The 57,157-nt window shown below is 32.3% G+C and carries 61 protein-coding genes and 1 tRNA gene (2 of these 62 only partly in view); 32 read left to right on the forward strand and 30 right to left on the reverse strand.

Annotation, left to right across the window (positions count from 1 at the left end; translation table 11 throughout):
• The 11 genes from MFS40622_RS08310 to MFS40622_RS08360 form a co-directional block, all read left to right on the forward strand.
• Positions 1 to 221 carry the 3' portion of a DNA-directed RNA polymerase subunit H gene (locus tag MFS40622_RS08310; RefSeq protein ID WP_012981229.1) on the forward strand. 16 nt of this gene lie to the left of the window's left edge, so 221 of the gene's 237 nt are visible here — the last part of the coding sequence; the start codon falls outside the window, past its left edge; it ends in the stop codon at positions 219 to 221.
• Positions 222 to 235: 14 nt separating this feature from the next.
• Positions 236 to 1,723: a DNA-directed RNA polymerase subunit B'' gene (locus tag MFS40622_RS08315; protein ID WP_012981230.1), complete on the forward strand. Its 1,488-nt coding sequence runs from the start codon at positions 236 to 238 to the stop codon at positions 1,721 to 1,723.
• 82 nt (positions 1,724 to 1,805) lie between these two features.
• Complete coding sequence (gene rpoB / locus MFS40622_RS08320) at positions 1,806 to 3,716, forward strand: DNA-directed RNA polymerase subunit B (protein ID WP_369750796.1); 1,911 nt, start codon at positions 1,806 to 1,808, stop codon at positions 3,714 to 3,716.
• A gap of 68 nt (positions 3,717 to 3,784) precedes the next feature.
• A complete protein-coding gene (locus MFS40622_RS08325) occupies positions 3,785 to 6,454 on the forward strand; it encodes a DNA-directed RNA polymerase subunit A' (protein ID WP_048197520.1) in 2,670 nt (889 codons plus the stop codon).
• Positions 6,455 to 6,503: 49 nt separating this feature from the next.
• A complete protein-coding gene (gene rpoA2 / locus MFS40622_RS08330) occupies positions 6,504 to 7,667 on the forward strand; it encodes a DNA-directed RNA polymerase subunit A'' (RefSeq protein WP_012981233.1) in 1,164 nt (387 codons plus the stop codon).
• A gap of 359 nt (positions 7,668 to 8,026) precedes the next feature.
• Complete coding sequence (locus MFS40622_RS08335; protein WP_198003837.1) at positions 8,027 to 8,359, forward strand: 50S ribosomal protein L30e; 333 nt, start codon at positions 8,027 to 8,029, stop codon at positions 8,357 to 8,359.
• A complete protein-coding gene (locus tag MFS40622_RS08340) occupies positions 8,359 to 8,922 on the forward strand; it encodes a NusA-like transcription termination signal-binding factor (RefSeq protein ID WP_012981235.1) in 564 nt (187 codons plus the stop codon). Before MFS40622_RS08335 ends, MFS40622_RS08340 begins: the two co-directional genes overlap by 1 nt.
• Before the next feature lie 96 nt (positions 8,923 to 9,018).
• Positions 9,019 to 9,465, forward strand: coding sequence for a 30S ribosomal protein S12 (locus tag MFS40622_RS08345; protein WP_012981236.1), 447 nt, complete (start codon positions 9,019 to 9,021; stop codon positions 9,463 to 9,465).
• A 57-nt stretch (positions 9,466 to 9,522) separates the two neighbouring features.
• Entirely contained in the window at positions 9,523 to 10,098 is a 576-nt protein-coding gene (gene rpsG / locus MFS40622_RS08350; protein WP_012981237.1) for a 30S ribosomal protein S7, read from the forward strand.
• 115 nt (positions 10,099 to 10,213) lie between these two features.
• Positions 10,214 to 12,394: an elongation factor EF-2 gene (locus MFS40622_RS08355; protein WP_012981238.1), complete on the forward strand. Its 2,181-nt coding sequence runs from the start codon at positions 10,214 to 10,216 to the stop codon at positions 12,392 to 12,394.
• Positions 12,395 to 12,558: 164 nt separating this feature from the next.
• Positions 12,559 to 13,374: an LAGLIDADG family homing endonuclease gene (locus MFS40622_RS08360; protein WP_012981239.1), complete on the forward strand. Its 816-nt coding sequence runs from the start codon at positions 12,559 to 12,561 to the stop codon at positions 13,372 to 13,374.
• Between the two features lie 48 nt (positions 13,375 to 13,422).
• On the opposite strand, the gene MFS40622_RS08365 is transcribed toward MFS40622_RS08360, so the two are convergent.
• Together MFS40622_RS08365 and MFS40622_RS08370 are read right to left on the reverse strand one after the other, a co-directional pair.
• Positions 13,423 to 13,498: transfer RNA gene (locus tag MFS40622_RS08365), tRNA-Met, on the reverse strand.
• Between the two features lie 104 nt (positions 13,499 to 13,602).
• Positions 13,603 to 14,940 (reverse strand): phosphomannomutase/phosphoglucomutase, encoded by a 1,338-nt coding sequence (locus tag MFS40622_RS08370; protein WP_012981240.1) that lies wholly within the window; start codon positions 14,938 to 14,940, stop codon positions 13,603 to 13,605.
• A gap of 105 nt (positions 14,941 to 15,045) precedes the next feature.
• Between MFS40622_RS08370 and MFS40622_RS08375 the strand changes: the two genes are divergently transcribed.
• Positions 15,046 to 15,867, forward strand: coding sequence for a 2-amino-3,7-dideoxy-D-threo-hept-6-ulosonate synthase (locus tag MFS40622_RS08375; RefSeq protein ID WP_012981241.1), 822 nt, complete (start codon positions 15,046 to 15,048; stop codon positions 15,865 to 15,867).
• Positions 15,868 to 15,960: 93 nt separating this feature from the next.
• Here MFS40622_RS08375 and MFS40622_RS08380 read toward each other — a convergent pair whose 3' ends face one another.
• Complete coding sequence (locus MFS40622_RS08380) at positions 15,961 to 16,161, reverse strand: hypothetical protein (protein ID WP_012981242.1); 201 nt, start codon at positions 16,159 to 16,161, stop codon at positions 15,961 to 15,963.
• Positions 16,162 to 16,169: 8 nt separating this feature from the next.
• On the reverse strand, positions 16,170 to 16,487 hold the full coding sequence (locus tag MFS40622_RS08385; RefSeq protein ID WP_012981243.1) for a hypothetical protein: 318 nt from the start codon (positions 16,485 to 16,487) through the stop codon (positions 16,170 to 16,172).
• A gap of 157 nt (positions 16,488 to 16,644) precedes the next feature.
• Here MFS40622_RS08385 and amrB point away from each other — a divergent pair, with 157 nt between their 5' ends.
• The gene (amrB, locus tag MFS40622_RS08390) at positions 16,645 to 17,508 is read left to right on the forward strand and encodes an AmmeMemoRadiSam system protein B (protein WP_012981244.1); all 864 of its coding nucleotides are present in this window, start codon (positions 16,645 to 16,647) and stop codon (positions 17,506 to 17,508) included.
• Between the two features lie 29 nt (positions 17,509 to 17,537).
• Here the strand turns inward: amrB and MFS40622_RS08395 are convergent, their stop codons facing one another.
• Genes MFS40622_RS08395 through MFS40622_RS08405 form a run of 3 tightly spaced genes read right to left on the reverse strand, consistent with a single transcriptional unit; the run spans position 17,538 to position 18,626 of the window.
• A complete protein-coding gene (locus MFS40622_RS08395; RefSeq protein ID WP_012981245.1) occupies positions 17,538 to 17,744 on the reverse strand; it encodes a DUF6485 family protein in 207 nt (68 codons plus the stop codon).
• Positions 17,745 to 17,760: 16 nt separating this feature from the next.
• Entirely contained in the window at positions 17,761 to 18,222 is a 462-nt protein-coding gene (locus MFS40622_RS08400) for a methanogenesis marker 5 protein (RefSeq protein WP_012981246.1), read from the reverse strand.
• A gap of 17 nt (positions 18,223 to 18,239) precedes the next feature.
• On the reverse strand, positions 18,240 to 18,626 hold the full coding sequence (locus MFS40622_RS08405; RefSeq protein ID WP_012981247.1) for a DUF2111 domain-containing protein: 387 nt from the start codon (positions 18,624 to 18,626) through the stop codon (positions 18,240 to 18,242).
• A 255-nt stretch (positions 18,627 to 18,881) separates the two neighbouring features.
• Here MFS40622_RS08405 and MFS40622_RS08410 point away from each other — a divergent pair, with 255 nt between their 5' ends.
• The 6 genes from MFS40622_RS08410 (at position 18,882) to hisF (ending at position 25,026) form a co-directional block, all read left to right on the forward strand.
• Positions 18,882 to 19,784 carry a carbohydrate kinase family protein gene (locus MFS40622_RS08410; RefSeq protein WP_012981248.1) on the forward strand — a complete coding sequence of 301 codons (903 nt, stop codon included), beginning with the start codon at positions 18,882 to 18,884 and terminating at the stop codon, positions 19,782 to 19,784.
• Between the two features lie 81 nt (positions 19,785 to 19,865).
• The gene (gene nadA, locus MFS40622_RS08415; RefSeq protein WP_012981249.1) at positions 19,866 to 20,786 is read left to right on the forward strand and encodes a quinolinate synthase; all 921 of its coding nucleotides are present in this window, start codon (positions 19,866 to 19,868) and stop codon (positions 20,784 to 20,786) included.
• Between the two features lie 9 nt (positions 20,787 to 20,795).
• Positions 20,796 to 21,161, forward strand: a complete 366-nt coding sequence (gene mptD / locus MFS40622_RS08420; RefSeq protein WP_012981250.1) for a dihydroneopterin aldolase — start codon at positions 20,796 to 20,798, stop codon at positions 21,159 to 21,161.
• 57 nt (positions 21,162 to 21,218) lie between these two features.
• Complete coding sequence (locus MFS40622_RS08425; protein WP_012981251.1) at positions 21,219 to 23,327, forward strand: hypothetical protein; 2,109 nt, start codon at positions 21,219 to 21,221, stop codon at positions 23,325 to 23,327.
• A 19-nt stretch (positions 23,328 to 23,346) separates the two neighbouring features.
• Entirely contained in the window at positions 23,347 to 24,138 is a 792-nt protein-coding gene (locus MFS40622_RS08430; protein ID WP_012981252.1) for a MinD/ParA family protein, read from the forward strand.
• Between the two features lie 69 nt (positions 24,139 to 24,207).
• Entirely contained in the window at positions 24,208 to 25,026 is an 819-nt protein-coding gene (hisF, locus tag MFS40622_RS08435; protein WP_012981253.1) for an imidazole glycerol phosphate synthase subunit HisF, read from the forward strand.
• Positions 25,027 to 25,053: 27 nt separating this feature from the next.
• Here hisF and MFS40622_RS08440 read toward each other — a convergent pair whose 3' ends face one another.
• The 3 genes from MFS40622_RS08440 to MFS40622_RS08450 all read right to left on the reverse strand — a co-directional run bounded on the left by MFS40622_RS08440 (position 25,054) and on the right by MFS40622_RS08450 (position 28,072).
• Positions 25,054 to 25,824: an ABC transporter ATP-binding protein gene (locus tag MFS40622_RS08440; protein ID WP_012981254.1), complete on the reverse strand. Its 771-nt coding sequence runs from the start codon at positions 25,822 to 25,824 to the stop codon at positions 25,054 to 25,056.
• Positions 25,825 to 25,936: 112 nt separating this feature from the next.
• Positions 25,937 to 26,707 carry an ABC transporter permease gene (locus MFS40622_RS08445; protein WP_156770034.1) on the reverse strand — a complete coding sequence of 257 codons (771 nt, stop codon included), beginning with the start codon at positions 26,705 to 26,707 and terminating at the stop codon, positions 25,937 to 25,939.
• A gap of 192 nt (positions 26,708 to 26,899) precedes the next feature.
• Positions 26,900 to 28,072, reverse strand: coding sequence for an RNA ligase (locus tag MFS40622_RS08450; protein WP_048197613.1), 1,173 nt, complete (start codon positions 28,070 to 28,072; stop codon positions 26,900 to 26,902).
• Positions 28,073 to 28,319: 247 nt separating this feature from the next.
• On the opposite strand from MFS40622_RS08450, the gene MFS40622_RS08455 reads away from it, so the two are divergent.
• The gene (locus tag MFS40622_RS08455) at positions 28,320 to 28,778 is read left to right on the forward strand and encodes a hypothetical protein (protein ID WP_012981257.1); all 459 of its coding nucleotides are present in this window, start codon (positions 28,320 to 28,322) and stop codon (positions 28,776 to 28,778) included.
• A gap of 138 nt (positions 28,779 to 28,916) precedes the next feature.
• Positions 28,917 to 29,489, forward strand: coding sequence for a zinc ribbon domain-containing protein (locus MFS40622_RS08460; protein WP_012981258.1), 573 nt, complete (start codon positions 28,917 to 28,919; stop codon positions 29,487 to 29,489).
• 3 nt (positions 29,490 to 29,492) lie between these two features.
• Here the strand turns inward: MFS40622_RS08460 and MFS40622_RS08465 are convergent, their stop codons facing one another.
• From MFS40622_RS08465 to MFS40622_RS08475, 3 genes are all read right to left on the reverse strand, one after another.
• Positions 29,493 to 30,206: a PHP domain-containing protein gene (locus MFS40622_RS08465; protein ID WP_012981259.1), complete on the reverse strand. Its 714-nt coding sequence runs from the start codon at positions 30,204 to 30,206 to the stop codon at positions 29,493 to 29,495.
• Positions 30,207 to 30,307: 101 nt separating this feature from the next.
• Positions 30,308 to 31,966: a hypothetical protein gene (locus MFS40622_RS08470; RefSeq protein ID WP_012981260.1), complete on the reverse strand. Its 1,659-nt coding sequence runs from the start codon at positions 31,964 to 31,966 to the stop codon at positions 30,308 to 30,310.
• Position 31,967: 1 nt separating this feature from the next.
• Complete coding sequence (locus tag MFS40622_RS08475) at positions 31,968 to 34,397, reverse strand: glycosyltransferase family 39 protein (protein WP_012981261.1); 2,430 nt, start codon at positions 34,395 to 34,397, stop codon at positions 31,968 to 31,970.
• Positions 34,398 to 34,433: 36 nt separating this feature from the next.
• On the opposite strand from MFS40622_RS08475, the gene MFS40622_RS08480 reads away from it, so the two are divergent.
• Entirely contained in the window at positions 34,434 to 35,543 is a 1,110-nt protein-coding gene (locus tag MFS40622_RS08480) for a hypothetical protein (RefSeq protein WP_012981262.1), read from the forward strand.
• 2 nt (positions 35,544 to 35,545) lie between these two features.
• Positions 35,546 to 36,601 carry an SPOUT family RNA methylase gene (locus MFS40622_RS08485; protein ID WP_012981263.1) on the forward strand — a complete coding sequence of 352 codons (1,056 nt, stop codon included), beginning with the start codon at positions 35,546 to 35,548 and terminating at the stop codon, positions 36,599 to 36,601.
• Between the two features lie 326 nt (positions 36,602 to 36,927).
• Here MFS40622_RS08485 and dapB read toward each other — a convergent pair whose 3' ends face one another.
• Positions 36,928 to 37,752: a 4-hydroxy-tetrahydrodipicolinate reductase gene (gene dapB, locus MFS40622_RS08490; protein ID WP_012981264.1), complete on the reverse strand. Its 825-nt coding sequence runs from the start codon at positions 37,750 to 37,752 to the stop codon at positions 36,928 to 36,930.
• A 124-nt stretch (positions 37,753 to 37,876) separates the two neighbouring features.
• On the opposite strand from dapB, the gene MFS40622_RS08495 reads away from it, so the two are divergent.
• Positions 37,877 to 39,214 carry an ATP-binding protein gene (locus tag MFS40622_RS08495; protein WP_012981265.1) on the forward strand — a complete coding sequence of 446 codons (1,338 nt, stop codon included), beginning with the start codon at positions 37,877 to 37,879 and terminating at the stop codon, positions 39,212 to 39,214.
• Positions 39,215 to 39,277: 63 nt separating this feature from the next.
• Here the strand turns inward: MFS40622_RS08495 and MFS40622_RS08500 are convergent, their stop codons facing one another.
• From MFS40622_RS08500 to MFS40622_RS08510, 3 genes are read right to left on the reverse strand one after another with little or no spacing between them, the layout of a single operon-like run.
• Positions 39,278 to 39,814 carry a hypothetical protein gene (locus MFS40622_RS08500; RefSeq protein ID WP_012981266.1) on the reverse strand — a complete coding sequence of 179 codons (537 nt, stop codon included), beginning with the start codon at positions 39,812 to 39,814 and terminating at the stop codon, positions 39,278 to 39,280.
• 2 nt (positions 39,815 to 39,816) lie between these two features.
• Entirely contained in the window at positions 39,817 to 40,287 is a 471-nt protein-coding gene (locus tag MFS40622_RS08505; RefSeq protein WP_048197523.1) for a hypothetical protein, read from the reverse strand.
• Positions 40,280 to 41,590, reverse strand: a complete 1,311-nt coding sequence (locus MFS40622_RS08510; RefSeq protein ID WP_255348624.1) for a nucleotide sugar dehydrogenase — start codon at positions 41,588 to 41,590, stop codon at positions 40,280 to 40,282. Before MFS40622_RS08510 ends, MFS40622_RS08505 begins: the two co-directional genes overlap by 8 nt.
• A gap of 84 nt (positions 41,591 to 41,674) precedes the next feature.
• Here MFS40622_RS08510 and MFS40622_RS08515 point away from each other — a divergent pair, with 84 nt between their 5' ends.
• Positions 41,675 to 42,862, forward strand: coding sequence for an argininosuccinate synthase (locus MFS40622_RS08515; protein ID WP_012981269.1), 1,188 nt, complete (start codon positions 41,675 to 41,677; stop codon positions 42,860 to 42,862).
• 10 nt (positions 42,863 to 42,872) lie between these two features.
• Here MFS40622_RS08515 and dcd read toward each other — a convergent pair whose 3' ends face one another.
• The 8 genes from dcd to MFS40622_RS08555 all read right to left on the reverse strand — a co-directional run bounded on the left by dcd (position 42,873) and on the right by MFS40622_RS08555 (position 48,207).
• On the reverse strand, positions 42,873 to 43,505 hold the full coding sequence (gene dcd / locus MFS40622_RS08520; protein WP_012981270.1) for a dCTP deaminase: 633 nt from the start codon (positions 43,503 to 43,505) through the stop codon (positions 42,873 to 42,875).
• 156 nt (positions 43,506 to 43,661) lie between these two features.
• Positions 43,662 to 43,898 (reverse strand): class III signal peptide-containing protein, encoded by a 237-nt coding sequence (locus MFS40622_RS08525; protein WP_012981271.1) that lies wholly within the window; start codon positions 43,896 to 43,898, stop codon positions 43,662 to 43,664.
• A 129-nt stretch (positions 43,899 to 44,027) separates the two neighbouring features.
• The gene (locus tag MFS40622_RS08530) at positions 44,028 to 44,273 is read right to left on the reverse strand and encodes a hypothetical protein (RefSeq protein WP_012981272.1); all 246 of its coding nucleotides are present in this window, start codon (positions 44,271 to 44,273) and stop codon (positions 44,028 to 44,030) included.
• Between the two features lie 110 nt (positions 44,274 to 44,383).
• The gene (locus tag MFS40622_RS08535; protein ID WP_048197524.1) at positions 44,384 to 44,662 is read right to left on the reverse strand and encodes a transcriptional regulator; all 279 of its coding nucleotides are present in this window, start codon (positions 44,660 to 44,662) and stop codon (positions 44,384 to 44,386) included.
• Between the two features lie 375 nt (positions 44,663 to 45,037).
• Entirely contained in the window at positions 45,038 to 45,595 is a 558-nt protein-coding gene (locus tag MFS40622_RS08540) for a hypothetical protein (protein WP_012981274.1), read from the reverse strand.
• A gap of 16 nt (positions 45,596 to 45,611) precedes the next feature.
• The gene (locus tag MFS40622_RS08545; protein WP_012981275.1) at positions 45,612 to 45,932 is read right to left on the reverse strand and encodes a gamma-glutamylcyclotransferase family protein; all 321 of its coding nucleotides are present in this window, start codon (positions 45,930 to 45,932) and stop codon (positions 45,612 to 45,614) included.
• Positions 45,919 to 47,892: a tRNA guanosine(15) transglycosylase TgtA gene (gene tgtA / locus MFS40622_RS08550; RefSeq protein ID WP_012981276.1), complete on the reverse strand. Its 1,974-nt coding sequence runs from the start codon at positions 47,890 to 47,892 to the stop codon at positions 45,919 to 45,921. Before tgtA ends, MFS40622_RS08545 begins: the two co-directional genes overlap by 14 nt.
• 75 nt (positions 47,893 to 47,967) lie before the next feature.
• Entirely contained in the window at positions 47,968 to 48,207 is a 240-nt protein-coding gene (locus MFS40622_RS08555) for a DUF4040 domain-containing protein (RefSeq protein ID WP_012981277.1), read from the reverse strand.
• Between the two features lie 82 nt (positions 48,208 to 48,289).
• Between MFS40622_RS08555 and trm14 the strand changes: the two genes are divergently transcribed.
• The 4 genes from trm14 to MFS40622_RS08570 all read left to right on the forward strand — a co-directional run bounded on the left by trm14 (position 48,290) and on the right by MFS40622_RS08570 (position 51,472).
• Positions 48,290 to 49,435: a tRNA (guanine(6)-N2)-methyltransferase gene (trm14, locus tag MFS40622_RS08560; protein ID WP_012981278.1), complete on the forward strand. Its 1,146-nt coding sequence runs from the start codon at positions 48,290 to 48,292 to the stop codon at positions 49,433 to 49,435.
• A gap of 15 nt (positions 49,436 to 49,450) precedes the next feature.
• Positions 49,451 to 49,627, forward strand: coding sequence for a hypothetical protein (locus MFS40622_RS09540; RefSeq protein WP_012981279.1), 177 nt, complete (start codon positions 49,451 to 49,453; stop codon positions 49,625 to 49,627).
• Positions 49,628 to 49,649: 22 nt separating this feature from the next.
• The gene (locus MFS40622_RS08565) at positions 49,650 to 50,453 is read left to right on the forward strand and encodes a DUF63 family protein (protein ID WP_012981280.1); all 804 of its coding nucleotides are present in this window, start codon (positions 49,650 to 49,652) and stop codon (positions 50,451 to 50,453) included.
• A gap of 233 nt (positions 50,454 to 50,686) precedes the next feature.
• Positions 50,687 to 51,472 carry a sulfite exporter TauE/SafE family protein gene (locus MFS40622_RS08570; protein ID WP_012981281.1) on the forward strand — a complete coding sequence of 262 codons (786 nt, stop codon included), beginning with the start codon at positions 50,687 to 50,689 and terminating at the stop codon, positions 51,470 to 51,472.
• Here MFS40622_RS08570 and hypB read toward each other — a convergent pair.
• Genes hypB through eif1A form a run of 4 tightly spaced genes read right to left on the reverse strand, consistent with a single transcriptional unit; the run spans position 51,459 to position 54,001 of the window.
• Positions 51,459 to 52,130, reverse strand: a complete 672-nt coding sequence (gene hypB / locus MFS40622_RS08575) for a hydrogenase nickel incorporation protein HypB (RefSeq protein ID WP_012981282.1) — start codon at positions 52,128 to 52,130, stop codon at positions 51,459 to 51,461. The genes MFS40622_RS08570 and hypB overlap by 14 nt on opposite strands.
• A 16-nt stretch (positions 52,131 to 52,146) precedes the next feature.
• On the reverse strand, positions 52,147 to 52,803 hold the full coding sequence (locus tag MFS40622_RS08580) for a KH domain-containing protein (RefSeq protein ID WP_012981283.1): 657 nt from the start codon (positions 52,801 to 52,803) through the stop codon (positions 52,147 to 52,149).
• Between the two features lie 29 nt (positions 52,804 to 52,832).
• Positions 52,833 to 53,687, reverse strand: coding sequence for a serine protein kinase RIO (locus MFS40622_RS08585; protein WP_012981284.1), 855 nt, complete (start codon positions 53,685 to 53,687; stop codon positions 52,833 to 52,835).
• Positions 53,688 to 53,692: 5 nt separating this feature from the next.
• Positions 53,693 to 54,001 carry a translation initiation factor eIF-1A gene (gene eif1A, locus MFS40622_RS08590; protein WP_012981285.1) on the reverse strand — a complete coding sequence of 103 codons (309 nt, stop codon included), beginning with the start codon at positions 53,999 to 54,001 and terminating at the stop codon, positions 53,693 to 53,695.
• Positions 54,002 to 54,324: 323 nt separating this feature from the next.
• Here eif1A and cofG point away from each other — a divergent pair, with 323 nt between their 5' ends.
• On the forward strand, positions 54,325 to 55,401 hold the full coding sequence (gene cofG / locus MFS40622_RS08595; RefSeq protein WP_012981286.1) for a 7,8-didemethyl-8-hydroxy-5-deazariboflavin synthase subunit CofG: 1,077 nt from the start codon (positions 54,325 to 54,327) through the stop codon (positions 55,399 to 55,401).
• On the opposite strand, the gene MFS40622_RS08600 is transcribed toward cofG, so the two are convergent.
• Entirely contained in the window at positions 55,373 to 55,858 is a 486-nt protein-coding gene (locus MFS40622_RS08600; protein WP_012981287.1) for a hypothetical protein, read from the reverse strand. The two genes, cofG and MFS40622_RS08600, sit on opposite strands and share 29 nt — an antisense overlap.
• A 112-nt stretch (positions 55,859 to 55,970) precedes the next feature.
• Between MFS40622_RS08600 and MFS40622_RS08605 the strand changes: the two genes are divergently transcribed.
• Together MFS40622_RS08605 and MFS40622_RS08610 are read left to right on the forward strand one after the other, a co-directional pair.
• Positions 55,971 to 56,741 carry an MBL fold metallo-hydrolase gene (locus tag MFS40622_RS08605; protein WP_012981288.1) on the forward strand — a complete coding sequence of 257 codons (771 nt, stop codon included), beginning with the start codon at positions 55,971 to 55,973 and terminating at the stop codon, positions 56,739 to 56,741.
• Between the two features lie 9 nt (positions 56,742 to 56,750).
• Positions 56,751 to 57,157, forward strand: the beginning of a protein-coding gene (locus MFS40622_RS08610) for a cation diffusion facilitator family transporter (protein WP_012981289.1). It continues 445 nt past the right edge of the window; 407 of the gene's 852 nt are visible here — the first part of the coding sequence; the start codon lies at positions 56,751 to 56,753; its stop codon lies off the right edge, out of view.

The raw sequence follows: 57,157 nt of genomic DNA on the forward strand, positions 1-57,157 counted from the left end.
ACATACTGGTTCCAAAGCATGAAATAGTTCCTAAAGAAGAAGTTGAGGAGATTTTGAAGAGATACAATATAAAGATTCAGCAACTGCCAAAAATTTATGAAGACGACCCTGTTATTCAGGAGATTGGAGCTAAAGAGGGAGATGTCATTAGAATAATTAGAAATAGCCCAACTGCTGGAGTTAGTGTAGCTTATAGGTTAGTCATTAAAAGGATTATTTAAAATAGGTGGCAATCATGAGAGAATTAGTAGATGCTTATTTTAAAGAACATGGTTTAATAGACCACCAGATAGAGTCATACAACGATTTTGTGGAAAACAGATTACAAAAAATTATTGATGAAGTTGGTTATATTGAAACAGAGATTACTGGTGGATATAAAGTTAAATTAGGGAAAATTAAAGTAGGAAAACCTGTTATTAAGGAGGCAGATGGTTCAATAAGACCAATAACTCCAATGGAAGCGAGGATTAGAGATTTAACATATTCAGTTCCATTATACTTAGAGATGACCCCAATTATTGGTGAAGGGGAGAATGAGATAGTAGGAGAAACAGTAGAAGTTTATATTGGTGAACTTCCAGTAATGCTTGGTTCAAAAATCTGTCACTTGTACGGAAAATCAAGAGAAGAGCTTATAGAGTTGGGGGAAGACCCTGAAGACCCCTTTGGCTATTTTATAATCAATGGGACTGAAAAGGTTTTAATTACCCAAGAAGATTTAATTCCAAATAGAATTTTGTGTGAAAAGGCAGAGAGAAGTGGGAAACTTGTAGATGTTGCAAAAGTGTTCTCAACAAGACATGGATTTAGGGCTTTATGTACAGTAGAAAGACATCCTGATGGTTTGTTATATGCTACATTCCCAGGAATGCCAGGGCAGATTCCATTGGTTATATTGATGAAAGCACTTGGGGCTGAGACAGATAAAGACATTATTGAGGCAATTAATGATGAAAGATTCTTTATGGAGATTGTTTTAAATATCCAAGAGATTAGGGAAGAGCACAATATAAACACTCCTGAAGAAGCTTTAGAGTTTATTGGAAAGAGAGTAGCTCCAGGGCAGGCAAAGGATTATAGATTAAAGAGGGCTGAAACAGTTTTATGCAACTATTTACTGCCACATTTAGGAGTTACAAAAGAAGATTTCCCAAAGAAAATTAGATTCTTAGGAATAATGACAAGAAACGCTTTAGAACTTTACTTTGGATATAGAGGAGAGGATGATAAAGACCACTACGCATATAAGAGGGCTAAGTTAGCAGGAGACTTAATGGAAGATTTGTTTAGATATGCTTTCAGCCAACTTGTTAAGGATATAAAATACCAATTGGAGAGACAGACATTGAGAAACAAAACCCCATCAATTCAAGCTGCTGTAAGGAGTGATATATTAACTGAAAGAATTAAACACGCTATGGCAACTGGGACATGGGTTGGAGGAAAAACTGGGGTAAGCCAGCTCTTAGATAGAACAAGTTACTTAGCTACAAACTCTCAATTGAGAAGGATTGTTTCACCATTATCAAGGTCACAGCCACACTTTGAAGCAAGAGAACTGCATGGAACACACTGGGGTAAGATATGTCCATCAGAAACTCCAGAGGGGCCAAACTGTGGTCTTGTTAAGAACTTTGCTATAATGTGTAAAGTTACAAGAGAAGAGGATGACAGCAAAGTTATTGAATTATTAAAATCCTTTGGAATTAACCTCTCTTAATAAAATCTATTTAATTGTTAGTTTTTGCTAAGTTTTTGTTATAACAAAAACTTTTCAAAGGTCTAAATAAAAATCTCTTTAGGTGAAAAACTTGGCATCAAGGGAAGTAAATATTTATGTTAATGGAAAGTTGATTGGAACTACAGATAAACCAGAAGAACTCGTTAATTTTATTAAGGAGGCAAGAAGAAAAGGAGAACTCCCTCAATATACAACAGTTGCTTATCATGAAGAGAGTAACGACATTCACATAAACACGGATGCTGGGAGAATTGTTAGACCATTAATAGTTGTAGAGAATGGAAAACCAAAATTAACTAAGGAACATATTGAGAAATTAAAGAAAGGAGAGATTACATTTTCAGATTTAGTTAAAGAAGGGATTATTGAGTATTTAGATGCTGAAGAAGAGGAGAATGCTTATATAGCTTTATCCGAAGAAGAGCTAACTGAGAAACACACCCACTTAGAGATAGACCCACTCACAATATTGGGTATTGGGGCAGGGGTTGCTCCATATCCAGAACACAACTCAGCTCCAAGAATTACAATGGCTGCAGCAATGGGGAAACAATCCTTAGGAATTCCAATGAGCAATATAAAATGGAGATTAGATACAAGAGGGCATTATCTCCACTATCCACAAGTACCAATTGTTAGAACTAAGCATCAAGAGATTTTAGGATTTGATAAGAGACCTGCAGGACAGAACTTTGTTGTAGCCATTATGAGCTATGAAGGATACAACATGGAGGATGCTATCGTCTTTAATAAATCAGCTATTGATAGAGGTTTAGGAAGAAGCACATTCTTTAGAACTTACGATGCATGTGAGAGGAGGTATCCTGGAGGACAGATGGATAGATTTGAGATTCCTGATAAGGGAGTTAGAGGTTATAGATCAGAAGAAGCTTATAAATACTTAGAAGAGGATGGAATTGCCGCTGTAGAAGCTCATGTAAAAGGTGGAGATGTAATTGTTGGTAAAACCTCCCCACCAAGATTCTTAGAGGAGCATGAGATAACAATCCAAGTTAAACCACAGAGAAGAGATTCATCAGTTGTTGTAAGACATGGAGAGGAAGGATATATTGATAAGGTTATATTAACCGAAACAAAAGAAGGAAATAGATTAGTTAAAGTCAAAGTTAGAGATTTAAGAATTCCAGAGCTTGGAGATAAGTTTGCTTCAAGACATGGGCAGAAGGGGGTTATTGGGCTTACAGTTCCACAGGAAGATTTACCATTTACAGAGAGTGGGATAGTTCCAGATATTATAATTAACCCACACGCAATTCCATCAAGAATGACCGTTGGGCAGTTATTAGAGATGCTTGGAGGTAAAGTAGGAGCTTTAGAGGGAAGAAGAATAGATGGAACTATATTTAGCGGAGAAAAAGAGTGGGATTTAAGAAAAGCTTTAGAGGCTTTAGGATTTAAGCACCATGGTAAAGAGGTTATGTATGATGGTAAAACAGGAAAGAAGTTTGAGGTAGAGATTTACATTGGTATAGCATACTACCAGAAATTGCACCACTTAGTTGCTGGAAAGATACATGCAAGAAGTAGAGGGCCTGTCCAAGTGTTAACAAGACAGCCAACAGAAGGTAGGGCAAGAGAGGGAGGTTTAAGGTTTGGAGAGATGGAAAGGGATGTATTGATAGGGCATGGTGCAGCTATGCTATTAAAAGAGAGACTTATGGATGAATCTGACCCTTACGATATCTGTATCTGTTCAAAATGTGGAGATTTCGCTATATTAGATTACAAGAGAGGTATAAAATACTGTCCAATATGTGGAGAGATTGAAAACCTCTACAACTCTAAGAAGATACCATTTGTCAGAATACCTTATGCATTTAAGCTGTTGTTGGATGAGTTGAAGAGTATGTGCATCCTACCAAGAATTAAGGTTAGAGATAAGGTTGAATTAGAGGACTTTAAAGACTTTGTTGAAAAATTAGAGAAGGAGAAAGTTGAAGAGAAACAATAATTTCCTAAATTTTAAACTTACTAAATTTTAAAATTTTAAAATTAAATCCTTAACTCCTGGTGATGTTGATGGAGAGGTATGATATCCCAAAAGAAATTGGAGAAATAATGTTTGGTTTGTTATCTCCTGATTACATAAGAAAGATGTCAGTGGCTAAGATAGTTACACCAGATACCTATGATGAGGATGGTTATCCAATAGATGGAGGTTTAATGGACACAAGATTAGGGGTTATAGACCCTGGTTTAGTTTGTAAAACATGTGGAGGAAGAATTGGAGAATGTCCAGGGCATTTTGGACATATAGAGTTAGCTAAACCAGTAATTCATATAGGATTTGCCAAAACAATATACAAGATATTGAAGGCAGTTTGTCCACACTGTGGAAGAGTAGCAATAAGTGAAGCTAAAAGAAGAGAGATTTTAGAAAAGATGAAAAAGTTGGAGAGAGACGGTGGAAACAAGTGGGAGGTTTGTGAAGAAGTTTATAAAGAGGCTTCAAAAGTTACGATCTGTCCATACTGTGGGGAGATTAAATATGATATAAAGTTTGAGAAGCCTACAACATACTATAGAATTGATGGTAATGAAGAAAAAACACTAACTCCATCAGACGTTAGAGAAATCTTAGAGAAGATTCCAGACGAAGATTGCATCTTATTAGGATTAAATCCAGAGGTTGCAAGACCAGAGTGGATGGTTCTCACAGTTCTACCAGTTCCTCCTGTAACAGTAAGACCATCAATCACCTTAGAGACTGGAGAAAGAAGTGAAGATGATTTAACTCACAAGTTAGTTGATATCATTAGAATTAACAATAGATTAGAGGAAAACATTGAAGGAGGAGCACCAAACTTAATTATTGAGGACTTGTGGAATCTCTTGCAGTATCATGTTAACACATACTTCGACAACGAAGCTCCTGGAATCCCCCCAGCTAAGCACAGAAGTGGAAGACCATTAAAAACTTTAGCCCAAAGATTGAAAGGTAAAGAGGGAAGATTCAGGTACAACTTAGCTGGTAAGAGGGTTAACTTCTCATCAAGAACTGTCATCTCTCCAGACCCATGCTTAAGTATTAATGAGGTTGGAGTTCCAGAGGTTGTGGCTAAAGAGCTAACTGTCCCAGAGAAGGTAACAAAATACAACATTGAGAGAATTAGGCAATTATTAAGAAATGGTTCAGAGAAACACCCAGGGGTTAATTATGTTATAAGAAAGATGGTTGGTAGGGATGGGACAGAGCAAGAATTTAAGGTTAAGATAACTGAAAGCAATAAAGATTTCTGGGCAGAGAATATAAAAGAAGGAGATATTGTTGAAAGACATTTAATGGATGGAGATATCGTTTTATACAACAGACAGCCATCATTGCACAGAATGTCTATTATGGCACATAGAGTTAGAGTCCTCCCATACAGAACATTTAGACACAACTTGTGTGTCTGTCCACCATATAACGCTGACTTCGACGGAGACGAGATGAACTTACATGTCCCACAGTCAGAGGAAGCAAGAGCAGAGGCAGAGGCTTTAATGTTGGTAGAGAAACATATCCTCTCTCCAAGATTCGGAGGGCCGATTATTGGAGCTATACACGACTTTATCTCAGGAGCTTATCTCTTAACTTCAAACTACTTCACAAAAGATGAAGCTACCCTAATTCTAAGAAGTGGAGGAATAAAGGATGAGTTATGGGAGCCAGATAAAGTAGAGAATGGAGTTCCGTTATATTCAGGTAAGAAGATATTCAGTAAAGCATTACCAAAAGGATTAAACTTGAGGTATAAGGCAAAGATTTGTAGAAAGTGTGATGAGTGTAAGAAAGAGGACTGTCCTTATGATGCTTATGTAGTAATAAAAGATGGAGAGCTAATCAAAGGAGTTATTGATAAAAACGGTTACGGGGCAGAGGCAGGTTTAATCTTACACACAATAGTTAAAGAATTCGGTCCAGAAGCTGGGAGGAAGTTCTTAGATTCAGCTACTAAGATGGCAATAAGGGCAGTGATGCTAAGAGGATTTACAACAGGTATTGATGATGAAGATTTACCAGAAGAAGCATTAAAAGAGATTGAAAAAGTTTTAGATGAAGCAGAAGAAAAAGTTAAAGAAATTATTGAAAAATATGAAAGAGGAGAACTTGAATTGCTTCCAGGTTTAAACTTGGAAGAGTCAAGAGAGGCATATATAAGCAATGTTTTAAGAGAGGCAAGGGATAAAGCAGGGGCAATCGCTGAAAGATACTTAGGTTTAGACAACCATGCAGTTATCATGGCAGTTACTGGGGCAAGAGGGAATATCTTAAACTTAACACAGATGGCGGCATGTTTAGGGCAGCAGTCAGTTAGAGGTAAAAGGATCTTTAGAGGTTATAGAGGTAGAGTTCTCCCACACTTCGAAAAAGGAGATTTAGGAGCAAAATCTCACGGGTTTGTTAGAAGTAGTTATAAGAAAGGTTTGAGTCCAACAGAATTCTTCTTCCACGCAATGGGAGGTAGGGAAGGATTGGTTGACCAGGCAGTTAGAACAGCTCAGTCTGGTTACATGCAGAGAAGATTAATTAACGCTTTACAAGACTTAAAAACAGAGTTTGATGGAACAGTTAGAGATTCAAGAGGAATTATGATTCAGTTTAAATATGGAGAGGATGGAATTGACCCAATGCTTGCAGATAGAGGTAAGGCAGTTAATATTGACAGAATAATTGATAAAGTTAAGATGAAATACAACAAATAAGTTTTAAAAATTTTTAAACAACTTTTTAATATTTTTAAGGTGGGAATACATGGATATGGAAGTAATAAAACAAAAAATTGAAGGTTTGGATTTGCCACAATCATTAAAGGATGAGCTATTTGAAAAATTATCTAAAGAGAAGGATTTAACAGATGATATGGTAGAAGAGATTATTGATGAGGTTGTTAATGCCTATAGAAAAGCTTTAGTAGAACCTTATGAGGCAGTAGGAATTGTTGCGGCTCAATCCATTGGAGAGCCTGGGACTCAAATGACGATGAGAACCTTCCACTATGCAGGGGTTGCAGAGATTAACGTTACCTTAGGTTTGCCAAGGATGATTGAGATTGTAGATGCAAGAAAAGAGCCTTCAACACCAATTATGACTATCTATTTAAAAGAAGAATATAACAGCAGAGAGAAAGCTGAAGAGATAGCAAAAGAGATTGAGAGTTTAACCTTAGGAAGTATAGCTGAAAGTATTAGTATAGATTTATGGACTCAATCTATAAAGGTTGAGTTGGATGAGGAAAGATTGGCTGATAGAGGATTAACAATAGATGATGTTGTTGAGGCAATTAAGAAAAAATTAAAGGTAAAGATTGATGTTGAAGGAAGTGTATTGTATTTAAAAATAAAGACACCATCAATAAAAGCTCTTAGAAAGAGAATCCCAAAAATCAAAAATATTCAGTTGAAAGGAATTCCAGGAATTGAAAGAGTTTTAGTTAAAAAAGAGAAAGATGAGTACGTTTTATATACTCAAGGTTCAAACTTAAGAGAGGTATTTAAAATTGAAGGCGTTGATACAACAAGAACAATAACAAACAACATTATTGAAATACAAGAAGTTTTAGGTATAGAGGCGGCAAGAAATGCCATAATTAATGAGATGAGGAACACATTAGAGCAACAGGGGTTGGAAGTTGATATAAGGCATTTGATGTTAGTGGCAGATATGATGACTGCTGATGGAGAAGTTAAGCCAATAGGTAGGCATGGGGTTGCTGGAGAGAAGGGTTCTGTCTTAGCGAGAGCAGCATTCGAGGAGACAGTTAAGCATCTATATGCAGCTGCAGAAAGAGGAGATGTTGATAAGCTGAAAGGAGTTATAGAAAACGTTATTGTTGGAAAACCAATATATCTTGGAACCGGATGTGTTGAACTAACAATAGATAGAGAATATGAAGAGGGTAGAAATGAGGAAGAGTAAAGTTTTTATATTAAAATTCACTTTTAACATATAAACATCTATTATAATAAATAACTATTTTGTAAGGGATGATGAGACATCGATGTTCTGATTAACTTATAAATGATGAACGCGCCCTTCTCTGACCTTCAAAAAATTTAAACAAAAATCAACACAATTTTTGATATTTTTATTCATCCAAAAAGTATATAAATATAGAGAAACTATTATCGAAAACCAATATTCTTACCGGTAGGGAGTTAGGACTTTCGCAGGAGTAAATGTTTTATGTTGAATATTAACATCCCTTAGACGTCTAAGTTCCAAAGTTAAAATATATTTGCCTGCGAAAGTCCTAAGAAATCCCTCCGGAGTAAAAAATGAGAAGGAGGGAGACTATGGATGTGAATAAAGCAATTAGAACCGCAGTAGATACAGGTAAAGTAATTTTAGGTTCAAAAAGAACAATAAAATTCGTTAAACACGGAGAAGGTAAGTTAGTAGTTTTAGCAGGAAACATTCCAAAGGACTTAGAGGAAGATGTCAAATACTATGCTAAGTTATCGAACATCCCAGTTTATCAACACAAAATAACATCATTAGAACTGGGAGCGGTTTGTGGGAAACCTTTCCCAGTTGCTGCTCTTTTGGTTTTAGATGAAGGGCTCTCAAACATTATGGAGCTGGTAGAGAAGAAGGAAGGTGGTGAATAATGGCTAAGGTAAGATTAACAACAGAAGAAATTATGAAAATTGGATTTTTTGAAAAAATTGCTAATGTTCCTATAATCGACTGTATATTAAATGATGAAAGGGTCGCTTTTATTGTGAAGGAGGGAGATGTAGGAGCGGCAATTGGGAAGGGTGGAGAGAACGTTAAAACAGCAGAGGAGAAATTTGGAAAGAAAGTTGATATTATTGAATACTCAGACGACTGGAGGAAGTTTATAAGAAATATATTTGCACCAATACAGTTAGAGGATGTATGGGTTAAGAGAGTAGGGAAAGATGTTGTTGCTTTTATCAAAATAAATCCAAAAGTTAGAAGAGCGGTTTTTGGAGAAAAAGGTAAAAACTTAGAAAGAGCTTTAAAGATTTTAAAAAGACATACAAAAATTACAAAAATAAAAGTTATTGTTGAAAATCAAAGATTTAAAAGAAGAGGAGCAAGAAAACCTGTAGCCAAAGAGCAGCAGCAAGAACAAGCTGAAAAACAACCTGAAGCTGCTCAAGAAGTTGAAGCTCAACAGGATGTAAAAGAAACTACTAACGAGTAAAAAATATTTATATGTATATGCTGTTTGAAATTTATTGAAGATTAAATTAATAATGTCATAATCTAAACATACAATTAAAAAGTAAAGGTGAAGATTATGAGTGGAAGTAAATCACCAAGAGGAGAATTTGCTGGAAGAAAATTAAGATTAAAAAGAAAATGGTGTAGATGGCACGACTATAAATATGTTAGAAGAGTTTTAAAATTGAAGGAGAAGTATGACCCATTAGAAGGAGCACCAATGGCAAGAGGAATAGTTATTGAAAAAGTTGGTTTAGAGGCAAAGCAGCCAAACTCAGCTATTAGAAAGTGTGTCAGAGTTCAGTTAATTAAAAACGGTAGAGTTGTCACTGCTTTCTGTCCAGGAAACCACGCTATAAACTTCATTGATGAGCACGATGAAGTTATTATTGAAGGTATTGGAGGGCCTAAAGGGCCAAGAGCTAAGGGGGACATTCCAGGAGTTAAGTATAAGGTTATAATGGTTGGTAGAAACTCATTGAGAGAATTAGTTAGAGGAAGACAAGAGAAAATCAAAAGATAAATTTCCATACCTAATATTTATTAAAAATTTTGAAAGAGTTAGAGATGAGGTGGTAATTTGGAACTTGATGAAATTAAGATATTTGGAAAATGGAGTACAAAGGATGTTGTTGTTAAAGACCCAGGTTTAAGAAACTACATAAACTTAACACCAATCTATGTCCCACATACAGCAGGAAGATACACAAAGAGACAGTTTGAAAAAGCAAAAATGAACATTGTTGAGAGATTAGTAAATAAAGTTATGAGAAGAGAAGAAAATACAGGTAAAAAATTAAAAGCATTAAAAATAGTTGAAAATGCTTTTGAAATTATTGAAAAAAGAACTAAGCAAAACCCAATTCAAGTTTTAGTGGATGCAATTGAAAACGCTGGACCAAGAGAAGATACAACAAGAATTTCATATGGAGGAATTGTCTATTTACAATCAGTTGATTGTTCATCATTAAGAAGAATTGATGTTGCTTTAAGAAACATCGCTATTGGAGCTTACATGGCTGCTCACAAAAGCAAGAAGCCAATTGAAGAGGCATTAGCTGAAGAGATAATTGCAGCTGCAAGAGGAGACATGCAGAAAAGCTATGCAGTTAGGAAGAAAGAAGAGACAGAGAGAGTTGCTCAGTCAGCAAGATAAATTTATACTATATGTGCCTTTTCAATACTATATCAACCTTTATCATCTCAACGACCTACTAAGCTTTTAAACTTTTAGCAAATTAACTCAACAACTAAAAATAAGGTGAAGGGATATGGGAAAAAGAGCAAAGATGATTGCTAAAATTAAGGAGTTAATGGAAAAGTACGATAGAATAAGAAATATTGGAATCTGTGCACACATTGACCACGGAAAAACAACATTATCAGATAACTTATTAGCTGGAGCAGGAATGATTTCAAAAGAATTAGCTGGAGAGCAATTAGCTTTAGATTTTGATGAAGAGGAGGCACAAAGAGGAATTACAATCTTCGCTGCAAACGTTTCAATGGTTCACACCTATGAAGGAAAAGAGTATTTAATTAACTTAATTGACACCCCAGGACACGTTGATTTTGGAGGAGACGTTACAAGAGCTATGAGAGCTATTGACGGGGCAATAGTTGTTGTATGTGCTGTTGAGGGGGTTATGCCTCAAACAGAGACTGTCTTAAGGCAGGCTTTAAGAGAGAGAGTTAAGCCAGTTCTCTTCATTAACAAGGTAGATAGATTAATTAACGAGTTGAAATTAACACCAGAAGAGTTGCAGAGCAGATTTATCAAAATTATCAATGACATTAACAACTTAATTAGAAAGATGGCTCCAGAAGAGTTTAAAGACAAATGGTTAGTTAGAGTTGAAGATGGAAGTGTTGCGTTTGGTTCAGCTTACAACAACTGGGCAATTTCAGTTCCATTTATGAAGAAGAGTGGAATTACATTCAAAGATATAATCAAGTACTGTGAAGAAGATAAGCAAGATGAATTAGCTGAAAAAGCTCCATTACACGAAGTTGTTTTAGATATGGTTATTAAACACTTACCAAGCCCACCAGAAGCTCAGAAATACAGAATTCCACACTTATGGAAAGGAGATTTGGAATCAGAAGCTGGAAAAGCTATGCTTAACTGCGACCCTAACGGACCATTAGCAGGAGTTATTACTAAGATTATCATGGACAAACACGCTGGAGCTGTTTCAGTTTGTAGATTATTCAGTGGTAGAATTAAGCAGGGAGACGAAGTTTATATGGTAAATAACCAGCAGAAGGCAAAGATTCAGCAAGTATCTGTCTTCATGGGACCAGAGAGAATTCCGGTAGAGAGCATTTCAGCAGGAAACATCTGTGCATTAGTTGGTTTAAAAGAGGCTTCAGCAGGAGAAACAATCTGTTCCCCAGATAAGATAATTGAACCATTCGAAGCTATAACACACATCAGTGAGCCAGTTATTACAGTAGCTATTGAGGCAAAGAACACCAAGGACTTACCAAAATTAATTGAAGTTTTAAGACAGGTTGCAAGAGAAGACCCAACAGTTAGAGTAGAAATTAATGAAGAGACTGGAGAGCACTTATTGAGTGGTATGGGAGAGTTACACATTGAGATTATCACAAAGTTAAAGATTGAGAGAGATGCAGGAATTCCAGTTGAGGTTGGGCAGCCAATCGTTGTCTACAGAGAGACAGTAACAGATAAATCTCCAGTAATTGAGAGTAAATCACCAAACAAGCATAACAAACTTTACTTTGTAGTTGAACCATTAGAAGAGGGAGTTTTACAAGCATACAAAGAAGGTAAAATCCCAGATGTAGATACAAAGAGGAAGTTAGATGACAAGATTGTTCAGGAATTAATTAAGGCAGGAATGGACCCAGAAGAGGCTAAGAGAGTAATGTGTATCTATGAAGGAAACGTCCTCATTAACATGACAAGAGGTATTGTTCATTTAGATGAAGTTAAAGAGCTAATTATCCAAGGGTTCAAAGAGGCTATGAGAAATGGGCCTTTAGCAGCAGAGAAGTGTCAGGGAGTTAAAGTCAAGTTAATGGATGCTGTCTTACACGAGGATGCAATCCACAGAGGGCCAGCACAAATGATTCCAGCAGCAAGATTTGGTATTAGAGATGCAATGATGCAAGCAAAACCAGTATTATTAGAGCCAATGCAGTTCGTATTCATTAACACACCTCAGGACTTCATGGGAGCAGCGATGAGAGAGATTAGCAACAGAAGAGGACAAATCTTAGATATGGAGCAAGAAGGAGATATGGCAATTATTAAAGCTAAGTGTCCTGTTGCAGAGATGTTTGGATTCGCTGGAGCTATTAGGGGAGCTACACAGGGTAGATGTCTCTGGAGTATAGAGTTTGCTGGATATGAAAAAGTCCCAAGAGAGATGCAAGAGCAATTAATTAAGCAAATTAGAGAAAGAAAAGGACTTAAATTAGAATAAATTCCCTACTTTAGGATATCTTCACCTTTATTTTTTAATAAACTTAAAAAACTATTTTTACCCCCTACGGCCCACGCTCTCGACATGGCAGAGCCAAGGATGAGAGAGGGTAGGATATAGGGGGGACATTTCTCTTAATATTTATCACTTATTTTGTTGATAACATGGTTAATCTTAAAGAACTTTCTCAAAAAGAGATTTTGGAGCTTATAGATTATGTTAGATTATTAAGGAAGCAAAATTTTAGCTATTCTCAAATATCCAAAAAGATTGAGATTGAGAGAGATATTAAAATTTCTAAATCTACGATTATTAGGTGGTGTAAAAATACAAACAACCCTTTCAATAAAATAAAATTTTTGGATTTATCTCCATCTCCTGAACTTTCCTATATAATTGGTGTCTATTTTGGAGATGGTAACATTTATTATAGAAAAAAGACAGGAGCTTACTATTTTAGAGTTAAAGTTGTTGATAAGGACTTTGCAGAAGTTGTTAAAGATGATTTAATAAAAATCGGATTAAATCCAACAGTTAGCCATATTGAAGAGAAAACAAGAAGCAATAGATGGTATGTTGAGGCAAGTAGTAAAAGTTTGTATAAGTTTTTAAATCAAAATAAGGAAGAGCTTTTTAAAATTGCTGAAAAATATCCTGAAGATTTTTTAAGAGGATTTTTTGATAGTGAGGGATACGTTACTTCAGATAAAATAGCATTAGAAAATTATGATTTAGAACTTTTGGAATTTTCAAAAGAGTTATTAAAAAAGTTAGATATACATTCAACAATCCACATAGCAAAGAAAAAAGGAACTGAATCAAATATTAGAGGTGAAATTTACCATTATAAAGACGATTTTTATAGATTATCAATCCATAGAAAAGAATCTATTAAGAACTTTGCTACAAAAATTGGTTTTTCTATAAAAAGAAAACAAGATAAACTTCAAAAGCTCTTAAAATCCATAGATAAACATTAATTTCTATATCTAAATATGTAAATATAATATATCAAAATATACAAATAGTAGCGGGGGGAGGATTTGAACCTCCGATCTCCGGGTTATGAGCCCGGCGGGATGGACCTGGCTACCCTACCCCGCTTCTCTCAATCTAAAACAGGCAGAATTACTATAACTACAAACTGATATATAAAGATTTTGGTTTAGTGTATATTAATGACACAACCATAAAAATTTGAAAAGTTGTTATTCTAAAGATTTATCAAGCTCTGCAATTAAATTTTTAATTTCCTCGACCTTTTCTTTCATTGTTTCTTCATCATTTGCTTCTAAATTTAATCTTAACAACGGCTCAGTATTTGAAGGCCTTAAATTAAACCAGAAGTTTTTACAATAAATAGATATTCCATCCAACTCTTCAAGCTCACAATCTTTAAAATACTCCTTTATCTTTTCCATAATGTACTTTTGATCTTTAACTTTAAAGTTTATTTCCCCACTGTGAGGATATTTGCTAAATTCTTTATTTAGTTCGGATAAAGTTTTTCCTTCTTCTTCCATGGCTTTTAAAATATAGCTTAAAGCTAATAATGGGCTTTCAAAATAACCAATTTCTTTAAAGTAAAAGTGATTACTTAGCTCTCCAGCAAATTCAGCGTCTATTTCATGCATTAACTTTTTAATGAAATAGTGCCCAACTCTACTTTTTATTGGTATTCCTCCAAATTTCTCAATGATTTCTGGAACTATCTTAGAGCATCTTAAATCATAAACTATCTTAGCTTTTGGCTTTTCTTTTAAAATCTCTTCTGCTATTATTGCTGTTAATATATCTCCCCTCAAAACATTTCCATTTTCATCTACTATTCCTAATCTGTCCCCATCTCCATCAAAAATTAAACCTAAATCACAGTTATTTTCTTTAACTGCTCTTATAATATCTTTTAAGCATTCCATCTTTAATGTGTCTGGCTGATGAGCAGGGAAAGACCCGTCAGGATAATCGTTTATAAAAACTGCGTTATCAAACAACTCACTCAAAATTTCTTTCTCAGCTATTGTTGTAGCCCCATTGGCAAAATCAACAGCTATCTTTTTATCTGATGTTTCACACCTCTTCAAAAAGAACTTTTTATACTCCTTGATAATATCAACCTTTAAGTCATCCAAATTTATGCTTTTAGCTTCTTCTTTTACACTTTCCGTTAAATCATATTTTTTAAATATTGGTTTTATCTCTTCTATTGGAGAAAGAGGAATGGCATCTTTATCACACATTTTAAAGCCAGTATATTCAGGAGGGTTGTGGGAGGCGGTTAAGATGATTCCCAAATCATATTTTCCTTTAGTTCCAAAATACATTAAGGGGGTTGAAATAGTCCCTGCATAAAATACATCAGCATATTCTTTTAAACCAACTATAAAATAGGGCAAAAGCTCTTTAGAACCAATTCTAACATCATTCCCTACCAATATCTTTTTGTTTTCGAATTTTTTACCAATACATTTTCCTAAGGAATAGGCAAAGCTCTCATCCAGTTCTTTACCATAAACTCCTCTAATATCATAAGCTTTAAATACCATCAAATCACCACAGACACAAATTTTAAATATTGATATCTGATATTTCTATATTAAAAGTTTAACTTTATATCAAATAAAACAAATAAAATTTGTAAATGTGAGAATATGGAATTATTTAAGGACATAAAAAATCTTGGGAAACTTGTAAGGTTGGAGAGAATATTTAACAGAGATAGTGAAAAAACTGTAATTGTTCCAATGGATCATGGAGTTTCAAATGGTCCAATTAAAGGGCTTATAGATATAAGAAAGACGGTAAATGATGTTGCTGAAGGAGGAGCTAATGCTGTCCTCTTACACAAAGGAATTGTAAGACATGGGCATAGAGGATATGGCAAAGATGTTGGATTAATTATTCATCTCTCTGGTGGGACAGCTATATCACCAAACCCATTGAAGAAGGTTATCGTCACAACAGTAGAAGAAGCCATTAGAATGGGTGCTGATGCTGTCTCAGTTCATGTAAATGTTGGTTCAGAGGAAGATTGGGAGGCATACAGAGATTTGGGTATGATTGCTGAGACATGTGAATACTGGGGAATGCCATTAATTGCTATGATGTATCCGAGAGGAAAACACATTCAAAATGAGAGAGACCCAGAATTAGTTGCTCATGCAGCGAGATTAGGAGCTGAATTAGGGGCAGATATAGTTAAAACAAGTTATACAGGAGATATTGATTCATTTAGAGATGTTGTTAAGGGTTGTCCAGCTCCAGTTGTAGTTGCTGGAGGTCCAAAAACTAATACAGATGAGGAATTTTTACAGATGATTAAAGATGCCATGGAGGCTGGAGCTGCTGGTGTAGCAGTTGGTAGAAACATATTCCAGCACGATGATGTTGTAGGGATAACAAGAGCTGTTTGTAAGATAGTTCATGAAAATGCAGATGTTGAAGAAGCGTTAAAAGAGATTAAAAAGAAATAAAAGCCTTCTTTATTCTTCTTTATTTTTATTTTATTTTTTAAAAATTAATTTAAATATTTGGATATATAAAATAAAAAAAAGAAAATTTTAAATTTATTCCCTCCCGAATCTTCCCATCATTCTCATTCCGCATCTTCTACCCCTTCCAGGGCCTAATCCTCTCCCTCCGGGGTCGATTCTATGAATAAATGTTGCTGGAGCTCCACAGTATGGGCAAACATCTGGTTTTGGAACTCCATAAGGCACTTCTATAACTTTTTGACACTTTGCACATAAAAATCTTTTCATTTCCATTGTATCACTTACTCTTTCTTTAATTCATCTAATCTCTTTTTAATTCTTGCTAACTCTTCTTCTAACATTCTTTTTTCTTCTTCCAACTCTCTTATGGTTTCTTCTAAGTACCTTCTCTCATCTGTTCCAACATATGGGGCGTAGCCTCTGTATAAATCCCATGCATGAACTAAAGCTCCAGTTTTCTCATCAACATAGAATGCATGAGGGCCGAGACCACATCTGCATGGCCCTACGTATCTGTATCTTCCTCCAACTGTGCTAACTGGGAAGTATCTCCAAAATCCTCTACCTCTGCCAAACCATCCTCTTCCCCATCCGAACATATTATCACCTCAATATTTTTTTCTAATAATACACATATGTGTAAAAATATAAAAACTTTTCGGTTTTGTGTGTTGTAGTGTCAAATATATGCACAAATAACTATATAAAGAATAACAAACAATTTTTAAATAACCATAGTTATTGGGGGATGTTATTATGACTAAAATTAGGTATCCAGCAGTTGCAGGATTATTTTACCCTTCACATCCTGATGAGCTTATAGATATGATAGAACAGTGCTATTTACACAAATTTGGGCCGAAATCAATGCCAGTTCATGGAACTTACGAAAAGCCTATTGGTTTGCTCTGTCCTCATGCAGGATATGTTTATTCAGGGCCTATACAGGCTCATTCCTATTATGAGTTATCAAAGAGAGTTGATGCCCTTGAAGAGATAACTGCTGTTATTTTAGGACCTAATCATACTGGTTTAGGGTCTGGAGTTAGTGTAATGGATGGAATTTGGAGAACACCGTTGGGGGATGTAAGGTGTGATGAAGAATTCGTTGAGGAGTTATGGACAAAGTGTGAAATAGTTGATTTAGATGAAACCGCCCATTTGAATGAGCATTCTATAGAGGTGCAACTGCCATTTTTAAAGCATTTGGAGTTATTAAATGTGGCTAAATTCAAGATAGTTCCAATATGTATGATGTTTCAAGACTATGAAACTGCTGTAGAAGTGGGTTATTTCATAGCTAAAATTGCTAAAGAGTTAAATAGAAGAGTAGTTATTATTGCCTCCTCTGATTTAACCCATTATGAACCTCAAGAAATTGCTTCAAAAAAGGATGCTATAGTTATTAAGCATATCTTGGAGATGAATGAAAAAGAGTTATATGAGGATGTTATAAATTACAACATCTCAATGTGTGGATATGGACCAGTGATAGCTATGTTAAAAGCAATGAAAACCTTGGGAGCTAAGAAAGCTAATTTATTGGCTTACGCAACATCTGGAGACATAACTGGAGATTATTCAGCAGTTGTTGGCTATGCATCTGCAATTGTTGAATAAATTGCTAAAATAAAATAAAAAAGTTATTTTTAAATTTTTCCTTCTAAAACAAGTTTTGCGAACCTCTCAAAGCTTCTATCATAAGTTTTTTCAACATCATCTGGGAAACAGCAAGCTGGCAATTGTCTATTTTTTAAATGATAATGGAGGCATTCACAGCACATTCCTTTTTTAGAACAAGCTGGATAACTGCAGTTACATCTTTTTAAGTTGATTTCCTTATTTGGACATTCCATCTTATCACCAAAAATTTTATTTTTTTAATTTTTCCTGATTTTTCTCTAAACTTTTTAAGAAGTTAGCTATCTTATTAACTAAAATCTCTGCCTCTTCTTCATTTGTAGGATATTTTACCCTCAAAATTGGAATATTTCTTCTTCTAACTAAATAAAGTGTTAGTTCATTAGTTCTTTGGCATCCGATACATCCAAATGCTATTGGAGCATCATCCATTATTATCGCTGCTTCTGCCTCTTCAATTAAAGGGCCGATTAAAGCCATTCTTCCTCTAACACCAGAAGGAACTTCTACAGCAGCATACTTTAAACCTTTTTTTGGCTCTTCATCGGTTATATTCATAGGAGGGCTATCTATCTCAGGATTTCTAACCAACTTTCCTATAACTATATTTAAGTTCAACGGCTTATGTCCAAATCTTTCAACTAAATCTGTTAATATCAAACTGTTTGGAGGATATATAAACACTTTTTTCATCCCATCACCTTGAAAATTTATTTTGGAAATGCATCCTCTGGTAAAAATTTGTATAACTCGGGTCTTCTTGAAATGGCCACAATATCTTCAAACACCCCTGCTGTAATATCAACTACACCGATAGCTCCTAAAACTTTATCCCCCTCCTTTATTGGAGTTACTATAACTGGAAGTCCTGCGTAAGGGCCTATAATGGGTGTTGCTCTAACAACTTCGCCTTTTTCAATAGCTACTTTTAACACGTAACCCTCATAGTTTGTATCTACAACCTCCCCTTTTTCTAATCTAACTCCTGGTTTATTTTTGCTCCTCATAGCCACAGGGAGTTTATTAACTAATATATGGACTGCCTGGGCAATAGGTATTAATTCCTTTGCTTCAGAATTTTCAGATATGGTTATCATAATTTCACCTAAAAATCTTTAAGTAGTAGTTCAATAATTTTAACTTTAAAAGATTATTCTATATAAACCGTTATGCTAATCTACTATAAAAGATTACTACTTATCATTAACTTTAATTTTACTTAATGCTTTGCTTATTATAGGACTTTCACAGTTTATATGCTAATTTGGAGCTTTGACGCTCAAAGAATGTTGAATATTAATAGAACGTCCATTTCTACAAAAGCCTTATATTATTAACAATTAGGTGGTAAAATGGAAAAGATTACATGTATAGGACATACTGCCCTTGATTATATTTTTAATGTAGAAAAATTTCCAGAACCGAATACTTCAATTCAAATCCCTTCAGCGAGAAAGTATTATGGTGGAGCAGCGGCAAATACAGCAGTAGGAATAAAAAAACTCGGTGTTGATTCAGAGCTTTTATCATGTGTTGGATATGATTTTAAAAACAGTGGGTATGAGAGGTATTTAAAAAATTTAGGTATAAATATTTCTAAAATTTACTATTCTGAAGAAGAAGAAACACCAAAAGCGTGGATATTTACGGATAAAGACAACAACCAAATTACTTTTTTCTTATGGGGGGCGGCTAAGCACTATAAAGAGCTAAATCCTCCAAATTTCAATACAGAGATTGTCCATATAGCTACTGGAGACCCAGAGTTTAACTTAAAATGTGCAAAAAAAGCTTATGGAAACAATTTGGTATCTTTCGACCCTGGACAGGACTTGCCTCAATACTCAAAAGACATGTTGTTGGAGATAATTGAGCACACAAACTTCTTATTTATGAATAAGCACGAATTCGAAAGGGCTTCTAAGGTACTGAATTTTGAGATTGATGACTATCTGGATAGAGTTGATGCCCTTATAGTAACAAAAGGTTCTAAGGGTAGCACAATATACACTAAAGATAAAAAAATAGAGATTCCATGTATTAAGGCAGAGAAAGTTGTAGATCCAACAGGTGCTGGAGATAGTTACAGAGCTGGATTTTTATCTGCCTATATTAAGGGTTATGATTTAGAGAAATGTGGTTTAATTGGAGCTTCAACAGCGTCTTATGTAGTTGAGGCAAAGGGATGCCAGACAAATTTACCAACATGGGATATGGTTATTGAGAGATTGGAGAAACACGGGTATAAATTATAAGTGTTTTTCAAAATATTTTAGAATATACTATTAAATTAAATTTTAATAAATCTTGAAAACACTAAAATTGAGGGATATACCATGGATATAATAGAAAGAATAAACAAATTAAAAGAAGAGAAAAACGCAATAATATTGGCTCACAACTACCAACCAAAGGAAATTCAAAAGATAGCTGATTTTTTGGGAGATTCTTTGGAATTGTGCATTAAAGCTAAAGAAACAGATGCAGATATAATAGTATTTTGTGGAGTAGATTTTATGGGTGAATCAGCAAAAATTTTAAACCCAGATAAAAAGGTTTTGATGCCAGAGATTGAAGGGACTCAATGCCCAATGGCTCATCAACTACCTCCAGAGATTATAAAAAAATATAAGGAGCTATATCCAGAGGCTCCATTGGTTGTTTATGTAAATACAACGGCAGAGACAAAAGCTTTAGCTGATATAACTTGCACATCTGCAAATGCAGATAAAGTTGTTAATTCTTTAGATGCAGATACTGTTTTATTTGGTCCAGATAATAATTTAGCTTATTATGTGCAGAAAAGAACTGATAAAGAGGTTATAGCTATTCCTGAAGGAGGGGGCTGTTATGTGCATAAAAAATTCACCATAGATGATTTAAAAAGAGTTAAAAGTAAATATCCTAAAGCAAAAGTTTTGATTCATCCAGAATGCTATCCAGAACTGCAAGATAATGCCGATTACATTGCAAGCACAAGTGGTATATTGAGGATAGTGTTGGAGTCAGATGATGATGAGTTTATAATCGGCACTGAAGTTGGAATGATAAATAGATTGGAGATAGAACTTGAAAAATTGGGCAAAGAAAAAAAGCTTATTCCATTGAGAGAGGATGCCATTTGTAATGAAATGAAAAGAATAACCTTAGAAAAGATAGAAAAATGTTTATTAGAAGAGACGTATGAAATTAAATTAAGTAGTGAAGTTATTGAAAAAGCTCGAAAAGCCATTGAAAGAATGTTAAAAATTAAGTAAGGGAGATATATGAGGGTAGAAGAAACAGAAGTTTTTAAAAAGTATTTTAAAAATTTAACTGATAGAGAAAGGGCAGTATTTGAGGGAGGGATTACATTAGGAGCTCTATTTCATCAATTTGTTGGTACTCCAGTAAGCAAATACAACAAAGAATCCTTAGAAAGGGCTATAGAAGAGGCTATGAAAAATCAGCCATGTGTTTATGATATAAAGGTAAAAATTAAAGATGTTGGAGAAAAATATGTTTCTTTAGATGGAAAGATGTTAGATGTCGATTTAAAAATTAAGATAAATAAAACAGTTGCCCATTTAAAACTTGAATACATCCCAGAGATTGACTATCCTCTCATGTACGTCAAAAAGTTTGAGGAATAAATATTTATTTTAAAACTTAATGATTATTTTAATATAGAGGGTATTGAGGTGGAGTGGATGAAAAAGTTTATTTTTGTAGTTTTACTACTTGCAGTAATTAGCTGTTCTTACTCATCAAATTTGAATTACAAATATGCAAGCTCAATTCCTATAGTATTCGTTCAATTATCTAAAATTAAAAGTATAGATGAACTTAAAGAACTCTTAGATGAAAATAATACTTTAACCATATTTTGTATGGACAGTCAGTCAATTAATAAGGACATATTATGCTACTTAGGGATAAAAAAATACACTCCATTGAAACTTCCAGATTATGGGAATTACACATATATTAATAAAAATGGGGTTATTGTAGTTTATCCAAAATACAGTGTTTATGAGGAAAATGGAGCTTTAATATATAATCCACCAAAGGAAGAGAATTATAGCAAATATGAATTTGTAAAGCCATATAAAATAAAAGTTCTAAATAATTCAAAAATCCCAAATTATGATGGATATGTATTAATAGAAAATTCAACCTTTATCCTCTACCCAAAAAAATACATAATTAGAGGAGATAATGGAGAAGTTTATTATATTCCTCCAAAAGAAAGTTCTGATAGATATTATTATAAGTACTCCTATGACCTTCCAGAAAAATACATTCCCGATTATTACGGTTATGTATTTGTTGATAACAGCAGTGTTTTCATAATATATCCAAAAAAATATATTACAAGAAATGATGATGGAGTTTTAATATTCAATCCCCCAGCAGATGTTAAAGAAGTTCCAATTTATAAAATTAATTATAAGAAAGTAGCTGATGGAGTCTATGAAATTAAGAAAAATAAACTTCTTTTTCTGTATCCTACAACTCTAAACAACAAATCAACTCTTGATATTATTGGTGAATATATCGCAAAAAATGGAGGAATTTTTGCATATATAAACAAAGTTCCACCTTATTATAAGCATATCCTTGTTTCAGGAGTCGCAATAGATAAAGTAATTCCAGATGAAAATGGAGATTATGCTATAGATGTTGCAGGAAGGAAGATTAAAGTAGATATGCTGGATAATAGTATAATAGAAAAAAAGTTGGGAGCCATAAAGGCATTGAGAGCATTTGGGATAAATGTAAGTTACATAGTGACAGGTAGCGAAGGCATAGATATTGTCGAAAAATCTAATGTTAATATGAATGAACTTGAAGATTTATATAACTACTACTGGTTTAAAAAATGGTGGCAGCAAAATTATACTCATCTATATTTCAATCCAGAAAAAATGCAAGATATTAATTGGGAAGATATACTCGCTTTAAGTTATTATCCTTTAATCTATGTGGATAAAGCACCAGAAACATTTAGAAATGACCCCATTGGTGGATACTACCCTAAGGTTATAAGTTATGAGGGAACAAAAGAGTATGGTTACTGGGAAGAAGGACCTAAAAGTGAAAATATTTATTATCACTTAGATGATGGTGAACCATACTGGGAGGGAAAAGCTAAAGAATCATCAAAATGGTATTATGAAGGAGAACCGGTTTCACCGGAAAATGAGAGCGAAATGTGGGATAAATACAAGTATTTCAACCACTGGTTTGTTAAAAATTATGCCTATGCATTAGCAAATGGTTGTCATGGGTTGTTCTTAGAAAGTTCAGATAAATACTTAATAGATGCAATTTTTGGAAAAGATAATGATGAGTTGGATTGGAAATTAGATTTAAAAGATAAGGTTGATTATGTGGTAATTCCTGGAAATAAAGGATTTGAAACATATGATGGAATCCCAATAGTCAGAATCCCTTCACCATTAAAAGAGATTTATGGGATAAATGTTGTTAGCACATTATACATTCCGCCAAAAGATGAAGACTTTGGAGTTTATATTGCAGATATTAGGAACTTTAGTGAAGATTTACTTATCAAACTAAAGGAAAATGGAACAGCAATAATATCATTCAAGGATTTGGCTAACTGGCTTGATAAGTATAATAAGAACAATATTCTATATAATGGAACTGCTATAATTATAAAAGATAATAATGGGATAAAAATCACCATATTTAAAAAGAATCTTAACGTAAGTAATTATACAGTTGAAGAATTCGACAAAGAACATTGTAAATATGTAATAGCAAATCCACCGAAAATAATTCCTTTGAACTAAAATAATTTTTGGTGATATAATGAGGATAGGTTTTTACAATATTCAAGGGGGAACTGGAAAAACTACTATTGCTGCAAATTTTGCATACCTACTCAGTCAATCAGTAAAAACAATATTGGTTGATTGTGATATATATGGAGGGACAACTGCCGTTTTATTTGGTCTTGAAGATAAGAAGCATAACCTAAATACTTATCTTGCAGGAGATTCTGCAATTGAAGATATAATATACCATTATGACGATTTGGCTATTATCCATACTGATGTTTCTTCTAAGGTTTTTGGATATAAATCTGACTTAAATAGATTCGAAACTTTAATCAAAGAATTGGATGAAGAGTATGATGTTATAGTCTATGATTTTCCACCCAACATTACTGAAGATAACCCACTGATAGGTTATGTTGGTGAATTTGAACTCGTTAATAAGGTAGTTGTAGTCGGAGAGGATAGTATCCCATCAATTGTAAATTCTCTAAAAACTATAGAACTTATAACGGACTTAAGTATAGGACTTACAGGGATAATTGTAAATAAATATAGGGGACTTACTGATATTAGTGAGATAATAGATGACGTTGTCGGGGTTCTACCCTACGACCAAAATGTAGAAAGGCAGTGGGTAGAGAGCACACCAATAGCAAAAATTAAAACAAAATTTACAAAGGAACTTACCAAATTAACTAATGAAGTAGCAAGTATATATTTAGAGAAGGATTTAGCATCATTAAGAGCTTTAAAATTAGCAAAAGCTATTTCAGAATTAACTGAAGAAGAAAAAGTTGAAAGAGACTTTGAGGACTATTTATAATAATTATAATAAAATAATAAAAATAAATATTAATAAATATTCAAATTCAAAAAAATATAAGGGATAGTGATGCTAACAAAAAGAATTATTCCATGCTTAGATATTAAAGATGGAAGGGTTGTTAAAGGAACTAAGTTTTTGAATTTGAGAGATGCTGGAGACCCCGTTGAGTTAGCCCAGTACTATGATAATGAAGGAGCTGATGAACTTGTATTTTTGGATATAACTGCTTCAGCTGAAAAGAGAGATATAATTATTGATGTTGTAGAAAGAACAGCTGAAAAGGTATTTATTCCATTAACTGTTGGTGGTGGAATTAAATCAATTGAAGATTTTAGAAGAATATTAAGGGCTGGGGCTGATAAGGTTTCAATAAATACTGCAGCAGTAAAAAATCCAGATTTAATTAAAGAAGCAAGTGAAATATTTGGTTCCCAGTGTGTTGTTGTTGCTATTGATGCTAAGAGACATTATGTTAATGAGGATGAAATAGATAAGATAAATAAAAATGTTGTTAAGGTAGAGGATGGTTATTGCTGGTTTGAGGTTTATATATACGGAGGGAGAAAAGAGACAGGTATAGATGCTATAGAATGGGCTAAAAAAGTTGAAGAATTGGGTGCTGGAGAGATTTTATTAACAAGTATAGATAAAGATGGAACAAAAAGTGGCTATGATTTGATATTAACAAAAGAGATTTCTAAAATTACAAAGCTCCCAGTTATCGCAAGTGGAGGTTGTGGAAAACCAGAGCATGTTTATGAAGCTTTTGTTTATGGAAAAGCAGATGCTGCATTAATGGCTGGAATACTGCATTATAGAGAATATACTATAGAGGAAATAAAGAGATATTGTGCTGATAGGGGAATACCTATGAGATTGTTATAACCTTTTATTTCGTCTTTATTTTTTATTTTAAAATTTTAAAGATTTTAAAACCTCATCCTTCAATATATTTAATATTTTCTTCCTATATTCAAGAAATTCTATACTTGTTCTATCTCTTGGTCTCTCCAAATCAATTTCAACAATCTCTTTTATCCTCCCAGGTCTTGCAGTTAAAACTACTACCCTATCTGAGAGATAAACAGCCTCATCGACGCTATGAGTAACAAAAAATATAGTCTTCTTTTCTTTTTCCCATATTTTTAATAATTCGTTCTGCAAGATATTCCTTGTTTGTGCATCCAATGCAGCGAAAGGCTCATCCATTAAAACAATCTCTGGGTTATTTGCCAAAGTTCTTGCTATTGCAACTCTCTGTTGCATTCCTCCACTTAGCTGATAAGGATAGGCATCTTCAAATCCTTCCAATCCAACCATTTTAATGAATTTTTTGGCTATTTCTATCCTCTCGTTTTTAGGAATTCCTTTCAACTCTAAACCAAATGTAACATTTTTTAGAACAGTTCTCCATGGCATCAATGTATATTGCTGAAATACAACCCCTCTATCTGCCCCCGGTTCTCTAACTTCTCTTCCATCCAACAAAACTCTCCCTTCAGTTGGATAATCTAAACCAGCTATAATTCTTAACAACGTTGTTTTTCCACAACCACTTGGCCCCATAACTGTTAAAAACTCATTCTCATAAACTTCCAAATTAATGTTGTCCAATGCCTTAACTCTATTCCCATTAAATTCAAAAATTTTTGTTAGATTTTCAACTTTCAGCTTTACTTTCATCCTATCACTCAATGAATGCATTATTTCATCTATTTCCTCCCCATAGGGGCTATGCCCCTATTGGTACACCCCTAACACCTCCTCGCTTACGCTCGGAGGTGTAAATTAAAAATTATTTCATCATCTTTCTCCATACAAAGTATTTGTCCTCAATATATCTTAGTCCTCTATCCAATACAAGCCCGATTAATCCAATAATTATCATGCAAGCGATAACAACATCCATTCTGCTCAGTGAGTAAGCATACATAATTAGATACCCTAAACCAGCGTTACTTGATGGAAGCATTTCAGCAGCAACAACACACATCCATGCAATTCCTGCCCCAACTCTCAGCCCAGTTAAGATACTTGGAGATGATGCTGGAATAACAACTTTTATTAGAATATCCCTTCCTTTAGCCCCTAATGTTAAAGCCGCTTCAATCAAAGGAGTTGGGACACTTTTAACCCCGGATATTGTGTTTATCAATATTGGGAAAAATGCTCCAATAAATATAATGAATATCATTGACATCTCTCCTAATCCAAACCATGCTAACGATAGAGGAACCCAAGCTAATGGTGGAATTGGTCTTAGCAGTTCTATTAATGTGTCACATAAGCTGTTTATTGTTCTATAGTAACCCATCAATATTCCTAAGGGTATTGCTACAGCTGAAGCTAATAAAAAACCACCTAAAACCCTTTTTATACTAACTATTGTATTGTCTATTAAGCTTCCAGTTCCTAAAATTCCTTCGAATGGATGTGTTAAGACATTAACAACGGCTTCAACCCTTGGTAAGATGACGGGATTATTTATATATATCGCCAAAATCTCCCATGCAACAACAACTGCTATTGGAAGAACTGCTTTTAATATTAAATCTTTCGAACTTATCTTCACAGTATCCCCTTTTATGATTTCATCTCTTAACACATAATTAAGATATTAACAAAACTTTAAAAACATTATGAAGTATTTAAATTTTGTTATTATAGGACTTTCGCAGTTTATATATTGATTAATGCACTTAGATGCCTTTAGGCATCAATCTTCCTTATAAAAAATTTTTCCTGCGAAAGTCCTATATTATTCCCAAAGTGTTCCATTTAAATAACTTATAACTTTATCGTTAGTTTTGTTGTATATTTTTCCAATCAACACCTTAATTTTAACTCCTTCGTTGGTATTAATCTCTTCAACATTTTTTATTGTTATAACCATTTTCATCTTTCTCATAAAATCTAAAAACTCCTCAAAATCATCTTCACTATCAAATATTAGCTCAAAATCCTCAGAAATCCTCTCTCCATCAGCTATTTTATTAATTGTCTCAACCATTGGCAACAAAATTGCCTCTCCCAAATCTTTAGCCCTCTTTTTTCTCTCCTCTTCACACTCTTTAAACTCATAGCTCATAAATCCTTCTCTCACAACCCTACTAAATAAAAAGTCCATTCCCAAATCAAAGAAAAATGTAAAGGCTGATTTTAAGTCTTCACACTGAGTATAGTGAGTTGTATATTTTATTGGAGGAACAGCCATATCTGGGTCTTTTAAAACAACTCCCTCTCTCCCTTCTTCGTTTAGCTTTTCAATAATCTTCCTTACGTGTATATGGGCATTATCCTTATCGACAATTGCCAACGGCTTAACATAAGGTAAGTTATATTTCTCACATAGATTTATCCTCTCTTTTATTGGTAGCGATTTGTTTGTCTCCCTCTCTTTTATATCAAATATATAAAATCCGAGATTTTCATAACCTCTATCAACCTCTTTATAATAATAAGGTGTGTAGGGGTTGTTTAGACCAATCATTTCTCCACATAACATATACTCACTGTAGTCATCTAAAATTTCCAAATTTAAGAATTTTTTAACCTTTTTTGTTGTAAAGGGGCAGATATAACCACTTCTTGTTAAAGCATAAACTTCTCCATCTATTTTAACGATTCTTATGTTATAGCCGTTCAGTTTCTCTTCAATAACAACCTTATCAATGAAATGTTTTTTTATTGTTGGGTATAGGGTTATAGCCCTGTATGTTTTTGGATATCCCCTAACAACATCGAGGTTATCGTTTAGAAATATAACTGTCCCTTTCTCTACCCCTTTAAATTCTTTTTTAAATAGTAATGTTTTTGTTTCTTTATATTCATCTTCTCTTAAAATTTTCTTGTTAAATGCTTTATTTAAATCTTTTATAGATAAATTGAGTTTTTCCGCTATTTTATTTAAGTCATATGTTAAGACCTTCATCATTATCAACCTCATCAAAATCTATAGTGTTTTTCAAAACTTATTAAAATTAATAAGGAATATTTGAATGTCTCCTTTGGAAGGCATTCATCAGTGCCTTAGTTATTCCAACATATTTTGAAAAACACTAAGTTATGGTAAAGTTATAAATAACTTATTAACTATAATTATGATATTATTATTGCCGTCTAAATTATGGTAAAGAAGTGGGATAAAAATGAGACGATTTAGAGTACTGGGAGGGGTTATGTTATTTGCTATAGTTAGCTTGGTGGTGTGTGGTTGTATGATAATACTTCCAAAAAAATATCCTGACGTCCTATATAAAGAATATGATGTAATAAAGATCGAAAATAGGACAATAAATGGTGTAAAAACAGCTATAGTATATCAAGTAAAGACAGAAATTGGAGCAAGGAGTAGTCCATATAGTTTAGATGCTGATAGCAAAAAAGATATTGGAGCAATAACATATTATGTTTTTAAGAATACAGATGTTGAGGAGGTGCAGATTATATGCTACTATGCAGGAGGGGGAGGGTTCCAACCCTACTACAAATTTAAGATAAAGAGAAGGGATGCTGAATTGTCTGGACTTTTAAATGTTTCGGAAAAAGAACTACCTTCTGCAGTCTTATATTATATAGATAAGCTGATATCTTTAGGAGATATTTGGGTTAATAACAGGTTACCAGTAACAAAATAGCCTTATAGTTTTTTGCAAAAGTTATTAAAACCATATTATATGGAAAATTGAACATCTCCTATTTGGAGACATTCATAAGTTGTCATTATTCATTCCAAAATGTTCTGCAAAAAAACTATAATAGTGGGGGAGGTAAAAATGGTTCGTGTAGTTCCTTTAACTGATGAAGAAAAAATGAGTATCGTCTCTGGATTAAGAAGTTCAGTGCCTGCTACAAAGTTAGTGACATTGAGAAAGTTACAGGAGATTGCTGAAGTTAGACCAGAGGCAATCATATACTTGGATACTTATGATAAGGTAACGTTGAATGAAATTATTACGTTACTAAATCAGATAATCGAATACGACCCTGATGAGATTCTAAGAAGAGAGGCAATGATAACTCTTGAAAAAGTTAAGAAAGCATTAGGTACTAAGTTTTCAACATTTGTTCCACTCTGTAATTCATGTAAATCTCCAATTGACTTGGGGTGGAATTACTGTACTAACTGTGGGGCGGAAATTAAAAACATGACGTTTGAAGAGGAAATAGAGAGATGTAAAAACTGTAATAATTACATTTCAGATTCTTGGAAATACTGTGCTCACTGTGGTGCAAAGTTAAAAGAAGAGGAAGAAGAGGTTTTAAGATGTCCAAACTGTAAGAGACCTGTACAACCTGAGTGGATTATCTGTCCATATTGTGGTTATAGACTTAAAAGAAAGCCCTAAATTCTAAATGTTTAATTTTCTCCTCACATTTTTCACAACTTTGCTATATAACGCTATATTATACTTACTTCCCAACTTCCCATAGTGCCATCTTGTTTTCCATGGATTTTTTAGTAAGTTGGATTTTGCTTTTATTAACTCTTCAGTTTTTATTTTTAATAAATTTAAGAACTCCTTTGGTGACAAATCATCTGGTTTTTCTATATTTAACTCGCTAAATTTTGTGTATGCATTTCCAACTTCCCATATAAAATGGGCGTCACTTCCAAAAGCCATTGCAAAATCATATTTTTCAGCATATTCTAAAGCTTTTAAGTTTGGTTCTATACTTCTACATCTACTATTAAAAACTTCAACAATATGGACGTATTTTAAAAACTCCCTCTCTTCTAACACATTAAATTTTGCCAAACTCCTTCTCCTACTCATGTCAAAAGGATGTGGAAGGTAAATTAAAGCCCCCTGCTCTCTAACTCTATCTAACGCTTCATACAAATCTAAATTTGCTGGGATTTCTTCAGTTAGGAATAAACCAATAAACTCTCCGCTATTTGTTGCTATCTCCTCTCCAGGTATTGCAAAATCTAACTTAGTTAGTTTATTGTGGTCACAAATAGCTGGGATAATATTTCTCTTTATACACAATTTTTCTAAAAGACCTCTTGGATTTAAAGAGCACTTACTCACTATAGAATGCATATGCAAATCTACTTTCATTGATGTCCCCAATGTATTTTATAATAAAGTTTTTAATAATAATAACTCAACATGACTTATAAAAATTTAATCATGACTTAAAACTAAATTATAGCTATTATTTAATAATCAAAAAACTCAAAACCGGCAACTGTAAATAAAAATACTGACGTTAAGAGATATCTCTCTTCCTGAGCAACCCAAAATAAGGGCATAATTAAAAATACTACTGCAAGGGTTAGGATATAATATTTAAATGAACTGTTTTTAATGATTTTTTCTCTTTTAATGATAAAAAGTGTTAATAATACAGTTATTGGGAAAGCAATGTCCATTAAAAATTTGGGTAGATAAAATATAACATTTTTAATAAAAATATCTAATGAAATTCCTCCTTTTGTAGAAATCTCACCAACATAGCCATATATTTCTCCTCCACTTATAAAAAGCAAAGTAAGATACAACACAATCGATAACATTAAATATAATAATGACTGCTTATTTTTTTGATAAAAAGCATATATTAAAGGAATAGCTAAAGAATGAACTCTAACCAAAGCTGAAATTGAAGTCAATAGAGATAATATAATGATTTCTAAATTTTTGCCTTTGAAATTTTTTAAAATATGCAAGATTATCATTAAAAATGTTAAAAATGTTAATTCAGTGGAAAACATTAAAATATATTTTTTGAATAATGGAATTCCTAAGAGTATTAACATCACAATCAATCCTAAAAACTTCCTTTTGAAATAAAGAAATATAAATCCAACCATGATAAAGAACATATAGATTTGATAAAACACAATGCTTTCCAAAGATGGTTTAAAAATATGAAACCAAACATATAAACAATAAGAAAGACCACAAAAGCTTCTTCCAGAGATTATCGTTTCATAATGTCCTAAATATAGGAGAGATAATGCCCCATCCAAATAAACAAATAGTGCATCCCAAACAATACCAAAGTCATACTTATGCCAAAAAATCCATAATGCAGAGATAATTAACGCAACTATATAATAAGGGCTTCTAATATAATAGTAAAATATTGCAGAAGTAATCAACAAAATTATAAAGAATAAGAGTAAATCATTAAATTCGTAAGTTATATGTTTTGCAAATAGTCTCCCAATAGTGCTAGGCAAATTCTCATCACTGCCAGTTATATAGAGAGTGTTATTATAATAAATAACTGCTGGACAAAAAGAGACAATATATGGCAGTTTAATATTCCAATTATCCCTCATTTGTGGATTGTTATTAATATTTCCAACATAAATGACTGTTTTATTTCCATGATGGTCTTTTTTTAAAGAATAATATATAAATTTAGACCATTTTTTTGATATTGGGCTATTTCCTTCAATTATTATCCAGTTTCTTTTTTCAATTATTGTTTTTAATATTAACTCCTTTGATGGGTAGAATATTAAATTTCCACTACAATTAATATTATAGAAATTGGATAACACCAAATAGGCGGTTTCAACCCTATCCTTTCCAGCAAATCTTTTATAATTTCCAATATTAAAACATTCAGGAACTGAATATTTTCCACCAATAATGATTATTTCTGTTGCGTTCAGATTTTTTAATTCATTAACATATTTTTCATCTGTTGAACCCCAAGGAATTATAAATGGTGTTGCATTCAAATGTTCAGAAAGTTGATAAACTAGTGTTTTATCTTGGTCAGAGCCAACAACAACAGTTTGTGCAGAAGAATGGTTTATTATTAATGTAAGGATAATGAAAAATAATATTAAGGGTTTTTTCATTTTACCACTCTTTGCTTAAATAATCATTTTTAATTAGTTCTTTTATTTTATCTAAGGCCTTCTCTTCACCATACATATAGCTATATACTTCATAAATATCCAATAAAGCCGCTAATGGTTTAATTTCATCTAAAGAATTATATTGACTAACTATTTTTTCTTCTTCTTTCGCTTTTTCTTTTAATCCTAATATATAGTAAATAAACATAATCTTCGCATAGGTAGCTTTTGAGTATTTATACTTATATTCGTCTTTTAAATAGCCGTTATCTCCTTCATAATCAATAATATACTCAGCTGATTTATTTATTGCTTCTAAAACCCTTGTGTCATTAGATAGTTTGTAATAGGCTCCTAAGCTATAAGCTACTTGAATAGTGTCAGATATTGACCTTCCCCATTTTCCATCTTGTTTTTGCTCTTTTAAAACGTAATTGATGTAATCGTTAAGCTGACTCCTATTTATTAAATTTAACTCATAGAGGTAAGGAATTAAAGAAGCTACTTCAACTACGTCTTCTTCTTTATTGGTTGTTATGTTATAATCTATCTCTGAAACTTCCTTTTTTATATAGGATATAGCTTTATTCTTATTTTTGAAATTCATGTTTATTATCGGCTCAAGAACTCTTACAGTTGTTAATACGTCTTCTTTTGGAGGAATTCCAGTTACATAAGCACCATCCTTCATCTCTTTATATGCCAACCATTTTAGTAAATAATCCCTTCTCTCTTTAAATCTTGAATCATTTGTTTTCTTGTAATACATATCATAAATCTTACAAATCTTTGCATTTAATACGAAGTCTGCTTTGTATCCTTCATCAAAGTCAGCGTAGTTATACCCTGTCCAGAATTTTTCAAGGTAATTTACTAGAGGGTCGTTATATCTTATTTCACCTTTATTTTTTGGCTCTAAGGTTGCATTTGGGATATATTTATAGATTTCAGAATTTCCATTAGCAAATAGTAATTTAAAGTGAGTGTCATAAGCGACATACTCCGAAAGTCCATGCTTTATTATTCCATAGTTTCTTATTGTCTTATCTAAATAGACATATGAGACATTGTACTTCTTTAGTAAATAATAAGTTCTCTCCTTATCGACTTCTCCAAACATTGCAACCAAGTCAGAATATGCCATCATTACATCTCTCAAACTTGGTGGTTTTCCCATAAAGCCTTGATAAACCTTCATCCAAGTTAATATATCCCTTCTATGAGTGTTTCCTATGAGTAGATATCCTGTAGTCCACCAAGTTAGAAATACTGAATTTTCAGGAGTATTTTTCTTAATCCAATCAAATGCTTCTTTATCTTTTACTGTTGGTGGCTTTATGAATAGATACGCTCCAGATACACCTTGAGTAGTAGAAACCAAGATAAAAATCGACAATAGTATTGCATATATTTTCTTTTTATTTATTTTAAATTTAAGTTTTAGGTTATTTAAGCTCAGTTTTATTTTTTCTACCCATCCTGGGAGATTCATATAGATATATTCAGAGGCCATTATTGATAATGGAAAGGTTGCATAAGGGTCTCTAAATCTAAATGAAAAACTACCTATTGTCAAAAATGCCAAAGCCCATAGTGCAATACCTTTTTTTAGGTTATCTCCTCTTAAATACATATTAAGTGCTAAAAATCCAAATATTAGTTGAACAACTCCTATCCATTTAAAGTATCCTAATAAACTAACTTCAGATTTAGGGATTCTACTTATTGCGTTAGATATCATTCCACCATCTACAAAGAATAATGCCACTATTCCAAATAAGAAAACCCCCATCAAAATTAACATATACTTCGTATATCTTCTTGTGTATTCATACAAATAAGGGAGTGACATAAAGAATCCTGCCAATACAAACATTACCCATCCTCTATGGGTTACCATATAGATTGGTAGTAAAATTATTAGTAATCCCAAATACTTCCAATTCTTTGATTTTAAAAACCTTGTAAATGTAAACATAGATAGGGTAAATAACAACAATCCTAAATTTTCAGGAATGTAGAGAGAACTTCTATATATAAAATTTGGAGCAAATGCAAAGAATAGTGTTGAAAGTAAGGCCACTTTTTCATTACTTACAACTTCCTTTGCAAAGTAATAATAAACCAATACTGTTAAAGTCCCAATAATTGCAGGTAAAATAAAAAAGACATAATCACTTGGAAATAGCTTATAACATAAAGCTCCAATAATATGAAACATTGGTGGATAGCTATAAGCTTTCAATCCAAGTAGGGAATATATATCTTTTGATATTACACCAAACCCCTCATTAACTATCCTCAGCGTTATATCTCTATGTAAATACTCATCATAAGTAGCTAGGATTAGATTTCTGTGGGGGATTAATCTAACTATGAATGAAATTATTAATAGTAGAATGAGAAATATTTTTTCAGATTTTGAGCTCATTTTATCACCTTAAAAGTTATTTATTAAGTGATAGCAATGGAAGCAATAAAATTAATAAAGAAGTTGGATGTATTTCATCCAATTGTTATTATTATTATTGGACATTTGGCAATTTTTATTCTGTCTCTACCATATTTACATAATTTTAAATTATCTTTGTTATTAAAAATAATCGCAATTACTTTATTATATATCTCTGCATACTCACTTCCATTTGTATTTAATTTTAACTTCAAAGATTGTAAAATGTTGAGTTATTTAGCATTATTTTTATCATCATCTCTTGCATTATTTGGGGCTTTTAAGGTAACTGGCTCTCTAATTTTTGCAGTAATTTATTGGTTATTTATCATAGCTGTTGTAGAGGTTTTTATCAGATATTATAATAAAAAGGTATTTACAGACTTTTTGTTTGTTGTTGGTATTTTATCATTTATTTTGATTCTGTTGAAATATGGAGCGATACCTATATTAGATTATGATGTGAGAATGAAAATTAATTCAGAGCCGTTGAGATTAATAGCTACAGGAGCTTTAATTTATGCAAGCATTGAGAATAAAATTTATTTTATAGTGGCGTTTATACTGCTAATCTTACTTGGATATAAAGCGGGCGTATTAATGCTATTTATTGCATACTTTGTTTATAGGAGGAGATCTTTAAAACATCTTATATTTTATTATATCGGATTACTAATTTTCTTAGGGATTATGGGAAAAATTATTCTGCTGTCATCCAATCAAAACTGGAATTTAAATCCAATAGAACTTTTATGTTATAGGGCTTATTTTGATTTGTATGTTCTTAGCAAGATTATTGAAAGCAATATATTGACCCTTGGGAAAATTACCCTAACTCCTAATGGAGAGCACCTTATAGGCGAGCTACTTTTTAGGTATCCTCATAATATTACAACAACTTTATTTGGAACGATATATCTTGATTTTGGGATTTTTGGAATCTTGTTTGCTATACTATTGGGAGCTGTATCAAAATTTATATATGAGGGTGATAAAAAGCTCTATGCAATATATGCCTCTTTATTGTTAGCTTATTGTGATATAGGCATAAACTACGGATTTTTAATAGTTTTATCTTTATTATTTTATATAAATGCAAAGTTAAAAACACTTAAAGAGGGATAAACATGAAGTTTATAATAAAAACTCAAAAAGGTTTTGAAAACATTGTTGTAAATAATCTAAAAGAAATTATTGATAATTTTAATTATATCGTTTCTCCTGATGGTTATCAAGGGATTGTTATAGTTGAAAGCGATGAAGATATAGAAGATAAAATCTTGGAGATTCCTGAAGTTGAGAGGGTTTTAAAAGTTTATTTTGAGACAGAGACGGATTTTGATAAAATAGTTAATTTAGCTGAGAAGATTAAAGATTATATAAAAGAAGATGAAACTTTTGCTGTTGAAACTAAAAAAAGAGGAAAACATGATTTTAGCTCAACAGATATAAACATTGTGTTGGGAGCTAAGATTAAAGATTTAACAAATGCTTCAGTTGATTTAAACAATCCAGATAAGGTTGTTCATGTTGAGGTATTTAAGAATAAAACTTATGTATCAATAACTTCTGGAGAAAAATTCAAAAAATACACTAAAGAGAAGAGAAATGCAAGGGAGTTATTTAAAAAAGTTGTCATTGTGCAAATGCCATATTTAGGGGAGAAAATTGTCTGTAAAAGGTTTGGAGAGGCAATTGGAAGAGCAGCTCAGGGATTTGAAGTTAAAGAGCTGATTATAGCACCAAAAGAAAAAGTTGATGCCTATGAGTTGATGGAGTTTATTAAAGGGGTTAAAATTGGGCAACATTCAAGATATGAGATTCAAAAGAGGGCATATCCATTCGAGATTAAGTTAGTTCCAGTGACTGTTCAAGATTTATATCAGGTTGTTAGAGATAAGAGAAGAGATAATAGGTTGCTAATAATTACCGACCCAAAAGGAGATGAGTTATCAAAAATTAAGGATAAGTTAGCTTATGACTTAAGAAAAAAGAGAGAAATTATTGTATTTTGTGGTTCAAGGGAAGGTATTCCAAGGGGATTGTTTAGATTTGCAGATTATATAGTAGATTTAGCTCCTCATATGACCTTTGCTACTGAACATGCCATTCCTGCTGCTTTAATTGCACTATGGGGAGTTTATAGCCAATCTTCAAATCATGAAGATTTGAATAATGAATAGATATAGAAGCCCTTTGGGCTTCTATAAATACCTTTAAATGACATAAACATTTGAAAATTGACTAATAGTGGAGAAGACTCAGAAAATAGCTCTGAAGAAGAAAAAACAGAACTTAACTCAAATGATGAAGAGCTTTAATCTTTAAATTTTATTTTGATAGTTTGCACTGCACCCACTATGGGGTGCAGTAAATATATACACCCTACCTACTTTGAGGTAGGGTTTAAAAAACAGTGATTAACTATCTTCATTTATCAATTTTTTATCTTATTTAAAATTTTTGGTTATAGCTCATAAAAATTTTTAATTGGACACTTCAGAATTATTTAAAACTTAATTTCATTCAATCCTAAAACATCAAATGTATTGTAGATGCCTTCTTTTTTGTCAGCAATAAATCTTATAGCCAAGATAACTCCATTTACAAATGCTTGTCTACTACTTGCTCTGTGAGTTAGCTCAATCCTCTCTCCATCTCCAGCAAAGATGACTGTATGGTCTCCTACAACATCTCCTCCTCTTAGTGCATGTATCCCTATTTCTTCTTTCTTTCTCTCCCCAGTCATTCCATGCCTTCCATAAACAAAAACGCTCTCAATGCCTCTATTTGCCTTTATAATTTCAGCCGCTCTTAAGGCAGTTCCAGAAGGAGCATCTTTTTTATGTCTGTGGTGCATCTCTATAATTTCAATGTCATAATCTCCCAATTTCTTTGCCAAAAACTCTAAAGTTTTAAAGAATATATTAACCCCAATTGCAAAGTTTTGAGATATTACAGCAGCAACTTTATTTTCTTTTATCGCTTTTTCAATCTCTGCTTTTTGCTCTTCAGTGAAACCAGTAGTCCCAATAATTAGCTTAACTCCATTTTTAGCAGCTATTTTAACATTCTCAACACATGCATGGGCTATGGTAAAATCAACCAATACATCTGGTTTTGTTTCTTTCAAAACTTTATCTAACTCATCTGCAGTTGATAATGGAACGCCAATTTTTCCAATGCCTATTAATTCTCCAACATCCTCTCCCTTTTTTGGATGATTTGGAACTTCAAAGGCACAAACAACTTTCATATCATCTTGCTGGCAGATAGTTTTAATTATATTGCTTCCCATTCTTCCCAAAGCTCCAGTAACTGCCACTTTAATCATATCATCACCATAAAATTTTCTTAGATACTTTTTTTATTGCTTAATCATTTATAAATAGTTGATGTATATAAATGCTGTAGGCAAATTATTATAATCTACAAACAGCATTATAAATGGGATGGTTATGTTTGTGAATAGAAAGGAGGAGCTTGAATTTCTTAATAGAAAATGGAAAGAGGACAAAGCCAACCTAATAATCATCTATGGAAGGAGGAGAGTTGGAAAAACAATGCTTATAAAAAAATTCCTTGAGAATAAAAAAGGCATTTGTGTCTTGCTAACCAATGACTCCATGAATGAAAATCTAAATGAGCTTAAAAAAGCATTTTCAAATTTAACTGGAAAGGAGTATTTTAAAAATTTAGATGTTGGTTTAGTGGAGCTTTTTAGATATTTAAGGGATGAGATTAAAGATGATAAGGTTGTTATAGCACTTGATGAATTTCAATACCTAATGCAATTAAATAAGGGAATTTTAAGCATCTTTCAAAAGATTTGGGATGAGATTTTGGCAGATACAAAAGTTTTTTTAATAATTTGTGGTTCAAGTATTGGAATGATGGAGAGTATCTTAGAGTATAAAAGCCCTCTTTATGGAAGAAGGACTGGGCAGTGGAAATTAAACCCTTTTAATATTAGAGGAGTTAGGGAGATGTTTCTAAGGAAAAATTTTGAGGAGTTGGTTAAAATCTATGCTACATTTGGGGGAACTCCTTTTTATTTAGCTCAAGTTGATGAAAGTTTGAGTGTTGAAGAGAATATAAAACAAAAAATCCTTAGAAAGGGAGAATTACTGTATGAAGAGCCAGAGTTCTTGTTAAGGGAGGAACTTAGAGAGCCAAGGGTCTATAAGCTGATTTTGAAGTATATAGCCCTTGGCTATAACACCTTAGGAAAGCTTGCTGATGTTACTGGATTGGATAGGGGGAATCTGTCAAAGTATATTGAAACTCTGGAACGTCTTGACATTTTGGGCTATTGCCTCCCATATAAAAAGAGGAAGAGAGGGATTTATTACATCAAAGACAATTTTATAAACTTCTGGTTTAGGTTTGTCTATCCAAACATGGGAGATTTGGAAATTGGCAATGTAGATGATGTTTATAACAAAATCTTGGACTCTCTAAATGAATATTATGGAAAAATGTTTGAAAATCTTGTATTTGAGATGCTTAAACTTAAAATTATTGATTTTGGACAGAAAGAAGTAGCTAAGTGGTGGCATAAGGGGGAAGAGATTGATGTTTTAGCTTATAATGATGAGAAGATGATAGCCTTTGAAGTAAAATGGAAGGATTTGAGTTTTAAGGAGGCAAAAGGAATTTTGAAGGATTTAGAGAGAAAACTCAAAATGGTTGATTTTGATGGAGAAAAAGAGTGCTATGTTATAGCAAAGAGTATTGAACGGAAAGAAGAACTAAAAGCCCTTGATTTAAAAGATTTAGAGAGATTTATTTGTTAATTTAAGCATCTTTTATGCTCCTCAATATCAAACTCAACTTCGTAATATTTGTTTTATCGATATTTAATTCTCACTTAGGCATCTTTTATGCTCTACTACATCAAAATCGATTTCATAATATTTATAAATTTCATCTGCAAGGTTTTCAGCAAATTCTTTAGCTTTATCTTTGCTTTCAAACCCTAAAACCCAAATTCCCCACATCGTCTCCCAGTTAGAAGATAGCTTACAACTCTCTTTTATAGGATTTTTTCCATTAAATTTGTGGATAACTATTTTTTTGTTCTTCCAATCGATATATAGGGCATAGTTCTCTCCTTCTATTTTAACATTTTCAATATTCTCTCCATAAGCTTTATTTTTAACATTTCTCTCTAAGTAAGTTTTAATAAATTTATTTAATGGCAGTCTTGAGATTTTAACCCTAACATTTTTAAAAATCTCTTCTAAAGTTTCTTCAATCTCCTCTTCTTCAATCCAGTTTAGGGTTGTTGGGGTTAGAATGGTTATATATCTATCTCCATCAATTTCTACATCTAAGATTTTTAAGTATTCATCAGAAATGCCAAACTGCCTTAATATCTTTATTAATTCTTCCATAATCATTCCTCTAACATTATATATAGCTTTAAGAGTTTTTCAATAATCTCAAGCTTCTCAATGATGATTGCTATAAGTTGGTTGTGTCTATAGCTATAAAGCTCTTGCCTTAATATATGCAAATAATGGAAAAACTTTAGCTTTAAATAGCTCTCTTTAAACTCCTCCCAATGTTCTTCATAGTGCTTTCCATGCTCTATCCTTGGAGATAATATATAGTCAGATGCATGCCTATAAAGCTTTAAATCCATTAAGAAGTTTCTAATCTTTTTGCTAAAATGGGCATATCTCTCCTTATTGTGCCAATCCTCAATGTTTTCTCTAATATAGAATTCAAATGCATTTAATAAATATAGCATCCCATAATAAAATCTCGACACAAAAGTCCTTAAATCAAATTCTTTTAATGCGTTAATACAACTGTCTAAAAAATGAATGCACTCTTTTAAATAAGTGTTATTTAGGTTATGCATTCTTCCCATCACCCAAGACATAAACTTTAAAGCCCTCTTCCTCCCACAAATCTCTCTTTAATATATTTTTAGTGTCAAGGATTAATTTATTGTTTACCTTTGAGGCAATCTTCTTTATATCCTCTTTATCAAAATTTCTGTATTCATCATGTTCAGCTAATACCACAATAATATCCGCCCCATTAATAGCTTCCTCTAAACTATTTAAAGGATAAATAAAGTCTCTTGCATATTTATCATAGCATTTAACTTCAAAACCTTCATCTATTAATTTACTAACAACCTTTTCAGCAGGACTCTCTCTTGTGTCATCAACATTTCCTTTATAAGTTACCCCAAATATAGCTATTTTTCCATTATCTTTTTTAATTATTTTTTTAATCTTCTCAACAACAAACAACGGCATGGAGTCGTTTAACTCTCTTGCAGTTCTTATAAGTTTGGCATTTTTTGATTTTTCAACAATAAACCATGGGTCTATGCTTATACAATGCCCTCCTACTCCAGGCCCTGGTTTTAGAATATTTACTCTCGGGTGCTTATTAGCTAACTCTATAGCCTCCCAGACGTTGATGCCAATCTCCTCTGCAATCTTTGCAAACTCATTAGCTAGGGCAATATTAACATCCCTATATGTGTTTTCCATTAACTTAACCATCTCTGCAGTTTTTGCATCAGTTAAATAAATCTTTCCAGTAACAAAGGTTTCATAAATCTCCTTAGCCATTTCAGCAGATTTTTCGTCAACTCCACCTATAACTCTGTCGTTCTCAACAAGCTCCTTCAATATATTTCCAGGCAGAACCCTCTCTGGACAGTGAGCTAAATAAATTTTTTTATCCTTTGAGAGTTTTTTGTAAATCTCATCTGTTGTTCCGGGAGGAATTGTGCTTTCTATAATAATTAAATTTCCATCTTCAAGACAGGGCTTTATGCTTTCAATAGCTTTATTTAGGTAATTTAAGTCACATTTCTTTTCTCCGTTGCATTCAATACAAGGAGTAGGAACGCAGATAATAAAAACATCCGCCTTTTCTGGCTTTGTTTGCACTTTTAAGTTTCCAGAATTTATGGCCCCTTTAACTAATGTCATTAAATCTTTTTCTGTTGTTTTAAAGCTTAGCTCTTTAATTTCCTTAACCCGTTTCTCGTTAATATCTACCCCAATAACATTAAATCCATGTATTGCTAACATTGAGGCAGTTGGTAATCCAATATATCCTAAACCAATTACACATATCTTCTTCCCATTACCATTTTTCTTTGCCATCCTATCCCAATTTAGTGTTTTAAGATTCTTTATAGCCAGAGTATATAACCACAAACTACAAAAACCTTAAGGTTATAATTATCTCCACACCTATAAAATTATTTGTGAGGGATTGTCATGGAAAGAATAGCTGTTTTGGCATACTCTGGAGGGTTAGATACAAGCTGTTGCTTAAAGTTATTGGAAGATAAGTATGGATATAAGGTAGTTTCTGTCTGTGTGGATGTTGGACAGCCAGAGGAGGAAATAAAGGAGGTTGAGGAAAAAGCTAAAAAATTGGGAGTTTTAAAGCACTACACAATAGATGCAAAGGAGGAGTTTGTTAAAGATTACATATTTAGAGCTATAAAGGCAAATGCAATGTATGAAGGCTACCCACTATCAACTGCTTTAGCAAGGCCTTTAATTGCTTATAAAGTTGTTGAAGTTGCCTTAAAAGAGGATGCTGAGGCAGTTGCTCATGGATGCACTGGAAAAGGTAACGACCAGTTTAGATTTGAAACAACCATAAGGATTAAAGCTCCACATCTAAAAATTATAGCTCCAATTAGAGATTTAAACTTAACAAGGGCTGAAGAGATTGAATATGCCAAAGAAAAAGGCATTCCAATTCCAACTGAAAGCAAAAAATATAGTATAGATGAAAACTTATGGGGTAGAAGTATTGAAGGTAGTGAATTGGAAGACCCTAACTTTGTTCCACCAGAAGAGATATATGCATGGACTAAAAATCCAGTTGAAGATAAAGAGGAGGAGATTGTTGAGATTGAGTTTAAAGAGGGAGTTCCAGTAGCTATAAATGGAGAGAAATTAAATCCTGTTGAATTAATAAAGAGAGCTAATGAGATTGCTGGAAAGCATGGTGTAGGAAGAATAGATATTATTGAAGATAGAATTATTGGCTTAAAGTCAAGAGAAAACTATGAATGTCCAGGGGCTGTTTTATTATTAACTGCCCACAAGGCGTTAGAGCAATTAGTTTTGACAAGGGATGAACTTAGATTTAAGGAGATTGTTGATAGTCTTTATGGAGAGCTAATCTATAAAGGATTGTGGTTTGACCCATTGAGGGAGGATTTAGATGCCTTTATTGACAAAACACAAGAGAGAGTTACTGGAACTGTTAAGGTTAGGTTATTTGGTGGAACTGCAAGGGTTGTTGGTAGAGACAGCCCTTACGCTTTATACAGCAAAGAGATGGTTTCGTTTGATGAAAAAGAGATTGACCAAAAGGAGTTAGCTGGAATGGTTAAGTATCATGGATTACAGGCAATGTTGTATGAGATGAGAAAAAATAGGAAATAAAACTCTTTAATTAAAATTTTTTATTTTTTATTTTTTTATTATGATTGTCTAAATGGATTAAAGAAGGCATTACTGTTTTTTGATAGGTATATTTAGAGCTTTTCCTCTCTGAATAACCAACATCTGCTGGAGATAACAACTTGCTAAATATTAACTGCCCAATTCTCTGATTTTTATATAAAATAACTGGCCTATCAAAAGCTACAATCTCCAAAGTTATCTTTCCCTTAAAACCAGCATCAATCCATCCAGCAGTTTGGTGGGAGGTTAAAAAAACTCTTCCTAAACTACTTCTACCTTGGTATTGGGCACATATATCATTTGGAAGCTCAATATACTCATTTGTTGTACCTAAAACTCCTCCTTCAACAACGTAATCAACATCATATTTCTCTTTAAAATAGTTGATTTTTTCTTCAGTTAAATTGTAGTTTAGAGGGCAAACTAAAATAGAATTTTTTATCTTTATTCTTTTGTAATTTAGCTCTTTTGACAAATCATAAACTTCATCATCATAGATTATAAATTCATCTCCTAAGGTTACATCGTATGAGCAAGGCCCTACGAAGTCTTTGTTAAATGGCTCAATAATAATCCTTTTTGATGTAACATAGTCAATAATGTCTTTATCGCTTAGAATCATAAGTTATCACCAAGAAGTATTTTATGGAGATTACATTTGTTTGGATATTAAACATAATATTAATTTTTAAATTTTCTTTATAATAATGTAACTATATATTTAAATATTTGGATGTTATTAGTAACAAAAAGAAATAAATAAACTTGGACATAATTATTATGGATTAAGCTCATTAGTTACCTTACTTAGATTTCCTATAAACTTATTTGCTGTTTGATTTATAGTTTTTGTAAAGTTTTCAGACTGATTTCCAGCTGCTTTAGCAGCTGTTCCAACATTTTTTACATAGAAGTATGCGGCAATTATCGCAACTAATACAGCAGCTGCAACTAAAATACCAACTTCCATTGATAATTGCCCTTTCTTTGACAATAATTTCTTTAAAAGTTTCATCGTATCCACCCATTTATAGTTCGTTAATAATTTCCCGATGTTTTAATTATATGTTTTAAACCACACTTTATTATCTTAATATATTTGTTATATATACTTTTTGATTTCTTTGTATTACAGAGATAGTAGTTAATCTACAAGTTTAACTGAATTATTTAATAATTTTATGTATTGAGATGACTTATTGTTGGTAACATTTATAAATTCTCTTGCCTTTTCTCCAGTTTTGTTCATTTCATGACCTAAATCTTTTGCAGATAGTACAAAAAAATACGCCATAATTATAGCTACCAACGATGCTGAGCTTGCTAATATAATAATTTCCATTGATATCTGTCCTTTTCTGGACAGTGTTTTCTTTTTTATTGATTTCATAATTGACAACTCCCCTAGCTATTAACAAAATTAACATAACAAACACTAAAATAACATAAAATGCTTAATAACAAATCCAAAAAATTTAATAACAACATTTGGTAGTAAAATTAAGATTCTATATTTTTTGATAATTGTAAAATTTCGTATATATAATTTTTGAATGCAACCCTGCCTTTCTTAGTAATTTTAACTATTGTTTTAATTTTACCTTTTATTATTGATTTTTTTATTTCTATAAATCCACTTTCTTCCAATTTCTTTAAATGATGCTCCAAATTACCATCAGTTAAATTTAATTTTTCTTTTAAATAGCTAAATTCACAGTATTCCAAACCATACAATAAAGCCAATATTTTAACCCTAACAACAGAGTTAAATATTTTCATAATTTCACTTTTCTTTACACATAACCAAATTTTATTTATTTTTTGTCCGAATTGATTCATTAGGCATATTTTTGCATATTTTGCATGCATTTTCATATAAATCCTTATACGCATCAGATAAACCGAAAAACTTATAAAGTTAGAATCAAAAACATGCTAAATGTCGATTCCAATTGTGGTGATATAAAATGATTGTAGAGGTTAAAGTTGCTGTATTCGAATAAAGTCCCCACGTCAGGGGACGTGAATGTGATAACTAATCTAATAACTCACATTTAGGCAACCTCTGCCCTCCTAAATGGACGGTGGAGGTTGGTCTGTCCCGTTAAGGGAGCGGGTGCTGATGAAAACCTATTCAGATTATGTCGGAAGTAATCATTTGGAATGTTTGATATGATTTGGATAGGTTTTGAAGCACCTCAAAAAACATAAAGCAACTAAAAACTGAACAAAGGCAAAAATTAAAAACTGATATTCGTGAAATATAAACATTGGGATTGAAGAGAGCATCATTAACAGTCCTAAAATTTCTCTTTTCCTTGATTTAAATAAAATTCCATCGATATTTAATAATAATCCAAATATAATGGCAATAGAAACTCCAGAAATTTTTGGATAAGTGTATAATGTAATAAAAGATAAAATAATAACTGCAATCATCCCATATCTAACAATCCTCTCAAAAATCTTATCAAAATAACATTTAGTTTTTTTATAGAGCTTTTGTTGCCTAACAATCAATATACCACCAATGATTAATAACAGTGAGATTATAAACAAAATATTGAAACTCCAGTATTTTATAGATATATAAATTAAAACAAAAATTAATGAACTCAAAAAATAGGAAATAAAATAGACTTTGTTTTTGTAATCTACATCTTCTGATGTATAGCTCTCCTCAACTAATTCTAAGATTTCCTTAGCATTCATAAAAATCCCTTAAAAGTTATTTTCTTAAATAAATGTAAGCTTCATACTCCTTTCCATCATTCCCTATTGCAGTAGTTTTCTCTCTAATGTAATAAACATCTAAATCCTCATAATCATCAAAAATCTCTAATTCATTATCTGTAATGTCTAACAATATAATGCCATCAATATAACTTCCTTCCTTTTTCCTTGCCCCATAATATCCAATTGTTTCATCAAAAAACTTCTCATAACCATAAACTCTACCTTTAATCATCTTTGGCACTCTATTTATCAACTCCAACAATCTCTCCTTCTTCATCAACTCCCCATAGGCAAATACATTATATGTTGGCATCTTTTATTCCACCCCTCACTTTAACAGCCAATCCATAATTAAATTCTCTCAGCTCAATACCATTTAATATAACTGTCCCATAAGCCAATAGTTCATCATCTTCATTAACAACTAAAACCTCTTCATAAGGCCTTAACTCCTCATCACAATCAACAACAAATTTGGCAAATACATTCCTTCCCTGTCTTGCGAATTCCTCTGCCTCTTTATTAACAACAACTCTGTATCTTGGAAATGGAATCTTTTCCCATAACAATTTAGCTCCCTTCTTAGAAGGTATTAAAAAGTTGTCATTACTTCTAACTGAGAATAAAATATCTCCATTTTCATCTAAAACCTGCCTCAATCTACCAGTGGTTTTACTTCTAACAATCTCTATTTTACTCATTAGTTCATCATCAATTATATCAAAGCCATACTGATACTGCAACATCTTCCTAATCCTTAAAGCATCAGCATTAACTTTTTTGGTAGCAGAGAAGTAGTTTATATAATAATTGTAGGTCATTATATCCAATATATTGTCTTCTCCAATTTTTTTCTTCAACCAATCAATAAACTCATCAATAAACTTTTTATTTATCTCTTTTTCATAATCAAAAAGTTCTGGAATTTCATGTTGAGATAGTGGGTAGATAGTGTCTATATAGTATGGAATAAATCCAAATACGGGGTCTTTAATTAGGATATCGACATCTGTCTCAACTACATTCAAATACTCATGATATGGCTTTTCTATTGAACTTGAGACAGTTGTAATATAAACTTTTTCATATTTTATTCTCTTTAATCTCTTCTTATGCCTTAAAACTTCTGGTCTAAACATCGATTCAATGCCAGAGTAGAAGAAAGCAGATTTTTTAGTTACCGGGTCAAATTTTTCTATGTAATCCATATACTTCCTAACAACTCTATACCCTTCTAAAAGCTTTGGATGGCATCTAACCCTCTCCTCAACTAACTCCCACAAACTTCCCTCTTTTATTGCCTGTTTTATTCTATTTATCTCTTCAAAAGTTATATATAAGTTGTGTTCAGCTAATAATCTCTCTCTGTCCTTTTTATTTAAGCCTGCCAACTCTTTTGGCGTATAACTTGAGCAAACAGGACATGAGCAAGGAAATGCTTTTAAATCTTTAATCTCCTCTAAGTGTAAAGTGCCAGTTTCAGTTAAATATCTGTCATCTTTAGCATATAAAGCATAAGCGGCAGAATCAAACAAATCACATCCTAAAGCAACAGCTAAAGCAAAGAACATTGGATGCCCACAACCAAATAAATGCACTGGCTTGTTTGTAGGCAGATACATCTTTGAGTTTATTATGATTTCAGCAACATCTCTGTATCTGTACTGCTCCATCAATGGAACAACAGCCCCTATTGGATAGATATCAAAGTCCAACTTAGCCATCTCTTTAGCAGATTTTTGCCTCAAATCTAAATAAGTTGAACCCTGAACAGTTCCATTTAATAATAACCTAAATCCTTTCTCTTTCTTTAATTCTATGGATGCCTTAGCCCTCTTTAAAGTTTCTTCCAATTCTTTCTCAGCCCTTTCCCTTTCAACATCTGGTGGTGTTGGAATATCCAAGATAGTTCCAACATCTACTCCTATCCTCTCCTGAAACTCTACAATCTCCAACGGCTCAACTTCAACATCTCCATAAACTCCCAACTGAAAAGAACCACTATCTGTAACAATTACTTTATCAAAGCCAATTAATTTGTGAATCCCTTTTTCTTCAGCAATCTCTCTTAAATGTTTTGTTCTGTAAGTTATGTATGAGTTTGTTATAATAACATCTGCCAATTTGTTTATTAAATCCATTGAAACAATCTGTTTTTTTGGATTTGGATGAACAACCGGCATTATTGTAGGAGTTTCTATCTTTTTGCCGTTTATATTTAAAATTCCTATTCTTCCCATAGCATCTCTATGTTTTATCTCAAAGGTCATCATTTTATCCTCCTATGAATTTTTAAATTTTGATTTAGAAATTTTATAAAATAAAAAATTTTAATTGCTAAATTTTAATTATTCATCTATTCTTTGAGTTCTTCTAACTGTGAAAGCAAATAAAGCTGGTAAAATAGCTCCTCCTAATATTGCTTCTGTTAAAGCAACATCTGGGGCTAACAATGCATAGTATAAATAAGCCATACATAAACCAGCAAAGCCAGATAATATAATACATTTAATTAAATCTTTTTGTAAGAGAGATGCTAAACTTGATAACAGTGTCATTACTATAACTATGTAATGTATAATTTCCATTTTGGCTCACCTACAAATTTATTTCATAAGTAATAATCTTATAACACAACAAATATAAAAAATTCTATACTGGGGGATTTTTATGGATTACTATGTAACACTATCACCGGGACTTGAAAAAATATCTAAAAATGAGATAGATGAATTTAAAGGAAAAATTAATGAGATTAGAGAAAACAGGGGTAGAATATTTTTTAGTGGTGATTTAGAACTAATTCCTAAGATTAACTATCTCTCAAGGACTATAGAAAGATTAAATATCCTACTATATAGGGAAGAGATTCCAAACATATCCCTAGATGATATCTATGAGAGAGTTTATGATATTGATTGGACAGAGTGGATAAAAGAACATCAATCTTTTGCTATTAGACCATTAAGAGCTGGAGAACATAACTTTACATCAATAGACATTGGGAGAGTTGCTGGAGAGGCATTGATAAAATCTTATCAGAGAGATAAAAATGTGAGGTTGAAGGTTAATTTGGATGAACCAGATGTTATCGTTAGGGTTGAGGTTATATTTGATGAGTTAATTGTTGGTATTGACACAACTGGAGATGTTGCATTGGATAAGAGAGGTTATAGGGTTTTTAATCACCCAGCACACTTAAATGCCACTATTGCATCGGCATTAATTTATTTAAGTAATTGGAAGGATGATGAGGTTTTATTAGACCCGATGTGTGGTAGTGGCACTATCCCAATAGAAGGGGCTTTGATGAAGAGGAACACCCCACCAGGAAAGTTTAGAGAGGAAAAATATGGATTTAAGTTTGTTGATATTTTTGGTTATGGGCTTTTAGATAAAATAAAAAAAGAGATTGTTGAGAATAAAAATATCTATAAAATAATTGGATTGGATAAGAATCAAAAATACTTAGATGGAGCTAAGGATAATGCTAAAAGTGCTAATGTTTTAGATACTATAGATTTTATTTGTGGAGATGCAACAAAACTGCATGAGAGATTTAGCAGTATTGATGTGATTATAGCAAATCCCCCTTATGGTATAAGAATGGGTAGCAAAAGAGCAGTAAAAAAGCTATACAATGAATTCCTATCCTCTGCAAAAAATATTATGCATGGCTCTTCCCGGTTGATAGTTATAACTGCTGAAGATAAATTGTTTAAAGAGGCAGTAGCAAAAAATAACTTTGAGGTTAAGGATGAGTTCAATGTTATGTTTGGTGGTTTGATGACAAAAGTGTTTTATCTAACTTTATAATTTTAGGGTGAAATAATGGCTATAAATTTCTTAAGGAAAGAGCTTGCTACAAAAGAGGATATTCTATTAGTAAAAACTGAATTACTTGGTGAAATAAAAATAATAAAACTATGGATAAAAATCTTAGTTGTTTTGATTGTTATTTTTCCATTCATACCAGAAGTGTTAAAGAATATAGTATCTAGTTATTAAATGAAATAATTTGAGGGAAATAATGATTCAGGAAATAAAAGAGTTTATTTATAAATATTACATTGAACCAGCTGAAAAAGGGACTGGCTATAATATAGTCCAAGAAATAACCTACGGGATTATTTTAGCTTTAGCACTATATTTGTTTTATAAAGCTTTAAGGAAGTTAAATATAAACATTGATGAGAGATTTGCCATTCCGGGAATTGTTTTTACTGTTTTAATTGCTCTAATGAGGGCTTTAGTTGATTGCGGCTACATAGAAAGAAGTTTTTTAACTATAACTCCGGGAATAGTGTTTTTAATTGGTGGGTTTTTTATAGCAACGATTTTAATTACTGGGGTGGTATTTAAAGAGAAGTATTATAAAGTATCTGCAGTTATTGGGTTAATTCCATTGTTGTATTTTTTTGGTATATTTCTTCAACACATAACTCATTTAGAGGCACTTCTATATGTTATAATTTTAGTAACAGCATTTTATTATTTAGTTAAATTTATTGATAAAAGCTTAAAATTAAATATCTTACAGTCAAAGATTGATAGTTATGTTATAGTTGGGCAGTTAATTGATGCCTCTGCAACAACTATTGGCATTGGCATCTATGGATATTGGGAACAGCACCCAATCCCAAGATTCTTAATGGAGACGTTTGGAGTTTATAGCTTTATCCCATTTAAGCTTTTGGTAATTTTATTAGCCCTCTATATCTTAAATAGAGAGGTTAAGGATGAAAACATAAAAAATATTATAAAACTCTGTATAATGGCTCTTGGATTAGCTCCGGGGCTTAGGGATTTGTTTAGAACGGTTATGGGCGTATAAATGCTATAAAGGCACAATCTATTTATTTATACCTCCGAGCGTAAGCGAGGAGGTATCAGTTTTGATGAAACAGAAAGCTCTGCTTTCTGGCTACAAATCCGTTAGGATTTGTTTAATCGAAGCGTTAGCTTTGAGCAATGAAAACTTTTAAAAGGTTTTCATCTAACTTTCTTAAAGTTTCGTTTAGAACGGTTATGGGAGTGTAAAACATAATTCAAATTCTGGTGGATTAAATGAGATTTATATTATTTCTGCCTTTGCTCATATTTGTGGGATTTATTGTTGGAATTTTAGGCAGTTTGTTTGGTATTGGTGGAGGCTTCTTAGTAGCTCCAATTTTAACATTTATCTTTGACTATTTTGGCATTCCAGATGGTGTTAAATTTGCAGTAGGGACATCGTTATTAGTTGTATTTATAAACTCAATAGTATCAATATTCAGACATGCAAAAATTAAAAACATAAACTGGAAGGCATCAATAATTATTGGTGTTATTAGCTTAGTTTTTTCTTATATCAGTGGGTTTTTGGTGGTTAATTTTATTGATTCAGCCATGTTAAAAAAGCTCTTTGGAATCTTTTTAATATCAAATGCGATTTATATGGCTAAATCACACCACATTGATAAAATCTCTGATAGAGAAGATAATTTAGCCCATTTTATATTTTGTGGAGTCGTTGCTGGGTTTTTATCTGGTTTATTTGGCATTGGAGGAGGAATAGTTATAATCCCAATATTAACATTTGCAAAGTATCCAGTAAAAAGGTCTGTGGCAATCTCTGTTGGAGTTATCCCTCTAACCTCAATTGGTGGACTTATCTCCTATTTAACAGCCAATACAAATAGCTACATCTACAATATTGGCTATGTTTCAATCCCAATAGCTTTAATTATGGCTATTCCTATAATCTACTCTTCAAAATTGGGTATAAAGATTAATCAAAAGATTTCTTCAAAGCATTTGAGGATTATGCTAAGTGCTATATTGGGAACAATGGGATTGATTATGCTTCTTTAACCTCTTTAACACTCTTTTCAATAAATTCCAAAACCTTATCAAATCCTTCCATTGTCTTTAAACTTAATAAAACAACTTCTGCCTCTGGGTTTATTCTTTTGGCATCGTTTTCCATTTTTTTAACATCTGCTCCAACTGCCTCTGCCAAATCAATCTTATTTATTATTATCAAATCAGCCGTCTTCATAATTCCAGGGTGTTTTTCTATTGTATCATCTCCTTCGGTTGTTGATACAACAACAATCCTTTTATGAGTTCCTAAATCAAAGTCAGCAGGGCAGATTAAATTACCAACATTCTCTATAAATAATAAATCAATCTCCTTCAAATTTAAATCCTCCAAAGCATGCCCTACTAAATGAGCATCTAAGTGGCATTCCTTACCAGTATTTAAAGGAACAACTTTAGCTCCATGCTTCTCCATTCTTTCAGCATCAAACTTTGCAATAACATCTCCTGCAATGCAGCCTATTTTATACTTATCCTTTAAATTGTCAATTAATTTTTCAATTAATAGAGTTTTCCCACTCCCTATAGCTCCCATGAAGTCAAAGGCAACAACACCATGTTTATTTAACAGCTTTCTATTCTTATCTGCCAATCTTTTATTTGCCTTTAATATGTCTTTGGCAATGTCTAAAACTCCCACTAAATGCATGTTCATCACCGATGTATTATTCTTCATCTTCTTCAAATTCAACGTCATCATCATAGTTTGGATTCATCTTCTCATACAACTCATCAACATCACTCTTCTTCTTCCAAAGTTCAAATCTTGCCCTTTTAATCTTCTGTCTCTCTCTTTCTAAGAATTTATATGTTTTTGCATGTGAGGCTCCTCTTAAGAGCATTTCAACAGCCTCTTTAGCTATCTGAACCGGCTCATGCTCTCCAACTATTGCAACAGTGTTTCCATAGACAGAGACATTAGCCCCAGTTAAGCTCTCTATGTATCTTCTTGATTTTCCTTCCTTACCAATAACTCTCCCTTTTAATCTCCTTATGCTGTTTTCAGAGCTTGCATAGTCCTCAATATCTATAACCTCCAAAACATACTCATCACTAACCAATTTTAATGCAATTTCTGGATTAAATCCTCTACCAATAGCCCTAACTATATCCTTTGCCTTCCAAACAGCCAATGGGTCTTTCTGCTTGTCAGTCCCATAAATGGTTACAGTTCCATCAGCATCAATCTCTAACTTAACTCCTAACTCTTTTTCAATAGTTTTTTTAACATTTCCTTTTTTTCCTATTAAAACTCCTACTCTTTCTCTTGGAATCTTTAAAATTTCTATATTTTTATCTTGTCCAATATTTCCAAAAACCATTTTTATCACCAAATAAAATAAAAATAAATTTATAATTGCTTAATCATTGCCTCATCAATTGGGTTTATCTCTTTTCCAGTTATATATTTGTATAAATCCTTATAGTTACAGTCAACTCTCTTCCTTCTAAAGAAATTGCATATATTTATACAATCTCTAATAAGTAAAGGATGAGCTAATGGATGTTGGGTAATAACACTCTGCGAGAAATCAATAAATACTGGCTCATCATCTTTAACCAATATGTTGTATTCACTCAAATCTCCATGAACTAACTCTCCTTCTTCATAGAGCTTTTTCATACTCTCTTTTATGATTTTAAAATATCTCTCCCAATCTAAATCCTGCATATCTTTAAGTTTTGGAGCTGGAATTCCTCTATAACCAACAAAATCCATAACTAAGACGTTCTCTCTTCTCAACCTTGCCTTTGGTGCATTTATAATCTCAGAAGCTCTCCTTAAATTTCTAAATTCCTTCTCAACCCATGCATGGATTATCTGCCTTCTACTACTCTTTCTTAAGTGGAATCTTGGGTCTCCTTGGATATATTTACTCATAGTTTTAAAATCGCATGTAGCAACTCTGTAAACTTTAACAGCTCTGTAAAACTTCCCCTTCCTTGCTTTAAATACCACTGCCTCTTTTCCAGAATTAACTATCCCTATATATTCAGTTAAATGCTTCCCAGCTAATAAACTAAATAAAGTCATTAAGGTTCTTTTATCAAAAACTTCATTGGCTGTCTTTAAATCCTCTAAAAACTTCCTTTCTTTCTCTAAAATTTCTTTTTGATATTCTCTATCCAATTGGAATTCTTCCTTCTCAGTTAATAGTTTATTTAATTCATAGAGCTCTTCATCAATGTTTTTAGCTATAGCCATCACCTTTATAGCAACTCATCTAAGTAACCTTTTCTTTTAAGCCATTCAACCTGTGTTTTTGTGTATCTCCAAATAATATCACACTTTTGATCTCCTTGGACTTCCCATGGTTTTACAATAACTATATCTCCTTCTCTAACCCAAATTCTATTCTTTAATCTACCAGGAATTCTTCCTAATCTTGTTTTTCCATCTAAGCATCTGACTCTAACTCTACTTGCCCCTAACATTTGCTCTATAATACCTAAAATCTCATTCTCTTCTTTTTTTGGAATTCTTACTCTAATTTGTTGTTCTTGTTGCTGTTCTACCATCATATCACCTTTTTACTTTTTTAGTTTGTGTTTTGCTGATGCTAATAGTTTTATTATCCTATCAAAATCTCAAAATTGAGTGTTTTGATAAACCTTAGATTTTTGTGTCTATGGGTTTGTGATATTTAATATTTATTTTATATACTCTATCAGTATATATATCTGTTGATTGCTAATAAAATTTTTAGTATGGGACTTTCGCAGTTTATATTATTTAATAAGGTATTTAGATGCCTAAAGGCATCATTTTTTCCTTATAAGGGTTTATTCCTGCAAAAGTCCCATAATTATTCTAAGTTTTTCAAATATTAAAGGTGGATAGGATGATAAGCAGAGAAGAGGCAATTAATTTCCTTAACTCAACATCTTCTAAAGATATATTAGATAAATTAGCTCAAATTAACAATACATTTAAGAGAGAATATATAACTTACTCAAAAAATGTCTTTATACCATTATCAAAGTGGTGTAGAAATAAGTGCGGATATTGTATTTTTAGAGAAGATAAACCAAGTCTAATGAAACCAAATGAAGTTAAAGAAATTTTATTAAAAGGGGATAAGTTAGGTTGTAGAGAGGCGTTATTTACATTTGGGGAACATGTAGATGAAAATAAAGAGATTAAAGAGCAATTAAAATCTATGGGTTATGATAGCATATTGGAATATCTTTACGATTTAGAGGAATGGGCTTTAAATAACACCTCTCTTTTACCTCACACAAATTGTGGTATCTTAAATTATGATGAGTTAAAGATGCTTAAAGAGGTTAATGCATCTATGGGTTTGATGTTGGAAAATGCTTCAGAGAGGTTAATGAATACAATAGCCCATAAATATAGCCCAGGAAAACATCCAAAATTAAGGATAGAGATGATTGAAAATGCTGGGAAGTTAAAGATTCCATTCACAACTGGTTTGCTAATTGGTATTGGGGAAACTAATGAAGAAATTGTTGATTCACTATTTAAAATAAAGGAAATTCATGAAAAGTATAAGCATATTCAAGAAGTTATAATCCAAAACTTTAGGGCTAAGAAAGGCATTCCAATGGAAAATTATAAGGAACCATCACCAATAAAGATGTTAAAGGTTATTATTTTAGCAAAGTTGATTTTAGAAGATATTTCAATCCAAATTCCACCAAATTTAAATAGAGAGACAGGGCAGTTGTTTTTGTTGGCAGGGGTTGATGATTGGGGAGGAGTTTCTCCATTAACAAAGGATTACGTTAATCCAGAGGCAGAGTGGCCAGAGATAAGAGAGTTGAGAGAATGGACTGAAGAGTTAGGGTTAAAGTTAAAGATGAGACTACCTGTTTATGATAAATACATAAGTGAAGAGTGGTTAAGTGATAAAGTTTATAATAAGATTATTGAGATGGGATGGTTAAAGGAATAGCGTTCTCTATTATTGATATTTGCTTTTTTAGAATATCCTCATATCTATTTTTTAATATTTGCAGAGCTTTATAGGCAGATTTTCCGTCCAAATATACAACCTCCTCTTTTCCCCTTTCCATATACTTAACGTAAGCCAGATTTTCATCAAAACTTATAGTTAAGGATATAAATTTATTTGAGCTTAGAATATCCTTTAACATCTCTTCATAAACATTATTTCCACAGAATAGATTTAATTTAGCAATTTCATTTATATCTTCATCCTCAATAAGTTGTTTTATCTTTTCATACTCAGAGATAATTATTTCTAAGTTATCAACCAATTCCTTAAAACTCTCAGCCCTTTCAATTAAACAAATAAATTTGATTTCAATTTTTCCTTTTCCTTTCCATCTCCACTCTCTATTTCTCCATTCATTGATTTTTTCTTTGATTTCTTTAATGTTGAAATTCATAATTTCACCAAAAAACCATAAAGTATTTATCCCCAAATGCGGGAAAATAGTAATATTAACAATTATGCATTATATCAACAAAACTATAAAATCGAATAAGAGTGGTGGCATCATGATTAAAATATTGGTTGATAACACTGCATATAAAAAATTTTTTGCTCAGCATGGGTTTTCAGCTTTAATAGAAATAAATAATAAAAGAATTTTATTTGATGCTGGTCAAAATCCAATAACTTTGAGAGAAAACTTAAAATTATTTGATGAAAGGGAGGGATTTGATTATATTGTCTTATCTCATGGGCATTACGACCATTGTGATGGATTAAAATATGTTATAGAGAATGATTTAATCAACGGGAAGGTTATAGCTCATAAAGATGCATTCTTAGATAAATATGCTGGCAGTAGATATATAGGAATTGACAAAGAAATAAAGGAATATCTGTTAAAAAAAGCTGATTTAGAGATTATTGAAAAGCCATATAAGATAGATAAAGATACTATTGTCTCTGGATATGTTCCGAGGGAGCATAAATATGAAATGGAAGAGTTTCAATGTATTAAAGATGGAAAGAGAATGAAAGATGAGGTAAATGATGACATGTTCTTAATAGCCAAGGGGATTTTGATAACTGGTTGCTCCCACAGTGGAATTATAAATGTAGTTGAATATGGGAAAAAGTTAAGCACAATTAAAGGAGTTTTAGGAGGTTTTCACTTAGTAGGGGTTTCAGATAACTATTTAAATAGGGTTGTTGATTATTTCAAATCCCAAGATTTTTGGTTTATGCCTATGCATTGCACTGGATTTAAGGCTTTAACAAAACTGTCTCAATTAAATAACTTTGTTTATGGGCATGTAGGTAAAATCATTGAGATTTAGGGGCTGATTATGAGAGAAGTAGAAAAGCCATTAATTGTGAGCATTGTAGGAAATATATTATTAGGATTAATAAAAATTGTTATAGGGTATGTTTATTCAAGTATATCCCTAATTTCTGATGGAATTCACTCTTTATCTGATGTTATAACAAGTATTATTGGAATAATTGGTGTAAAAATTGCATCAAAACCACCAGATGAATCTCATCCATACGGACATTCGAGATTTGAATGTCTTTTTTCTTTTTTTATAGGATTAGCTTTATTTTTTACAGCTTATGAGATAGGCAAATATGCAGTAGAGAGAATTATATCTGGAGAAGTAATTGAAGTGAATATTATAATGGTAGCAGTGGCTATTTTATCAATAGTTGTTAAAGAGTTGATGACAAGATATTCTTTATTTATTGGAAAAAA

Source organism: Methanocaldococcus sp. FS406-22, from assembly GCF_000025525.1.
In the GTDB taxonomy this organism is placed as follows: Archaea; AGJL01; Methanococci; order Methanococcales; family Methanocaldococcaceae; genus Methanocaldococcus.

Bases quoted from the DNA above. Each gene is read 5' to 3' on its own strand.
- MFS40622_RS08315 (WP_012981230.1), top strand. From the start codon at position 236: ATGAGAGAATTAGTAGATGCTTATTTTAAAGAACATGGTTTAATAGAC.
- MFS40622_RS08325 (WP_048197520.1), top strand. From the start codon at position 3,785: ATGGAGAGGTATGATATCCCAAAAGAAATTGGAGAAATAATGTTTGGT.
- rpoA2 (WP_012981233.1), top strand. From the start codon at position 6,504: ATGGATATGGAAGTAATAAAACAAAAAATTGAAGGTTTGGATTTGCCA.
- MFS40622_RS08335 (WP_198003837.1), top strand. From the start codon at position 8,027: ATGAGAAGGAGGGAGACTATGGATGTGAATAAAGCAATTAGAACCGCA.
- MFS40622_RS08340 (WP_012981235.1), top strand. From the start codon at position 8,359: ATGGCTAAGGTAAGATTAACAACAGAAGAAATTATGAAAATTGGATTT.
- MFS40622_RS08345 (WP_012981236.1), top strand. From the start codon at position 9,019: ATGAGTGGAAGTAAATCACCAAGAGGAGAATTTGCTGGAAGAAAATTA.
- MFS40622_RS08355 (WP_012981238.1), top strand. From the start codon at position 10,214: ATGGGAAAAAGAGCAAAGATGATTGCTAAAATTAAGGAGTTAATGGAA.
- MFS40622_RS08360 (WP_012981239.1), top strand. From the start codon at position 12,559: ATGGTTAATCTTAAAGAACTTTCTCAAAAAGAGATTTTGGAGCTTATA.
- MFS40622_RS08370 (WP_012981240.1), bottom strand. From the start codon at position 14,940: ATGGTATTTAAAGCTTATGATATTAGAGGAGTTTATGGTAAAGAACTG.
- MFS40622_RS08375 (WP_012981241.1), top strand. From the start codon at position 15,046: ATGGAATTATTTAAGGACATAAAAAATCTTGGGAAACTTGTAAGGTTG.
- MFS40622_RS08380 (WP_012981242.1), bottom strand. From the start codon at position 16,161: ATGGAAATGAAAAGATTTTTATGTGCAAAGTGTCAAAAAGTTATAGAA.
- MFS40622_RS08385 (WP_012981243.1), bottom strand. From the start codon at position 16,487: ATGTTCGGATGGGGAAGAGGATGGTTTGGCAGAGGTAGAGGATTTTGG.
- amrB (WP_012981244.1), top strand. From the start codon at position 16,645: ATGACTAAAATTAGGTATCCAGCAGTTGCAGGATTATTTTACCCTTCA.
- MFS40622_RS08395 (WP_012981245.1), bottom strand. From the start codon at position 17,744: ATGGAATGTCCAAATAAGGAAATCAACTTAAAAAGATGTAACTGCAGT.
- MFS40622_RS08400 (WP_012981246.1), bottom strand. From the start codon at position 18,222: ATGAAAAAAGTGTTTATATATCCTCCAAACAGTTTGATATTAACAGAT.
- MFS40622_RS08405 (WP_012981247.1), bottom strand. From the start codon at position 18,626: ATGATAACCATATCTGAAAATTCTGAAGCAAAGGAATTAATACCTATT.
- MFS40622_RS08410 (WP_012981248.1), top strand. From the start codon at position 18,882: ATGGAAAAGATTACATGTATAGGACATACTGCCCTTGATTATATTTTT.
- nadA (WP_012981249.1), top strand. From the start codon at position 19,866: ATGGATATAATAGAAAGAATAAACAAATTAAAAGAAGAGAAAAACGCA.
- mptD (WP_012981250.1), top strand. From the start codon at position 20,796: ATGAGGGTAGAAGAAACAGAAGTTTTTAAAAAGTATTTTAAAAATTTA.
- MFS40622_RS08425 (WP_012981251.1), top strand. From the start codon at position 21,219: ATGAAAAAGTTTATTTTTGTAGTTTTACTACTTGCAGTAATTAGCTGT.
- MFS40622_RS08430 (WP_012981252.1), top strand. From the start codon at position 23,347: ATGAGGATAGGTTTTTACAATATTCAAGGGGGAACTGGAAAAACTACT.
- hisF (WP_012981253.1), top strand. From the start codon at position 24,208: ATGCTAACAAAAAGAATTATTCCATGCTTAGATATTAAAGATGGAAGG.
- MFS40622_RS08440 (WP_012981254.1), bottom strand. From the start codon at position 25,824: ATGAAAGTAAAGCTGAAAGTTGAAAATCTAACAAAAATTTTTGAATTT.
- MFS40622_RS08450 (WP_048197613.1), bottom strand. From the start codon at position 28,072: ATGAAGGTCTTAACATATGACTTAAATAAAATAGCGGAAAAACTCAAT.
- MFS40622_RS08455 (WP_012981257.1), top strand. From the start codon at position 28,320: ATGTTATTTGCTATAGTTAGCTTGGTGGTGTGTGGTTGTATGATAATA.
- MFS40622_RS08460 (WP_012981258.1), top strand. From the start codon at position 28,917: ATGGTTCGTGTAGTTCCTTTAACTGATGAAGAAAAAATGAGTATCGTC.
- MFS40622_RS08465 (WP_012981259.1), bottom strand. From the start codon at position 30,206: ATGAAAGTAGATTTGCATATGCATTCTATAGTGAGTAAGTGCTCTTTA.
- MFS40622_RS08470 (WP_012981260.1), bottom strand. From the start codon at position 31,966: ATGAAAAAACCCTTAATATTATTTTTCATTATCCTTACATTAATAATA.
- MFS40622_RS08475 (WP_012981261.1), bottom strand. From the start codon at position 34,397: ATGAGCTCAAAATCTGAAAAAATATTTCTCATTCTACTATTAATAATT.
- MFS40622_RS08480 (WP_012981262.1), top strand. From the start codon at position 34,434: ATGGAAGCAATAAAATTAATAAAGAAGTTGGATGTATTTCATCCAATT.
- MFS40622_RS08485 (WP_012981263.1), top strand. From the start codon at position 35,546: ATGAAGTTTATAATAAAAACTCAAAAAGGTTTTGAAAACATTGTTGTA.
- dapB (WP_012981264.1), bottom strand. From the start codon at position 37,752: ATGATTAAAGTGGCAGTTACTGGAGCTTTGGGAAGAATGGGAAGCAAT.
- MFS40622_RS08495 (WP_012981265.1), top strand. From the start codon at position 37,877: ATGTTTGTGAATAGAAAGGAGGAGCTTGAATTTCTTAATAGAAAATGG.
- MFS40622_RS08500 (WP_012981266.1), bottom strand. From the start codon at position 39,814: ATGGAAGAATTAATAAAGATATTAAGGCAGTTTGGCATTTCTGATGAA.
- MFS40622_RS08505 (WP_048197523.1), bottom strand. From the start codon at position 40,287: ATGCATAACCTAAATAACACTTATTTAAAAGAGTGCATTCATTTTTTA.
- MFS40622_RS08515 (WP_012981269.1), top strand. From the start codon at position 41,675: ATGGAAAGAATAGCTGTTTTGGCATACTCTGGAGGGTTAGATACAAGC.
- dcd (WP_012981270.1), bottom strand. From the start codon at position 43,505: ATGATTCTAAGCGATAAAGACATTATTGACTATGTTACATCAAAAAGG.
- MFS40622_RS08525 (WP_012981271.1), bottom strand. From the start codon at position 43,898: ATGAAACTTTTAAAGAAATTATTGTCAAAGAAAGGGCAATTATCAATG.
- MFS40622_RS08530 (WP_012981272.1), bottom strand. From the start codon at position 44,273: ATGAAATCAATAAAAAAGAAAACACTGTCCAGAAAAGGACAGATATCA.
- MFS40622_RS08535 (WP_048197524.1), bottom strand. From the start codon at position 44,662: ATGAAAATATTTAACTCTGTTGTTAGGGTTAAAATATTGGCTTTATTG.
- MFS40622_RS08540 (WP_012981274.1), bottom strand. From the start codon at position 45,595: ATGAATGCTAAGGAAATCTTAGAATTAGTTGAGGAGAGCTATACATCA.
- MFS40622_RS08545 (WP_012981275.1), bottom strand. From the start codon at position 45,932: ATGCCAACATATAATGTATTTGCCTATGGGGAGTTGATGAAGAAGGAG.
- tgtA (WP_012981276.1), bottom strand. From the start codon at position 47,892: ATGATGACCTTTGAGATAAAACATAGAGATGCTATGGGAAGAATAGGA.
- MFS40622_RS08555 (WP_012981277.1), bottom strand. From the start codon at position 48,207: ATGGAAATTATACATTACATAGTTATAGTAATGACACTGTTATCAAGT.
- trm14 (WP_012981278.1), top strand. From the start codon at position 48,290: ATGGATTACTATGTAACACTATCACCGGGACTTGAAAAAATATCTAAA.
- MFS40622_RS09540 (WP_012981279.1), top strand. From the start codon at position 49,451: ATGGCTATAAATTTCTTAAGGAAAGAGCTTGCTACAAAAGAGGATATT.
- MFS40622_RS08565 (WP_012981280.1), top strand. From the start codon at position 49,650: ATGATTCAGGAAATAAAAGAGTTTATTTATAAATATTACATTGAACCA.
- MFS40622_RS08570 (WP_012981281.1), top strand. From the start codon at position 50,687: ATGAGATTTATATTATTTCTGCCTTTGCTCATATTTGTGGGATTTATT.
- hypB (WP_012981282.1), bottom strand. From the start codon at position 52,130: ATGCATTTAGTGGGAGTTTTAGACATTGCCAAAGACATATTAAAGGCA.
- MFS40622_RS08580 (WP_012981283.1), bottom strand. From the start codon at position 52,803: ATGGTTTTTGGAAATATTGGACAAGATAAAAATATAGAAATTTTAAAG.
- MFS40622_RS08585 (WP_012981284.1), bottom strand. From the start codon at position 53,687: ATGGCTATAGCTAAAAACATTGATGAAGAGCTCTATGAATTAAATAAA.
- eif1A (WP_012981285.1), bottom strand. From the start codon at position 54,001: ATGGTAGAACAGCAACAAGAACAACAAATTAGAGTAAGAATTCCAAAA.
- cofG (WP_012981286.1), top strand. From the start codon at position 54,325: ATGATAAGCAGAGAAGAGGCAATTAATTTCCTTAACTCAACATCTTCT.
- MFS40622_RS08600 (WP_012981287.1), bottom strand. From the start codon at position 55,858: ATGAATTTCAACATTAAAGAAATCAAAGAAAAAATCAATGAATGGAGA.
- MFS40622_RS08605 (WP_012981288.1), top strand. From the start codon at position 55,971: ATGATTAAAATATTGGTTGATAACACTGCATATAAAAAATTTTTTGCT.